Origin of the sequence: Dyella sp. SG562, assembly GCF_011759495.1 — a bacterium.
GTDB classification, from domain to species: domain Bacteria; phylum Pseudomonadota; class Gammaproteobacteria; order Xanthomonadales; family Rhodanobacteraceae; genus Dyella_D; species Dyella_D marensis.
This window is the reverse complement of sequence record NZ_JAAOYS010000019.1, coordinates 1-42,949: the sequence shown is the minus strand read 5'-3', so window position 1 is coordinate 42,949 and position 42,949 is coordinate 1. Positions and strand designations below refer to the sequence as shown.

The 42,949-nt window shown below is 63.7% G+C and carries 38 protein-coding genes; 8 read left to right on the top strand and 30 right to left on the bottom strand.

From position 1 onward, the window contains the following. Positions 1–113: 113 nt before the first annotated feature. From FHW84_RS22285 to FHW84_RS22245, 9 genes are all read right to left on the bottom strand, one after another. Positions 114–737 (bottom strand): hypothetical protein, encoded by a 624-nt coding sequence (locus tag FHW84_RS22285; RefSeq protein WP_167258567.1) that lies wholly within the window; start codon positions 735–737, stop codon positions 114–116. Continuing rightward, on the bottom strand, positions 734–2,164 hold the full coding sequence (locus FHW84_RS22280) for a serine hydrolase domain-containing protein (RefSeq protein ID WP_167258565.1): 1,431 nt from the start codon (positions 2,162–2,164) through the stop codon (positions 734–736). Before FHW84_RS22280 ends, FHW84_RS22285 begins: the two co-directional genes overlap by 4 nt. After that, positions 2,161–2,616, bottom strand: a complete 456-nt coding sequence (locus FHW84_RS22275; protein WP_167258563.1) for a VOC family protein — start codon at positions 2,614–2,616, stop codon at positions 2,161–2,163. Before FHW84_RS22275 ends, FHW84_RS22280 begins: the two co-directional genes overlap by 4 nt. A 22-nt stretch (positions 2,617–2,638) precedes the next feature. Next, positions 2,639–3,259 carry a cytochrome c oxidase assembly factor Coa1 family protein gene (locus tag FHW84_RS22270; protein WP_167258561.1) on the bottom strand — a complete coding sequence of 207 codons (621 nt, stop codon included), beginning with the start codon at positions 3,257–3,259 and terminating at the stop codon, positions 2,639–2,641. 39 nt (positions 3,260–3,298) lie between these two features. Continuing rightward, entirely contained in the window at positions 3,299–3,652 is a 354-nt protein-coding gene (locus FHW84_RS22265; RefSeq protein ID WP_167258559.1) for a hypothetical protein, read from the bottom strand. 33 nt (positions 3,653–3,685) lie between these two features. Next, positions 3,686–4,060, bottom strand: coding sequence for a hypothetical protein (locus tag FHW84_RS22260; RefSeq protein WP_167258557.1), 375 nt, complete (start codon positions 4,058–4,060; stop codon positions 3,686–3,688). Between the two features lie 30 nt (positions 4,061–4,090). Then, positions 4,091–5,599, bottom strand: coding sequence for an alpha/beta hydrolase (locus tag FHW84_RS22255; RefSeq protein WP_167258555.1), 1,509 nt, complete (start codon positions 5,597–5,599; stop codon positions 4,091–4,093). Positions 5,600–5,765: 166 nt separating this feature from the next. Then, entirely contained in the window at positions 5,766–6,065 is a 300-nt protein-coding gene (locus tag FHW84_RS22250) for a HigA family addiction module antitoxin (RefSeq protein ID WP_167258553.1), read from the bottom strand. A 59-nt stretch (positions 6,066–6,124) separates the two neighbouring features. Next, positions 6,125–7,069: a hypothetical protein gene (locus tag FHW84_RS22245; protein ID WP_167258551.1), complete on the bottom strand. Its 945-nt coding sequence runs from the start codon at positions 7,067–7,069 to the stop codon at positions 6,125–6,127. A gap of 810 nt (positions 7,070–7,879) precedes the next feature. Here FHW84_RS22245 and FHW84_RS22240 point away from each other — a divergent pair. Together FHW84_RS22240 and FHW84_RS22230 are read left to right on the top strand one after the other, a co-directional pair. Then, the gene (locus FHW84_RS22240; protein WP_167258549.1) at positions 7,880–8,185 is read left to right on the top strand and encodes a hypothetical protein; all 306 of its coding nucleotides are present in this window, start codon (positions 7,880–7,882) and stop codon (positions 8,183–8,185) included. A 678-nt stretch (positions 8,186–8,863) separates the two neighbouring features. Continuing rightward, a complete protein-coding gene (locus FHW84_RS22230; RefSeq protein WP_167258545.1) occupies positions 8,864–9,781 on the top strand; it encodes a hypothetical protein in 918 nt (305 codons plus the stop codon). 74 nt (positions 9,782–9,855) lie between these two features. On the opposite strand, the gene FHW84_RS22225 is transcribed toward FHW84_RS22230, so the two are convergent. The 7 genes from FHW84_RS22225 to FHW84_RS22195 all read right to left on the bottom strand — a co-directional run bounded on the left by FHW84_RS22225 (position 9,856) and on the right by FHW84_RS22195 (position 17,891). After that, entirely contained in the window at positions 9,856–10,347 is a 492-nt protein-coding gene (locus FHW84_RS22225; protein ID WP_167258543.1) for a hypothetical protein, read from the bottom strand. A gap of 492 nt (positions 10,348–10,839) precedes the next feature. Further along, entirely contained in the window at positions 10,840–12,189 is a 1,350-nt protein-coding gene (locus tag FHW84_RS22220) for a hypothetical protein (protein WP_167258541.1), read from the bottom strand. An 89-nt stretch (positions 12,190–12,278) separates the two neighbouring features. After that, positions 12,279–13,628 (bottom strand): ParA family protein, encoded by a 1,350-nt coding sequence (locus FHW84_RS22215; protein WP_167258539.1) that lies wholly within the window; start codon positions 13,626–13,628, stop codon positions 12,279–12,281. Then, entirely contained in the window at positions 13,625–14,053 is a 429-nt protein-coding gene (locus FHW84_RS22210) for a hypothetical protein (protein WP_167258537.1), read from the bottom strand. Before FHW84_RS22210 ends, FHW84_RS22215 begins: the two co-directional genes overlap by 4 nt. A 149-nt stretch (positions 14,054–14,202) precedes the next feature. Then, the gene (locus FHW84_RS22205; protein WP_167258535.1) at positions 14,203–14,958 is read right to left on the bottom strand and encodes an NrdJb; all 756 of its coding nucleotides are present in this window, start codon (positions 14,956–14,958) and stop codon (positions 14,203–14,205) included. A gap of 106 nt (positions 14,959–15,064) precedes the next feature. Next, on the bottom strand, positions 15,065–15,571 hold the full coding sequence (locus FHW84_RS22200; RefSeq protein ID WP_167258533.1) for a histidine biosynthesis protein HisIE: 507 nt from the start codon (positions 15,569–15,571) through the stop codon (positions 15,065–15,067). A gap of 157 nt (positions 15,572–15,728) precedes the next feature. Next, positions 15,729–17,891: an adenosylcobalamin-dependent ribonucleoside-diphosphate reductase gene (locus FHW84_RS22195; RefSeq protein WP_167258531.1), complete on the bottom strand. Its 2,163-nt coding sequence runs from the start codon at positions 17,889–17,891 to the stop codon at positions 15,729–15,731. A gap of 495 nt (positions 17,892–18,386) precedes the next feature. Here FHW84_RS22195 and FHW84_RS22190 point away from each other — a divergent pair, with 495 nt between their 5' ends. The 4 genes from FHW84_RS22190 (at position 18,387) to FHW84_RS22175 (ending at position 24,135) form a co-directional block, all read left to right on the top strand. Further along, complete coding sequence (locus FHW84_RS22190) at positions 18,387–19,760, top strand: Do family serine endopeptidase (RefSeq protein WP_167258529.1); 1,374 nt, start codon at positions 18,387–18,389, stop codon at positions 19,758–19,760. 458 nt (positions 19,761–20,218) lie between these two features. Further along, a complete protein-coding gene (locus tag FHW84_RS22185) occupies positions 20,219–21,466 on the top strand; it encodes a substrate-binding domain-containing protein (RefSeq protein WP_167258527.1) in 1,248 nt (415 codons plus the stop codon). Between the two features lie 8 nt (positions 21,467–21,474). Beyond that, entirely contained in the window at positions 21,475–22,176 is a 702-nt protein-coding gene (locus tag FHW84_RS22180) for an HAD family hydrolase (RefSeq protein WP_167258525.1), read from the top strand. Between the two features lie 579 nt (positions 22,177–22,755). Beyond that, entirely contained in the window at positions 22,756–24,135 is a 1,380-nt protein-coding gene (locus FHW84_RS22175; protein WP_167258523.1) for a leucyl aminopeptidase family protein, read from the top strand. 108 nt (positions 24,136–24,243) lie between these two features. Here FHW84_RS22175 and FHW84_RS22170 read toward each other — a convergent pair whose 3' ends face one another. Next, a complete protein-coding gene (locus FHW84_RS22170) occupies positions 24,244–24,609 on the bottom strand; it encodes a DUF559 domain-containing protein (RefSeq protein WP_167258521.1) in 366 nt (121 codons plus the stop codon). 222 nt (positions 24,610–24,831) lie between these two features. Between FHW84_RS22170 and FHW84_RS22165 the strand changes: the two genes are divergently transcribed. Then, positions 24,832–26,589 (top strand): M1 family metallopeptidase, encoded by a 1,758-nt coding sequence (locus tag FHW84_RS22165; RefSeq protein WP_167258519.1) that lies wholly within the window; start codon positions 24,832–24,834, stop codon positions 26,587–26,589. Positions 26,590–26,729: 140 nt separating this feature from the next. Here FHW84_RS22165 and FHW84_RS22160 read toward each other — a convergent pair whose 3' ends face one another. The 13 genes from FHW84_RS22160 to FHW84_RS22100 form a co-directional block, all read right to left on the bottom strand. Further along, complete coding sequence (locus FHW84_RS22160; protein WP_167258517.1) at positions 26,730–27,371, bottom strand: DUF4126 domain-containing protein; 642 nt, start codon at positions 27,369–27,371, stop codon at positions 26,730–26,732. A 192-nt stretch (positions 27,372–27,563) separates the two neighbouring features. Further along, positions 27,564–29,810: a carboxy terminal-processing peptidase gene (locus FHW84_RS22155; protein WP_167258515.1), complete on the bottom strand. Its 2,247-nt coding sequence runs from the start codon at positions 29,808–29,810 to the stop codon at positions 27,564–27,566. 10 nt (positions 29,811–29,820) lie between these two features. Then, positions 29,821–30,837 carry a lipoyl synthase gene (gene lipA, locus FHW84_RS22150; RefSeq protein WP_167258513.1) on the bottom strand — a complete coding sequence of 339 codons (1,017 nt, stop codon included), beginning with the start codon at positions 30,835–30,837 and terminating at the stop codon, positions 29,821–29,823. Positions 30,838–30,847: 10 nt separating this feature from the next. Continuing rightward, positions 30,848–31,516: a lipoyl(octanoyl) transferase LipB gene (gene lipB / locus FHW84_RS22145; RefSeq protein ID WP_167258511.1), complete on the bottom strand. Its 669-nt coding sequence runs from the start codon at positions 31,514–31,516 to the stop codon at positions 30,848–30,850. 141 nt (positions 31,517–31,657) lie between these two features. Next, positions 31,658–31,948 carry a DUF493 family protein gene (locus tag FHW84_RS22140; protein ID WP_167258509.1) on the bottom strand — a complete coding sequence of 97 codons (291 nt, stop codon included), beginning with the start codon at positions 31,946–31,948 and terminating at the stop codon, positions 31,658–31,660. Between the two features lie 15 nt (positions 31,949–31,963). Continuing rightward, positions 31,964–33,202, bottom strand: coding sequence for a D-alanyl-D-alanine carboxypeptidase family protein (locus tag FHW84_RS22135; protein WP_167258507.1), 1,239 nt, complete (start codon positions 33,200–33,202; stop codon positions 31,964–31,966). Positions 33,203–33,260: 58 nt separating this feature from the next. Next, positions 33,261–34,220: a septal ring lytic transglycosylase RlpA family protein gene (locus FHW84_RS22130; protein ID WP_167258505.1), complete on the bottom strand. Its 960-nt coding sequence runs from the start codon at positions 34,218–34,220 to the stop codon at positions 33,261–33,263. After that, positions 34,217–35,218, bottom strand: coding sequence for a lytic murein transglycosylase B (gene mltB, locus FHW84_RS22125; RefSeq protein WP_167258503.1), 1,002 nt, complete (start codon positions 35,216–35,218; stop codon positions 34,217–34,219). Before mltB ends, FHW84_RS22130 begins: the two co-directional genes overlap by 4 nt. Before the next feature lie 121 nt (positions 35,219–35,339). Further along, entirely contained in the window at positions 35,340–36,458 is a 1,119-nt protein-coding gene (rodA, locus tag FHW84_RS22120; RefSeq protein ID WP_167258501.1) for a rod shape-determining protein RodA, read from the bottom strand. Further along, positions 36,455–38,482 (bottom strand): penicillin-binding protein 2, encoded by a 2,028-nt coding sequence (gene mrdA / locus FHW84_RS22115; protein ID WP_167258499.1) that lies wholly within the window; start codon positions 38,480–38,482, stop codon positions 36,455–36,457. Before mrdA ends, rodA begins: the two co-directional genes overlap by 4 nt. A gap of 4 nt (positions 38,483–38,486) precedes the next feature. Next, positions 38,487–38,975 carry a rod shape-determining protein MreD gene (mreD, locus tag FHW84_RS22110; RefSeq protein ID WP_167258497.1) on the bottom strand — a complete coding sequence of 163 codons (489 nt, stop codon included), beginning with the start codon at positions 38,973–38,975 and terminating at the stop codon, positions 38,487–38,489. Beyond that, on the bottom strand, positions 38,972–39,967 hold the full coding sequence (mreC, locus tag FHW84_RS22105) for a rod shape-determining protein MreC (RefSeq protein ID WP_167258495.1): 996 nt from the start codon (positions 39,965–39,967) through the stop codon (positions 38,972–38,974). The genes mreD and mreC overlap by 4 nt, the downstream gene beginning before the upstream one ends. 18 nt (positions 39,968–39,985) lie before the next feature. Beyond that, positions 39,986–41,032 (bottom strand): rod shape-determining protein, encoded by a 1,047-nt coding sequence (locus FHW84_RS22100; protein WP_167258493.1) that lies wholly within the window; start codon positions 41,030–41,032, stop codon positions 39,986–39,988. 273 nt (positions 41,033–41,305) lie between these two features. On the opposite strand from FHW84_RS22100, the gene FHW84_RS22095 reads away from it, so the two are divergent. Further along, positions 41,306–42,241: a carbohydrate kinase family protein gene (locus FHW84_RS22095; RefSeq protein WP_167258491.1), complete on the top strand. Its 936-nt coding sequence runs from the start codon at positions 41,306–41,308 to the stop codon at positions 42,239–42,241. Positions 42,242–42,949 lie beyond the last annotated feature (708 nt).

Genomic DNA, 42,949 nt, shown 5'->3' with positions numbered 1-42,949 from the left:
TGGTCGCCTTGAAGACTGCGCCATGCGCGCACTTCGATCTATATCTGTCGCGCCAACTTACTGATCTGGCTGGTGGAAACGTGGGGATACCTCAGGACCCGTCCCCATTTTTATTACGTACTCCACGTAGCAAACAGCGAAATCCCCATACCCAGCGACACCAGGCCAGTGACCAGCTGCAGCAGCCGCAGGTATGGCGTTATTTCGTTGATGGAGCGGCCAGGCCGCAACACCGCGCGCTGCAGCCCGGCGGAATAAGGCAGCGCCGACGAAACAGCAAACACCGAAACAAGCGCCAGCACCGTAAGCGGCCCCGGCAGGCCCGGCCGGCTGGCGAGGTGGAACTGGTTGTCGCCGAGGAGCAATACATTCCAAACCACGATGACCAGAAGGGCAACGCTCCAGCGGAAGGCGACACCGGAAGGCCGATCGACCGCCTTGCCTTGCGGCCTGAAACCTACGGAGCGGATGTCATCCAGCACCGCCTCCCTGTTTCCCATGCACCAGAAGACGACTTTCTCCGGATAGTCCAACCGGTTGTGGTTAATGCGAATGCCGCTGGACAGAATGGGAATGGAGCCATAGAGCTCGAACGACACCACTTCCTGATCGGTGAACGTATAGGTCCCGAGCGTTGAAAGCTTGAGTTCTTGCGCGCGGGCGGTCAGTGTTGCCAATGGCCATGACGCATTTACCCAGCCAATGCGCGACCCACCGGTGAACGACACTTCTTTCATGGCTTTGCCTGTCCTTGCTGTTGATCGGCCTGAAGCTGCCGCGCCTTGTCGTACAACTGCTGGGCCTTCGCCTGCTCGCCCTTTGCCTTGTACCCATCGGCCAAGCTATCCCACGCATTGGCGGATGCGGGAAAGAACTCGGTATTCAGCGCCAGCACCCGGATGGCCGCGTCCGCGCTGAGGAATTCCAACGCGGCATAGCCGGTGTTGTTGATGGTGCGTTCAAGCGCTTCGCCCTGGAGTGACGTGCCGGCCCGGATCTTCTTGCCGTCTTCCGGCCCAGTCGACGACGCCAACGCATAAGCCATGAGCTTTTCGGACAACACTTCCGCCGGAAACTTGTCCGGTGCCACCGTAGCCATAGCGCTGCCGACCAAGGTGCGCGACCAGACATTCTTCGCGCTGCCGTTGCTCAGATAGATAAAGACATACATGTCGCCATCGAGACTGTCCTTGTAGACGACGCGTACCCGCACCCGCGCACCGCCGTCATGTCCGGCATGCCGATAAGCGCCGCTCTCGCCGTATTCCCAACCGGTGGAGAAGTCGCCGCGGCGACCGTCCGACAAGTTCTGCGGCTGCCAGAACTGCTGCAGCGAAGCCTTGCTTACGAGCTCGCCGGAACTCACGGCTTGCAGGAACCTCGCGAGGTCGTCCAGCGTGAGGTAAAGCTCCGCATGTCCATAGCTGTAGGCCGGCCACGCAATCTCGGTTTCCCGCTGCAGCTTGCCGTTCTTGCCGAGATAACCCAGGGCGACGCCGCTGGCCGGCAGCGAGGGCCGGCCCAGCCAGGTGTGCTTCAAGCCGAGTTTCCGGATGATGCGTTCGCCCGCAATCTGCGGATAAGGCTGGCCGTAATGCGCTTCGAGCAAAGCCGACAGCACCAGATAGTTGGTCTGCGTATAGCGCGTACGGGTGCCGGGCGCGAACAGCATCGGTTTAGGGCCAAGCGATGCGAAGACGTCCTGCATGCTGGCCGGGAAAGCCGTGGGCTGCTCGTTGTCGGAAAAATAATCCGGCACGCCGGAAGTGTGATTGAGGAACTGGCGCACCGTGATTCCGCGCCAGCCATCCGGCAATCCCTGCAGGTAAACGCTGGCCGGTTTATCCAGATCCACCGCACCCTGCTCGACCAGCTGCATCACCAGCGTGCTGACGAAAAGCTTGCTCAGCGAATAAACAGGAAAGATGGTGCGCGCGGTGATTTTTTCCTTGGCCTGGAGATTGGCGTAGCCATCCACGCCGCGAAAAACTTCCTTGCCGTTATGCGTCACCAGCAACGCCTGCCCCGCCATACCGTAACGCTGCCGGTTGACCTGCAACTGCCGGGTCATGGCGTCCGACAGCGAGGCCTTGCCCGCGCAGGCCATGGCCGGCAGCAGCAACACAAGCACGAGTGCGACGATGGATAGACGACGAGTGTTCAAGGCCTTCCTTTCCCTTCGCCTAGTTCCTGAGCCAGCCCGATGAGCAAGCCTTCAGGCCCGCGGATATAGCACAGCCGATACACGCTGCCGTAGTCGACCACCTCGCCCACCAGCTGCGCGCCATGCTTGCGCAGCCGTGCGAGCGTGTCGTTAAGGTCGTCCACGGCAAACATCACGCGCAGGTAGCCCAGGGCATTCACCGGAGCGTTGCGGTGATCCGCCACAACAGCCGGCGCGAGAAAGCGGGAGAGTTCGAGCCGGCTATGGCCGTCCGGCGTGCTAATCATGGCGATCTCGACGTGCTGGTCGCCCAGCCCCGTGACACGACCAGCCCATTCGCCTTCGATGGTGGCGCGGCCTTCCAGATTGAGTCCAAGTTCGCGAAAGAAGGCGATGGTCGCATCGAGGTCTTCGACGACGATGCCTACGTTGTCCATTCGTTTGATGGCCATGTACCTTGTCTCCGAGCGGCCGTTACTTCTCGCTATCGCTTTGCGCGTTCAGGTCGATCCGATTTTTTGTCGCATCGTCTTCGAACACCGCCTGATTCAGGTGCCACTTCCCCATGGCCTCCACCGCCAGGATGTAGACCCTGCCTTTGCCCTTGGGGCCTTCCACATTGAAAGCCAGATTGGCCCTTCCATCAGCGCCCGACACCTGGATGCTGCCGGTAGGGATACCTGGCGTGATGGGCGTACCCAAGAGCTGCGACACCTCGGTACTGGCCTGCACCTCGCTGACGGCGAGCTTGTAGGCGTCGGAGCTTTTCATGATGGAGACGACGCTCCAGAAGAGGCCGCCGACCGCCAGCACGAGCACAACGAGGACAACCGGCCCCCACATGGCCCATTTGCGCTGCGTGCGTTTGAAAGCTTCAACGCTTTCCCAGCGCTTGTTCTGCCATGCCCATGCGCTGCCCTTGATGCCAAGAATGACCCACATCGGGATATTGACGATGGGCACGAACATAAGGAACGCGATGGGCGTGTTGTTTGCCGCGCCCCAGATCCAGGTGAGGAAGAAAGCGCCCCAGTTCCAGTTGTCGATTTCCGGCGGTACGACTGCTTTGCGGCCGCCGCCTGATGTGTTTTCCATGTTCTTCCCCAAAAGATTCAGTTGATGCGTAATGCCGATTCACGGCGTGAAGTTGGCCGACAGCCTGAGCTTGGCGTCGTTGCGAAGGTATGGCTTGACTCTCTTATGCACCGGAACGTTACGAAAGTGCTCCAGGAAGCAAGTAAAGACCGCGTTCTCTGCCATTCCACCAGCCGCGACAGCCCCGTTGATCAGTTCCGCTAGCGCTTTGCACTGCTTATCCGACAGCTCGACCCTGCCGAGCAATGGCATCAAAGCCATATATACGACATGGGGGTTTGAGCTAAGAGGAGACTCGCCGTCATGCCACTCAGCCCACTCGGATGCAAACTCGGGAATGATCGAGGACAGCTGGCGGACGAGGTCCGCTTGTGATGCAAAGTCAATAGCCATAGCTGGCTTCCATATCGAAGTACGCCCACGTCCTTAGTTATCCGCCTTACCTTCTTCAACCTTCTCCGAGCATCGCCACCACTCCCAAAGGAGCGCCGCCATCACAACAGCCACGAACAGAACGAAGCCACCTGTCTCCTCTCTTATCACCGGCGGCTCATTGCCCCTCTGCGTTATCACCACAAACTTGAAAGAAAGCAGCAGCACATAGTTTCGACGGTGGTAGCTTTCTCCGCCCTCGAATCGATCGCGCCCGCCCAGCACTAAAGGTGTCTGCCCTTTATATGCAGCAAGGGCTTCATTGAATGCCGGAAGCGGCGTCGAGCGGGACCAGAGCGACGCCAAGAAGATCCCGACGGCGCAGAACATCACAAGCCCGATCAGCCGCTTGATGCCGCTTGTTTTCAAGTAGACCCCCAAATCGGCCGGAAGACCCGACTAGCGCAACGGCGCCGCCACATCCGGCTTCTCAAACGCCACCGCATCCAACGCCGCCTCACTCGGCAGATCCCCGAATTCCCCCGTCCGCAGAAAGTCATACACCTTCGCCGCCAACTCCGGACGCGTGCGCAGCCACTGGAACGTCCCGCCATGCTGTGCGCGATGCAGGATCATCATGCGGGCGTTGGGGAACCAGGGGAGCATGGCGAGGGTGTTTTCCATCGGGGTCGAAGGATCCCAATCGCCCTGCACGAACAATACGGGGGTCGTGTCCCGGACCGGCCGCCGGAAACTGTCGCCGGCATCCGGCGTGGCCCACTCGCCCTTGGTCGCCAGATAACCGGCGAAATTCCAGCTGCCGATGATCGGCAGCGCGGGATCGTTGCGCAGCAGTGCCTTGCGCTCGGCGCTCATGTCCAGGCCGATATTGATCAGCGGATTGATCAGCGAGCGCGGCTCGCCCGCGCGGGCGGCCACGGCGTCCTTGGCCCAGGCGTCGTAATGCCGGTGATAGAGATTGAGTACGAAGCGCGGGAAGGTGGCGGCGTGCTGCGCGGCATCGAGCAATGCGGATTGGTAATCCTCCACGCCGAGCACCACGCGCTGCGTTTTGCCGCTGGCGTCTTTCACCGTGACGGTGACCGGCGCCTTGGCCAGGCGTTCGCGCACCTCCCACATGGCGGCAACCAGGCCGCCCGCCGGCAGCCAGGGTTTCAGCGCGGGATCCTGGTCCGCCTCCCACGCGATGCGCTGATAGACGGCGTAGACCTGCGAAGGCATGTCGTAGCCGTAATCGAGCGGCTCGGCCGAGGTAATCACCGCGCGCGCCACCAGCCCCGGATGGGCTTTCATCACGGCGAATGCCCATTGCGAACCGAAGCTCGCACCGAGCGCGCTGATTTTGTCGTAGCCGAGCGCGTGGCTGAGATCGGCCACGTCATCGGCAATCTCGTTAATGGAATAACCGGAGAGATCGGCCTGCGGATACGCGCCCTGCGCGCGCCGGGCCAGGTCGCGGGTGACGTCGATATCGTCGGCCGCCACGGTGGGCCGGTCCAGTGGCAAGGCCTTGCTGGGGATTTCCATGCGGTCGCCGCGCAGCGTATAGCCGCGCTGCTCGATCACGATCAGGTCGGCCACCTGCGCATAGGCCTGCCAGGCTTTGACACGCCGCCGCGCGGTGTCGTCGCGGTCGAGCACGATGTCCAGCATGGTGACGCCCGGGCCGCCCACCAGCAGCACGATCGGCGGCGCCTTGGTGGGGTGCGCCGCCTTGACCCGCGCAAAGCCGACGCCGATCAACCGGCTGCCGGGTTTGGCGCGGTTCTCCGGCACGTAGAGCGTGCCGATTTCGTAGGGCATGGTGGTGCCGTCGTTGGCCGTGGCGACGCCGGTCTCGATGACCGTCTCGCCGGCGTGGCGGGGCGATTCGGTGGCGGCGGGGGACGACAGGCTGAAGAGCGTTGAGGCGGCGGCGAATGCGTAAGGCGCGATGCGGAACGTCATGGACCGGATCCTTTCCTTGGCGGTGCGGCGACGGAGGCTTGGCGGACTACCGCCGGCTTCTTTACCACAGGAGGTGTGGGATGCGCCTGGGCCGGATTGCCCATAAAAAATGGCGGCAATCACTTCGGGTGATTACCGCCATCCCTTTGTCAAAAAGCGCGAAGACTCAAGCAGCCGCCAAAGGGCGAACCTCATCCCTGGCTTTCCCGCCGATTTCCGCTTCCGCCTTCCTCAGATCGTAAGCAGCCTGCAGATTCATCCAGAACTCGGGGGTGGTGGAAAACAGGCGGGCCAGGCGCATGGCCGTATCTGCGGTAATGGCGCGGCGCTCGTTGACGATCTCGTGGATACGGGTTGCCGGCACATGCAGCGCCTGCGCCAGCGCATGAGCCGACATGTTCAGTTCGGCAAGGTAATCCTCCCTGATCACCTCGCCTGGGTGAATGGCACGCATGCCATTTTTCATGACTACACCTCTAGTTGCTTAGCTGGTGATCTGCTGCGCCTGCCTACCGCTTGGCTCATCTACCGCAATTGATAGTCCTGAAGGATCTGAAGAGAAGCCTGTTCGAGTTGCTCGCGAATCCCATATATCTCCACCTGCGATCGTTCCAACTCGGCAATCTCCACGTCCAGACGGTCCAAAGACTCGCATGTCAGGTGGCGCCGAATCTCCTCCCGAAAAAGCTGCCGGCGGGCATCGCTAAGAAATGGAACCGCAACCTGCGATGGGTCAACCTCTGACGACGGATTGCCACCCATGAGACACCAGGAGCCTTGCCACCCGGAACCAAAGCTCGATTCAAACTCAAGGACACCAGGCTGCTGATCAGGTTGCAAGAGCAAGTCCTTGGACTTCGATATCCAAAGCACGATCTTGAACCGCCAGACCGGATCATCGATAGCTAGCACCGAAGCGAGCCATTCGGGAAAGCTCGCTTCGTCCAAGTACTTCAGGTGCAGGAAGAGCGCTACGGATATCGTGCCGCCACAGGAAAGAAAGGGTCCAAGCGCCGAGTCCTCCATTACGGAAATCAAACCGCGCGCAACAAGCCGGCCATCTTTCCAGTTGGATGCCGACATCGGCACCCGCCCGAGCGTCTTCAGTACATCCTCAAGGAACGGAGCGTACGGATACTCACCTCGCTCGTCCGGGTAACGCGCCATGAAAGCAGTGACGAGGCTTTCATAGACCTCCATCCACTCCCTCCCTTCGATACGCCCCAACAGCCTTGGCAGCAAATGATGCAGCCAATCCGTCCACTCCTTCAGGACCCCAAAACAGCCCGGGCCAGACGCGAGCGCGGTCAGGGCGCTCTCCATCAATCCGAGCTCCCATTGGCTGGAATCCTGGGTCATCAGCTCGGTGAAGAATCGACGCTCACCCATAAACCAGGCTTCGCCCATAGGCTGAGCCGGCATAGGAAAGTTATCTTTCAGCCGCTGAAGAGCGGCGGGATCCGGCTCCATGCCGGGTATCCACAAGTTAGGCATTTGACTCTCTGTTCTCATGGCCTCTCCTTAGCCATTACACAACTCTTAGCGTGCCAGCGTCATCGTCGGTTGCGAATGATCCGCTAGGAACTCTCCCCGCTGCGTAGATTGAACGGCGCTGATGGAGCGATATCCATCGATATGAGCCGATACACCAAGGCCAAAGGTCAATGGTATTTCCCCTTTTCTTTCTGCTCCCGACACTCGGATTAGACCGAAATGCAGTTGGCAAAGTACGCATCCATGCAGCTTTTGGGGCATCGCGGTTGCGATACGGGCACCGGACTACAGACAACCCCAGGTTGCTTTGCTAGTTTTCTTCGCGTTGCCCGCGTTGTTGCTGAAGACGCGTCGCGGGCAACCATGGCAGCAATGTCGTGAGAGCGCGGGCCAAGGGTGCGTCAACACCCCTGACCCGCTAACCATCACCAACTGTACGAGAGTCGATCATGGCTAACCCAGATCATACGGCACACGGCCGCCCGCCGATCCCCTCGGCGGCATCCTCACCACCCACTCGGGCTGTCCGACGACCACGCGGACACGGTTGAAGCACCGCGGTTTAAGAGTTTTCGCAGGAAAGATTCCGAGCCGTCCTACCCAGCGCGTCGCCTTGCGCGACGGCGAAACCTCCTGACACCGCCACACATTTCATCCATCAAGCCGCCCGGCGCCCATCCTGTGGGCTTCCGGTGACCCCTCGAGTCCGTATGGTCGCGGCACGCCGAGCTTTCAGCGGCGTGCCGTTCTCGGACTAGGGCCGCGGCATCCAGCAAGGAGTTGCTTATGGACACTGTTTTCGGCGAACCCTGGATCGTGCGCCACGCCATCTACTACACCGACCCGGAGGCGGGGCCGGATGCGCTGTTGAATGACGCCACGGAGTGGTTGCAGTACGCGTGCAGCTCGGTTCGATTGTTGGCGGAGCTTGTGCGGGAAGGCGGCGAGGTCGATGCGGACCGGCTGCCGGTGATGTTGGAGGGGATTGGGGTGTTTATCGATATGGGGATGCGGTGCGCGGTGCAGGCGCATTTGAGGATGCAGTGGGAGCAGGTGCGGGGAGAGGTGGAGTCCGAAGCCGCGGAGCCATGATTGTCTCCAATTAACTACTCCTGCCCTCCTGGCAATTTTTGCTCCCCAATGTGTGCACACGCGGTGCGCGGCGCAGGCGCATCTGCGGATGCAGTGGCAGCAGGTGCAAGCGAAGGTCTAGCTGCCGGTGAGCCCTGACTGATGTTCTTGCTCGTCATTCCGGCGCAGGCCGGAATCCAGTGGCGGTATGGTTTGATCGAAGCGATCCGTGTGCACTATTGCGGCTGAGACGTTGCGTCTTTGCGACAGCGCGATCATCGGGGCATTTCCGTCACTGGATTCCGGCCTGCGCCGGAATGACGATGGGGCGTAATGGGTGAATCCATCACTTGCAAGGAGTAAGTGGCTCCGAAGCGAGAGCTCGGCTGCAATGTGCGATGATTTCTGTCGCGATATTTTACGACCAGCATTCACCGAATGCTTCATGCGCTACCGCCTTAATCTTCATTGCAGGGGGAAAGCCGAAGGGAGAGCATGACGACTGATACTCTGCAAAGGAACGGTGTGCGTACGAATGCCACTGGCATCACGCCGCTGCTCGAGCCCCTGAAGGGCTACCGCTGCACGGGTGGTCATACCTGCATGACGGATGACACGGCCGCGTGCACCAGCAATTGTTGAACGATGAAAGGGGGCGTATACCGCCCCCTTTCTTAGATGGGTCAGAGAGGAATCTGCATGTTGGTTCGGCTGCTGTTTTTCTTTGTAGTGACCGCAAGCGTTCTCTTTTCAGTTTCGGTGCAAGCAGGCGACGACGAGCTCACCAGCTGGGAGAAGGCTTATCTGGAGCTCGAAAAGGTATCGCGCGATAACGCCGGGTCCGAGGACAGAGCCCATCTGATCTCCGCTAGCTACGCCAAGCTGTTCAAGAGCGTGGCGTCGACGGACTTGGCCAAGGTGACATCTCGGGACCTCCACGCCATGTTCATGGCAGCGGCATCCGTGGATTTCTACGAGACCACGGATGCGCATCTTTCGGATCTTCGCCGGGTCATCGCGGCGCTGGAAGACCGTCACGATGCATCCGCCGGCGAAGTCGAGAAATTCTACGCCGCCCTGTTCCAAGGCCGGAAATTCGATGAAATGGGAGCGTTCTATGCCAGGCATCAGGACGCGGGCTTGGCAAAGCCCATCGCCTATCGTGGCGCGCCGGTCGGTGACGTGCGCCACGCAGTACTAAAGGTGGACCCCATCGGCAATGAAGTATCCGGAAGCCAAGTCGACCTCGACAAAGGATCCCGCATCCTCGTGGTGGCTCATCCACTTTGCCATTTCACGCGGAACGCCACTGCCGCCATCGAATCCGATGCCACCTTGGCGAAGGCTTTTGGATCAGCGTCTATATGGGTAGCACCGGCTGACCGTGGCGTCGACCTCGCCCCTTTCCAGGACTGGAACAAAAAGCACGTCGGCACGCCGATGACTATCGCCTACGCTGCCGACGATTGGCCTGAGGTTCGCATCTGGCAGACACCCACCTTTATCTTTCTCAAGGATGGGAAGGTGACAGGAGAAGTCATTGGCTGGCCGAAGGAAGGGAATTTTGAAGCACTGCGACGTGAGATGTTGAAGCTTGGCTTGCTTCAAGCGCATTGAAGATGCATGACCCACGCCGGCGCTTCAGCGCCAGGAAGCGTATCGGCAAAGCCTAGGTGGCCGAGTCCATCCAACTACTCTCGTCCCCTTTGGCCAGTAATCATGCTGGCAAGGCTGTCAAAGTCCGCCACCAAACCCGAGATGGTTACATTGCGGCCATTGCGAAGCGAAATCTCAAGCTGAGCGCTTCGACTCCCATCGATTCGCTTTGCTTCAACGATGTCGGATATGGAGAACTCGCGTTTGAAGTAACTGCCCACGGACACGCGACCACCTTCGATCGTCACGCGATACTTCAGAAAGTAGGCACCAACGCTTGCTGCAAACAGCGCGAACAGCCAGAGGAAGCTCGCGAACTTCAGGAAGCCCATGTTTCCAGCGGCGCCGGGCAAGAAAGGCGCGCCGACGAAAAGAAGTCCGATACCGAACATCAGGTAAGCGAGCGCCGGGGGAAATTTGTAGACGAGGCGACCGTCAACCACTTGGTGACGAGTTCGAGATCCCAGCGCGGCGATTGCAGCGAGGGCAACGCCTACTACCACAGGTGTCAATGGGGCGAGGTTCATCGCTGTTGAATGTCCAAAGTGAGGGTTCGTCTCTTCAATTTAGATAAGTTGGCAACTCAGCGAGGTCAGGTGGCAGAGAACCGAACCGAGATCAGGGCGAGCCTACTTTCGGTTCAAATCGATTCGGAAAACCCCAAACGCACAACCGCACACTAAGCCATATGCCAACTCCAGCCGAGAGCGGCAGTTCCTAAAGCCACCGGACTCTGGCGTCGAATACTCCCAGTACGAAATAACCAACGCCAGCCGCCATCATGCACAGCGCGCCGATGTAGAACGTTTGAAGCGGCTCATTGAACCTCAGGGAGCTCGCATGCAACGTTGGGCGCATCCATCGCGCTTCGCTCCAAGGATTCATGGCTCGCGTAGCCAAGAGAAATACGACGGCAAACAGACAGAACCCCGATTTACCCATGGAAACGACCATGAGCCTTTATCGAAGCCTTGAGCTGAGGAGGGCGTGCAATCAGAACGACGCACGCCTTTCCAGGCCTAAACCCTTTTACGAGGAACAGCGACTCCACCTTTTCGCTTAATTCCAGCATCCACGCGAAATATGTCTGGAACGTTAATCCTTCCATTCGCCCGCTCCTCCATTATCGAGATACTAATCATCGACTGAAGAAGGGCGTTCAATGACGCATCCCCGCCATCCTCTTCTAGTCCTATAGGCATAAGCCAAGCGCCCTGTAGAATCTCACCAATGACACGAGCCTTCTTCCAGTAATTGAAAAGTTCTTTTCGCTCCATTGGAACAAATTGTCCGCTCAAGGCTTTAAGCGCGATATCAATCCATCGATAATCCTCGCGAAGCTCCTCCAGTCGAGCGGTCGATGCTGTACGCACTCCTTCAATCAACCCCAAATGATCGACTGCGCGCCCCGTAGGACTCGGAGCATGATCTGCCGCACGTTGCCACGCCGTAAGAAACGTACGCGGAGAGCATGCGCTTCGGGCATCACTCAAATGCAGCGGCACCCATGTATAGACCCTGCCACGCCGAGCGTCCGACCCCATAAAGCGGCCCGCCAAGGCGTTCACCAGAGTGATCTGTTCATCAATTGCTGCGTAACCTCGCTGATTGAGTCGGAGGGCAGCGCCGGCGTTCAATTTCTCTGCCAGCTTGGTCAATGCCCCTCCCTCTTTAGAGCGCAGCATTTCAAAAAACAAGAGTCCAAAGAGCTCATGCGACTGCCACGTCAAATCGACGTGATCATTTTTTAACTTTGAAGCATCGGAAAATCTAAATATTTCCCCATCATCATATTGATCCGGACGTATAAAGATTTTTGCGCGAAAGGACTTAAACGACTTAAGACCAAGCGCCCTCTTGAGCAAACTAGAAACAAGCCGACGCAATATCCGCCAATCTTCCGAAAGAAGATCCAATGCGTCAAAAAGTATGAGAACAATTTTGTTCTTTTCTGCAAGTATGTCGTCCACCTCGGCCAAGACGACATCGTACCTCGTAGGATCACTTGCCATTTTCATCAGCGTCTCGGTGAAATCTCGCGACTCCGGCTGACCTACAGCCTTTTTTGCAGCGCGAAATATAACCGCCCGCCAAATATCATCCTCGGTGTACCGCTGAGCAAGCAGGCTAGAGATAACCGAGATTGTTGGGGCCACATCCAAGGGCTTTGATGAGCCGTTGAACCCTATAATGACATCTGTATTTAGGAGAAGCGGCTGAGAATATATTCTTGCAGCATGATCTCTTACCTTTTTCTCTGACAGCGCATGAGTCCAAAGACTCTTCCCCATGCCGCGATTACCGACCACCAATTGGCGACTTAAATCCAAAACCGCCCTATGACTATCGGGCGTGAAAACTTGATTCACCTCAATAGTTGCATTCGGCTCCACTCGGGGAGCCGGGGACAAATTGGCCAAAGATTGGCGCAGCTGAGACCAATTAGTAGAATTCGAGGTCACAAATTAATCTCCTCATCTTGTACCGAAAGGTCGCCAAGCAGTGCATCAATACCTTGCAAAAATGGCCGAAATGTCTGTTCATAGAATGCCCTTCCAATATGATTTACATCATAGTGAGGGTCAAAATCCGCAAATCTTGACTCAAAAGGTATCACCAAAGGAACATGCGGCGCATCAGGTTCTGAGGTGCTGAAGTTTATAAGCTGCCCCATTCCAGCACCATCATCTTCATCGTAGATATTGTCTGCAAACATGTCATAGAGCTCAGCCTGATATCGCCTCGCCACCTCAGGTTCCAGGCTCGCCTTAGCGTAGACCGGCTTTAACATCAATCGCCATTCTGCAGACTTTCCTAGTGCCAACGACTTTGTGGCCAGAAGCTTTAGCCCAGCAAAGAGCGAACGATATCCTGCAATGGTCTGGTGCTGTGCTGTACCAAACAGCAATACCACGCCTCCAAGCCCCAAGACCGCAGGAGCGGATATCTCCGCAAGACCCGCACGACTGTCTATCAAAATCAGGTCATAGCTCTTGAGCAATGCGAAGCGATCAATCATTCCGCCAAATTTAGCGCCAAGAGAAACCGTATCGCCATTACTATCAACATTTTCTAATACCGCCCTAGCTAGCTTCGGCAGCACATTTTGAGGATTATTCCCAGAGGCCATACCCAGCACAGGCAAAACATCAACAACACCGCCCCCGCCTACCGTCAGAGGGCTAGTTCCAATGTAGTCAGATAATTTTTCATCGCCAATGACCCCCAGATTACTTTCAACCAAGTAATCCAAGACTCCGAATTCTGGAGTTCGATCGGCTGGCAGCAACAATTCGCCAAGCCCGGGAGCCTCTAGATCAAGATCTATTACCAATACGTTTTTGCCCCTCATTGCCATGTCGAACGCCGTCACCGCCAGAGCGGTAGAGCGCCCCACACCGCCCTTCAAACTCGCAAAAATGAGCCTTGGAGGATTAGCAATTGCGGAGTTCGGCTCAGCCAACCATCCAGCACCGACAACACGCCGATCGATGAGCCAGCAGCTATTCCCTCCCGTCTCCACAAAGAGCTTATCGGTGGAGCTCAACACGTGCCCAGCAAACGGCGAGTCCGCAAATCGTAGGAGCGCATCTTCACGCGCGTAAGCACCGAGCCGAGCGCGTATTAGAGACTCAGCCTCATCAGAATGAAAATTCTTGGGAGCATCCTCAGCGCAAACAAACGAAAGTCGCCCAGTGCCATCTCGGACAGCGACTCCATCTTTCAATGAACTCTCGCCAAGCAACTCTTTTATGGAGTCCAGCAGAACATCCAGCGATTTATCAAATTGTGGCTGTCCGTTATTCATAGCAACTCCATATCTTCAATCAGCGACTTAGCACTAACCTTCCATCTGTCGACCCAATCCATCTTCACTTCATTCGCGGCGGCATACCTCATGCGAATGTTCCAATGCTGCATCAAAGATTCGTCTCTCGCGAAAACTAGTAGTCTCCCACTCAGTCTTCCCTGCGCTTGATCACGCAGCAGGGTTTTCAAATCCGGAAAATGCACAAAGAAAGCATCTCGACTCTCTCCATCACCGGAAGTGATTGGCCGCATACCACTCTTAATCATCAATTGTTTGACCGCCACTTCTGCACTTATTCCATATAAGTAGCCAGCCACTGCAATATTGCCCGGCGCATCGCCAGGCTTTGGCGCAACATAGAGCTTTTCAGCCGCCGCGTAATGTCGTCGTGCCGAGCCAGGGAGATCCTGTCCATACGCCATAGCTGTTCCTCGTTAGCGACTTAGCTCATCTTGCACTGACGGCATGCTCACGGCGAATCGAATTACCTCATTTTCGGAGCATTGTCGCCCTAAAGGAAAAGGCGGCATTTCTGCCGCCCCGGAATGAAACTTAAGCAGCAGAAAAAAAGTCACCCACACTTGCTATACCCACAATTCAAACAAGTCTGACACCCATCCATCAACACCAACGCCTTCGTATTGCACTTGGCGCACAACGTAGCCCCCGGCGGGAACCCGTTGCTCGATTCACCCGCAGCCGCCTCAGCTTCAACGCTCGGCGCCGCCTGGCTCACCTCAGTGTTTTTTTTTGCGCCAGCCTCATAGGCCGCACGCTTCTCGGCAATCAGACGCTTGGTCGACTCGTCCATCTCCGGGTCGTGGATCAGGCCGATGGTCTTCATATGCTGCTCGATCACCGCGCCGATCTCGGCCACGATGCTGGGCATATAGATGCCGCCGGGCTTGAAGTAGCCGCCGCGGGGGTCGAATACCGCCTTCATCTCTTCCACCAGGAAGGTGACGTCGCCGCCCTTGCGGAACACGGCGGAGATGATGCGGGTGAGCGCGACGATCCACTGGAAGTGGTCCATGTTCTTCGAGTTGATGAAGATCTCGAAGGGGCGGCGCTGCTCGTGGGGCGTGCCGGCGTTGAGCACGATGTCGTTTACGGTGACGTAAAGCGCGTGCTCGAACAGCGGCGACTTGATCTTGTAGGTGGAGCCGACCAGCGTCTCGGGACGCTCCAGGCTCTCGTGCATCTGGATGACTTCCGCCTTGGGCGCCTCCTTGGGCGCGGCGGGTGCGGCTACTGCGGCGGGAGCGGCCTTGTCCTCGGGCTTGACGACGTTATAGCCCTTGATCTTCTTTTCGATCTTGATCGCCATAGGGATGCTTCTTTTTTCTGACGTTGGCGGGAGGAGCGGCGCTGCACGGCCACAGGCCGGAAACGCACCGGCCCGGCACAAAGGCCGGGCCGGCACGTATGACGGCTTACTTCTTCTTGCGGGCGACCTTCTTGGCCGGCTTGCGCGCGGTCTTGACGGCGGCCTTCTTGCTGGCAGTGGACCTCTTGACCGCCTTCTTGGCGGTCTTTTTCACGGCGGCCTTCTTGGCCGTCTTCTTCACGGCCTTCTTGGCCGTCTTCTTGCTGCTGACCTTCTTTGCAGCCTTGCGGGCCGTCTTCTTCACGGCCTTCTTGGCGGTCTTCTTGGCGCCGGCCTTCTTGGTCGCCTTCTTCGCGACCTTCTTGGCGGCGGCCTTCTTCACCGCCTTCTTGGCGGTCTTCTTGGCGCCCGCTTTCTTCACCGCCTTCTTGGCGGCTTTCTTGGCGGTCTTCTTGGCAGCGGCCTTCTTCACTGCCTTCTTGGCGGCCTTCTTGGCGGCCTTCTTGGCGGCCTTCTTGGCCGGAGCGGCCTTCTTGGCAACCTTTTTAGCAGCCTTCTTGCGCGCCTTCTTGGGGGCGGCAGGGGCTTCGGCAGCAGCCGGGGCTTCCGGCATGGCCGGCGTGGCGATCGAATCGAAATCGGTATCAATGGACATCTGGGTTTCCCCTCCGACGTGAGTTCAGTACTTGGCGTGGGCCTGCGTGTATCAAGGCTTCAAAACAGCTTTCCGGACACAGGCCGACGGTTGCATGGCAACCGCCGGCCTGTGCTCAAAACTTGCCGTAATAGCCTTCCTTCAAGGCATCAAATAGGTTTGCGGCGGTGTGCAGCTCCCCGTCGTATTCCACTTCTTCGTTGCCTTTCAGTTCGATAACGCTACCGTCTTCCAATTCGAAGCGGTAGAGGGTGCTCTCAAGATCGGCTTCCTTCACCAGCACGCCCTGGAACGCGGCGGGGTTGAAACGGAAGGTCGTGCAGCCCTTGAGGCCCTGTTTATAGGCGTAGAAGTAGATGTCCTTGAAATCTTCGTACGGATAGTCCGTGGGCACGTTCGCGGTCTTGGAGATCGAGGAATCGATCCATTTCTGCGAGGCGGCCTGGATATCCACGTGCTCTTTGGGCGTGATGTCGTCGGCGGAGACGAAGTAATCCGGCAGCTTGGACTGCGGATCGTCGCTGAACGGCATGGCGGCGGCATTGATGAGGCCGCGGTAGGCGAGCAGCTCGTAGCTGTACACCTCGACCTTTTCCTTGGTCTTGCGGCCTTCGCGGATCACGTTGCGCGAATAGTGGTGGGCGAAGCTCGGTTCGATGCCGTTGCTGGCGTTGTTGGCCAGCGACAGCGAGATGGTGCCGGTGGGCGCGATCGAGCTGTGGTGGGTGAAGCGGGCGCCGACTTCGGCGAGCTCAGCCACCAGGTTCGGCGCCACCGAGGCCACGCGCTGCATGTAGCGGCTGTACTTGGCGTGCAGCACGCGGCCGGGGATGGCGTCGCCCACCTTCCAGCCGTCGGCGGCCATTTCCGGGCGCTTGCGCAGCATGTCGCCGGTGACGGTGAACTCCTGCGCCAGGATCGGGGCCGGGCCCTTTTCCTTGGCCAGGTCCAGCGCCACTTCCCAGCCGGCCACGGCCATCTCGCGGGAGACGTCTTCAGTGAAGGCCACCGCGTCGGCATTGCCGTAGCGCATCTTCAGCATGGTGATCGTGGACCCCAAGCCCAGGAAGCCCATGCCGTGGCGGCGCTTGGACAGGATCTCGTTGCGCTGCTGCTGCAGCGGCAGGCCGTTGATCTCCACCACGTTGTCGAGCATGCGGGTGAACACCTTCACCACTTCGCGGTACTCGTCCCAGTCGAAGCGGGCCTTGGGGCCGAAGGGGTCGCGCACGAAGGTGGTGAGGTTGATCGAGCCCAGCAGGCAGGAGCCGTACGGCGGCAGGGGCTGCTCGCCGCAGGGGTTGGTGGCGCGGATGTGCTCGCACCACCAGTTGTTGTTCATCTCGTTGACCTTGTCGATCAGGATGAACCCCGGCTCGGCGTAGTCGTACGTCGAGACCATGATCATGTCCCACAGATGGCGGGCGCGGATGTGGCCGTAGATCTTGCAGGCGACCAGGCCGTCCTCGCGGGACACGTAGTTCTGGTGGGTGGGCCACTCGCGCCACACCACCTTGGCCGGGTCGGTCAGGTCGATCTCGTCCTGTTCCTTCACGTGCACCGGGAAGACCATCGGCCAGTCCTGGTCGTGCTCCACCGCCTGCATGAAGCCGTCGGTGATCAGCAGGCTCAGGTTGAACTGGCGCAGGCGGCCGTCCTCGCGCTTGGCGCGGATGAATTCCTTGACGTCCGGATGGCTCACGTCGAACGTGCCCATCTGCGCGCCGCGGCGGCCGCCGGCGGACGAGACGGTGAAGCACATCTTGTCGTAGATATCCATGAAGGACAGCGGGCCGCTGGTGTAGGCGCCGGCGCCCGACACGTAGGCGCCGCGCGGGCGCAGCGTGCTGAACTCGTAGCCGATGCCGCAGCCGGCCTTCAGGGTGAGGCCCGCTTCGTGCACCTTCTCCAGGATGTCGTCCATGGAGTCGGTGATGGTGCCCGACACGGTGCAGTTGATGGTGGAGGTGGCGGGCTTGTGCTCCAGCGCGCCGGCGTTGGAGGTGATGCGGCCGGCGGGAATCGCACCGCGGCGCAGCGCCCACAGGAAGCGCTCGAACCAGTGCTGGCGCAGCTCCGGCGTGGCTTCCACTTCGGACAGCGCGCGCGCGACGCGCTGGTAGGTTTCGTCGACGCTGCCGTCGACCGGATCGCCCGACTTGGCTTTCAGGCGGTATTTCTTGTCCCAGATATCGTAGGACGCTGGCTGCAGCGGAATCATGGCGACGCCGTCTCGATTGATTTCCGCACCCACAGCTGGTGCACGCACAGTGCTCATCGGCTTCCTGACCTCCCGGTTTGGCCTCACGGCCCCGTTGTTTTTTCTTAGTCTGGTTTGGACCGTCCGCGCGTACGTCGCTGTGTGCGAGGCCGTGCCTGGCGTCCCCCTGCCGACTCTGCGACAACTCCCCCTAGAGCTGTCACTTTGGCACCAGCATTAGTTGGAGCGCCGGCGCCTATACACAAGATGTTGTGGTGCGAACGGAGGTGCAAGTTACCCCTGGGATCGTCCGATGTCAAAGATTTTTGCGCGCGATCACGTTCGGAACTGTCAGCGTTGAGTTACGTCGAAGTGAGCGGCTTTCCGACGCGCGTGTCGGCGCTTAGCTGATGTGCGCGACAGGTATTTCGGAGGACTCGGTAGGGCTTGTCTGAAGCCGCTGTCGTCCCGACAAAGTGGCCGTGCCGCGCGTCTTAAGATGCCGGCCGGCCGATCGACCAGAACCGCCGCGTCCGTCGCCGGATGCGCTCACTCGAAAGGGAGTCGTTTTCCATGTCGCACCGCCGTATCCGTCCGCTCGCCGCCCTGTTCGCCGCCGTGCTCGGCCTGGCCGCGCCGCTGGCCAGCCAGGCTTCCCTGCCCGCTACCGTCGACGGCCAGCCGCTGCCCTCGCTGGCGCCGATGCTGGAGAAGGTGACGCCGGCGGTGGTGAACATCTCCACCAAGACGCGCGTGCAGGTGCGCGATCCCTTCTTCGACGACCCGGTGTTCCGCCAGTTCTTCGGCGTGCCCGGCACGCAGCGCGAGCGGGTGGCGCAGAGCCTGGGTTCGGGGGTGATCGTGGATGCGGCCAAGGGCTACATCCTCACCAACAATCACGTGGTGGGCGGCGCGGACGACATCACGGTAAGCCTGCAGGACGGCCGCGACTTCAAGGGCAAGCTGATCGGCACCGACCCGGACACCGACGTGGCGGTGGTGCAGATCCAGGCCACCGGATTGCAGGCGCTGCCCATTGCCGATTCCTCGAAGCTGCGCGTAGGCGATTTCGTGGTGGCGGTAGGCGATCCCTTCGGGCTCAGCCAGTCGGTAACGTCGGGCATCGTGTCGGCGCTGGGGCGTTCGGGCTTAGGGGGAACCGGCTACCAGAACTTCATCCAGACCGATGCCTCGATCAACCCCGGCAACTCCGGCGGCGCGCTGGTGAACCTGCGCGGCGAGCTGGTGGGCATCAACACCATGATTTTCTCGCCCTCCGGCGGCAACGTGGGCATCGGCTTCGCCATTCCCACCAATCTCGGCCGCGACGTGATGGAGCAGCTGATCGCGCACGGCAAGGTGAGCCGCGGCAACCTCGGCATCGAGACCCAGGACATCACCCCGCGCATCGCCCAGGTGCTGGGCCTGAAGAACGCCAGCGGCGCGGTGGTGACGCGGGTGAGCGCGGGCTCCGCCGCGGACGGCGCCGACATCGAGACCGGCGACGTGATCACCGCCATCGACGGCAAGCCGCTGCGCAACTCGCAGGAACTGCGCAACGCCGAGGGCCTGTTGCCAGTGGGCAGCACGGTGAAGCTGACGGTGCAGCGCAATGGCGCCAACCGCGAAGTGACCGCGAAGCTGACGCCGGAGAAGCTGGCGACGGTGGATGGGGCGGCGCTGGATCCGCGCCTGGCCGGGGTGACGTTCAGCGATCTGCCGCAGAGCCTGCGCAGCCAGGGCGTGGCTGGCGTGGCGGTGCAGAGCGTGAAGCCTGGGAGCCGGGCGGCGCTGGCCGGGCTGGGTGTGAGCGACGTGGTGATCGGCGTGGGGAATGCGCGGATTCCGAATCTGGCGACGTTGAAGCGGCTGGCGGGAGTGAAGCCGCGTCAATTGGTGCTGGTGGTGTCGGGGGATGAGGGTGTGCGGTACGTAGATGTGCGTTGATGCGACGCGCTCCAGAACATCGCGGCTTTAGCCCCTCTCCCACCGGGAGAGGGGTTGGGGTGAGGGTACGGGCGGAGTAGCAAGAGTGATGTACACCGCTCCGGCCGGACCCTCATCCGGCTGCCGCCACCTTCTCCCGGTGGGAGAAGGATTCAGGTGTGAGAACTGAGGGGTTCTCGCGAACGCTTTCACACTTCCGATGTTCTCCCGGGTGAACACGTGACGCCCGTCGCATCACCCCCTGATATCCACCCCTCCCGTCAGCCCCCATTTCATTTTCTTGCCCCACGATGGCAGGCGAGGGAGTTTCCGGGCGTTTTTTCTGACCCCGAGCGCATTGATTCGCTTGATTGTTCTCAAGCAGCCGGATGAAATACCGCAGCTTTGTCCGACGCATGCGCGCCATGACGGCAGTACGCGGTCCCATCTCCAGTCGAACCCCGGGGTTTCCCATACCTATGTCTTTCCGTCTCGCACGCATCCTTTCCGTCGCGCTGCTCAGCGTTGCCGCCGCTTCCGCGGCGCAGGCCGCGCCCAAAGCCAAGACTTCCAAGAAACCGGCCCAGCCGGCCGCTCCCACGCTGGTCTGGCGCGGCGACCAGGCGACGGCGCGCGGCCTGGTTACCGACGTGGCCAAGGCCTACGAAAAGGCCGGCAAGGGCAAGATCGAGGTGCAGCCGTTCAACACGGTCTCGGGCCTGGACGCGGTAGCCAAGGGCACCGCCGATTTCGCCGGTTCCGCGCGCGGTCCGGACGGTACGGCCGAGAGCAGCCTGGTGTTCACGCCGGTGGCGTGGGATGCGCTGGTGATGATCACCTACCCGTCCAATCCGGTGAACAGCCTGACCCTGAGCCAGGTGCACGACATCTACTACGGCAAGATCACCAACTGGAAGGACGTCGGCGGCAACGATCAGGAGATCGACCTGTACGCCGTGGCCAGCCCCGGCGACGGCGTGGAATACAGCCTGCGCAAGCTGCTGTTCGGCCGCGGCAACCAGCCGGTGGCGGCGCCGCGCCTGTACGTGAACACCATGAAGCTGGAAGAGGCGGTGACGCTGGATCCGAAGGCGCTGGGCGTGACCACGCTGGCCGGCGTCAGCGGCAACCGCAAGGTGAAGACGATCAACATCAACGGCACCCCGCCGAGCCCGGCCACGGTGAAGGACGGCAGCTATCCGCTGTTCATCCCGGTCTACCTGATCACCAGCGACAACAGCCCGAAGGTGGCGCAGCTGAAGGTGTTCATGGACTTCCTGGGCACCGACGCCGCACGCGACGTGGCCCGCAAGCACGACCTGGTGCCGTACGACGAGGCGCCGGCGCTGGCCGAGCTGGACGTGTCGCGCCGCGCCAAGATCCTGGCCGAAGTGGGCGCCCGCCCGGTGTCGAACGAGCCGGCCGCGACGCCGACGCCGGTGGCCGCGCCCGGCGCGATGTACGCCTCGCGCGTGGCGACCTCGCCGACCTCCGAGCTGACCCAGCAGTCCAAGCAGGACCTGCAGGCGCGCAACGACGCCAGCGCCGAGAAGAAGGCCGAAGCCGTGGCCGCCGCCACCGGCGACAAGACCTACATCGTGGCCAAGGGCGACACGCTGTCGTTGATCGCCAAGAAGAATTCGGTGACCGTCGCCGACCTGCGCAGCTGGAACGATCTGAAGAACGACAACGTGAAGATCGGCCAGGTGCTGAAGCTGGGCCTCTGACGCGCACCGTGCGCATCCGGGCTCTCACGCTCGACCTCGACGACACGCTCTGGCCGGTACTCCCCGCGCTGGAGCGTGCCGACCAGGAGCTGGACGCCTACCTGCGCCAGCATTACCCCGACGTAGCGCGCGCCTGGCCCATTCCGGCCATGCGCGCCCTGCGCGCCCAGGTGGCGCAGGAACACCTGGAACTCGCCCACGACTTCACCGCCCAGCGCCACATCACCATGCAGCGCGCCTTTACCGCGTGCGGCATCGCGGAAGCGCCGCTGGACGTGCTGTGGGACATCTACTTCACCGCCCGCAACAGCGTGGAGCTCTACGCCGACAGCCTGCCGGCCCTGCAACGCATCACCGCCACCTTCCCCGTCGCCAGCCTCACCAATGGCAACGCGGACCTCGACATGATCGGGATCCGCGCGCATTTCGCGCATCACATCTGTGCGCGGGATACCGGGATCGCCAAGCCCGATGCGCGGATTTTTTCCGCCGCCGCGGAACGTTTAGGGGTGGCGCCTGAGGAAATCCTGCATGTCGGGGACGATCCGGTGCTGGATGTGGCCGGGGCGCGCGAGGCCGGGTTGCGCACGGCCTGGATCAATCGTGAGCGCGTGGCGTGGCCGGAGGCGCTTGGGGCGCCGCCGGAGTTGGATCTGGCCGATATGACGGCGCTGGCGGATTGGTTGGAGATGCAGAGCGCTGCGAAGTGAGCCGGCGTAGGTTGGGGTGAGCCGCAGGCGAACCCCAACATCCCACGTTCAAACGCATCGCATTGTTGGGGTTCGCCTACGGCTCACCCCAACCTACCCCGATGAGCACGCGGCGCAGCCGCGGCGTTCCGCTTGCGCGCTTTGGCTCTTGATCTACCGGGTCCCCTTGGCGCCGGCGGTGAGGGCTGGACGAAAAGGCCCCGCAGGGGGCGGGGACACGATGTCCCCGCCTTTTTGATCAGGGCAAGGATGCCCTGTCAAAAAGCCCGGCCAGCCCTCACGGACCCGTAGGTGGCGTAGCCACCGGAGGGCGCCAAGCAGGGTGCCCTCTCTTTTTGGTTACTTTTTCTCTGGGCACGCAGAGAAAAAGTAACTCGCCCCGCGGCAGCGGGGCGAAACCCTCGCCAAAGGCGAGACCCACAAACCTCACCACGACAACCAAGCCATACAGTGACTGGATTCCGGCCTACGCCGGAATGACGGCTAGGAAGTGGCGACGCAGTCGCCCAATCACCCAAAAGCGCGCATCATTGCGCGCCACGCCAAGCAAGCCGCGCCCCCGCGCGGCGATGGAGTCCCATGTCCCTGATCGAACGCAAACCCGGCGACCGCCAAACCATCGCCCTCGAAACCACCGACACGACCCACCTCGCCGCCAGCAAAAAACGCCTCAGCGCCGCCCAGCGCAAATGGCTGGAACAGACCGGCTTCGAAGCCGCCCCCGGCAGCATCGCCCTGCTCCCTGACGCCAACGGCAAACTGCAGCGCGTGCTCGCCGGCGTCGACGCAGGCGATGCGCTCAACGCCATCGCCCACCTGCCGAAAACGCTGCCCGAAGGCAGCTACCACCTTGCCGACGAAGGCGTACTCGCCGACCCCGCACAGGCCGCCCTCGGCTGGGCCCTCGGCGCCTACGAATTCACCCGCTACCGCAAGGCCAGGCGCGCACCGGCCACCCTGGCCGTCAAGGCCGCCGAGCTGAAGACGCTGGCCCCGCTGGTCGACGCCACCGCGCAGGTGCGCGACCTGGTCAACACGCCCACCGAGGACATGGGCCCGAAGCAGCTCGCCGAAGCGGTGAACCAGCTCGGCAAGGCCTACAAGGCCAAGGTGCGCGAGTGGGTCGGCGACGAGCTGCTCAAGGCCAACTTTCCCACCATCCACGCCGTGGGCCGCGCCAGCCATCGCGCGCCGCGCCTGATCGAACTGACTTGGGGCAAGAGCGGCGATCCGCTGCTGTCCGTGGTCGGCAAGGGCGTGTGCTTCGACACCGGCGGCCTGGATCTGAAAGCCGCCGACGGCATGCGCTGGATGAAGAAGGACATGGGCGGCGCCGCGCACGCGATCGCGCTGGCGCGCCTGATCATGGACGCGAAGCTGCCGCTGCGCCTGCAGCTGCTGATCCCGGCGGTGGAGAACGCGGTGAGCGGCAATGCGCTGCGTCCGGGCGAGGTGGTGATCACCCGCGCCGGCCTCAGCGTGGAGATCGACAACACCGACGCCGAGGGCCGCCTGGTGCTGTGCGACGCGCTGACCTATGCGGGCGAGCAGCAGCCGGACCTGATCGTGGATTTCGCCACGCTCACCGGCGCCGCGCGCGTGGCGCTGGGGCCGGACCTGCCGGCGCTGTTCGCCAACCGCGACGAGCTGGCCGAGCAGGCGCTGGCCGCCGGCCAGGCCGTGCAGGACCCGCTGTGGCGCCTGCCGCTGTGGCGTCCGTACCGCAAGATGCTCGACTCCTACCTCGCCGACTTCGCCAACAGCGGTGCCTCGCGCCACGCGGGCGCGATCACCGCGGCGCTGTACCTGGAGCGCTTTGTCGCCGACACCACGCCGTGGCTGCACCTGGACACGTATGCGTGGAACGATGGCGACCGCCCGGGCCGTCCGCGCGGCGGCGAGGCGATGGGCCTGCGTGCGCTGTTCGTGCTGCTGCAGAAGCGCTACGTGCGGGCGTAGCCCGCAGGTTGGAGTGAGCCGCAGGCGAACTCCAATGTCGCGCTCCGGCAGGCGGCGGTATGCGTTGGGGTTCGCTGCGCTCACCCCAACCTACGCCGGACGCCGTGGTCATAACGGCACTGCGTGCGGCCGCCGGACATCGCGACCCAATTCGTGCGCAATGTCAGCCAATACGCGCTGCAGGCGCAGCAGCACGTCGTCGCTGCGGAAGCGGCGCAGGCGGTAGCCCTTGCCTTCGAGGGTGCGGGTACGCGCGCAGTGGTAGCACGGCGCGGCCTGCACGCGGCCGTCGTCGATCTCGACGATCAGCCGCGCCGGCACGCAGACCATGTCGACCAGATAGCCGGCGATCAGATGGTGGCGGCGGAAGCGGTAGCGGACGGTGTCCTCGCCCTGCAGCGCCAGCCACAGGCGGCGCTCGGCCTGGACGCATTGCTGGCGTTGCTGGTCGGCCTGGCGGCGGAGGTGGTGCATGGGGCGCTCCTGGCGATCGGGGGAAGCACAGTGGGCGCCTGCGCCCCCTGCCCCGGCCATCGGGCGCCGCCGCGCCGCACGGTCGGTTCGCGCCACGGCCGCAAGGCAGGTTCCAGCGACATCGTGTAGGCCGGCGCCAGTGCCGGCCGGCATGACCTTCGGCGATGTTGCCTAGGACACTTCACTGCCATGCTTAGTACTTCACTCACCGGGAGCCTCCCCATGCCGACCCTTCGCCCCCGCCTGCTCGCCCTGGGCCTGGCCGCCCTGCTGGGCACCCCTGCCGCCTTCGCCGCCGACACGCCGGAAAAGCTGCCCGAGCAGCCGCCGCTCAGCGCGCAGACGCAGCGTTCCGGCGGCGAAATGCCGGCCGAGCAGCAGCGGCTGAACTTCGATCACGCCGAGCTGCACTTCGCGGTGGACATCCCCAAGGAGACGCTGGACGCCACGGCGCGGCTCACCTTCAGCGCGCGCGCAGCGACCGACGTGCTGCTGCTGGACCTGGATCCGGAGCTGAAGATCAGCGGCATCGCACTGGACGGCAAGGCCTTGCCGACCAGCGCCTGGAGCAACCCTGACGGCCGCCTGCGGATTTCCCTGACCAAGCCGCTGGCCAAGGGCGGCAAGACCACGGTGGAGATCCGCTACGGCGGCAAGCCGCACGTGGCCAAGCGCGCGCCCTGGGACGGCGGCTTCGTGTGGGCCAAGACCGAGGACGGCCAGCCGTGGATCGCCACCGCGGTGGAAGGCGAAGGCTGCGACATGTTCTGGCCGTGCATCGACCATCCGATGGGCAAGCCCGACCTGGTCGACACCTATGTCACCGTGCCCAAGTCGCTGGCCGCGCCGGGCAACGGCGTGCTGGTGGACATCAAGGATGCGGGCGCGAACCACACCTACCATTGGCGCGCCAAGCATCCGACCACCTATGCGATCTCGCTCAATATCGGCCCGTTCGACGTGCTGAAGGGCGACTACAAGAGCCATTACGGCAACACCATCCCGATGCAGATGTGGTACCTGCGCGGCCACGAGGCGCAGGCGAAGCAGCTGTTCGGCGAGTTTCCGCGCATGCTCGACTTCTTCGAGGAGCAGATCGGCCCCTACCCGTTCGGCGACGAGAAGATGGGCGTGGTGGAAACGCCGCATCTGGGCATGGAGCACCAGACCATCAATGCCTACGGCAACGGCTACCCGCGCAGCGAGTTCGGCTTCGACTGGCTGCTGCAGCACGAGTTCTCGCATGAGTGGTTCGGCAACCAGGTGACCAATGTCGACTGGGACGACATGTGGATCCACGAGGGTTTCGGCACCTATATGCAGCCGCTGTACGGCCAGTATCTGTACGGCGACATGCCCTACTTCTCGATGCTGCAGACCGAGCGCACGGCGGTGAAGAACGTGCACCCGATCGTGGCCGGCCGCCATCAGTTCGAGCACGAGGTGTACGACGCCGACACCGGTCCGGCCAACGACATCTACTACAAGGGCTCACTGATGCTGCACACGCTGCGGCAGACGATCGGCGACAAGGCCTTCTTCGAGACGGTGCGCCGGCTGGTATACGGCCGTCCGGATCCCAAGCCCGGCAATTTCGCACCGCACTATGCGACGACGCGCGATTACATCGATATCGTCAAGCAGGTGACCGGGAAGGATATGGGCTGGTTCTTCGATGTGTACCTGTACGAATCCGCATTGCCGGCGCTGGAAGTGAAGCGCGAGGGCGACACGGTGTCGCTGCACTGGAAGGTGCCGCACGACAAGCCGTTCCCGATGCCGGTAGAGGTGCAGGTGGGCGACACCATGCAGACGCTGCCGATGGCGGATGGCAACGGTTCGCTGAAGGCGCCGGCCGGCGCGCTGGTGGTGGTGGACCCGCGCAGCAAGGTGCTGCGCGACCTGCCGCACGTCGACGCATACCGGCAGTGGAAGAAGGAAGAGATGGAGAAGCAGGCTAAGGCGAAGAAGAAGGGGTAATCGCCCGCCCTGCTTTTGCCCCCTCTCCCCTCCGGGGAGAGGGTTGGGGTGAGGGGCCGGTCGGAGCGAAGCACTGAGGGCTACCGCTGCCTGAAAGCTCTACCTCGCTTCGCCCGAACCCGGCCGCAAGCCCCGCCCCCTCACCCCGGCCCTCTTCCCGGCGGGGAGAGGGAGGTGGAAGGCTCCGCCGAAGAACCAAACAACCGCCGCAACGTACGAAACACCACCCGCACCCCCCGCACGATCTTCGGCAACAACCACACCATCAACACCACGAACAAGCCCAGCACCACCAGCAGCGCCAGCGGGTGCTGCCACATCAGGTAGAACATGCCGGCCCAGGTGAGGTCTTCGCTCACGCTGGCGCCCCAGTTGCTGAAAGGCTCCGGCGAGGTGTTGATCAGCGCGCGCGTGCCGGACTTGGCCAGATGCGTGCTCGACACCAGCGCACCGCCGAGCAGCGCCGCGGCAGCCTGCATCGCCGGCGACGCATCCTTGAACACTCCCCACGCCAGCAGCGTCCCGGCGGGGATGCGGATAAAGGTGTGGATCGCATCCCACGCGCTGTCGAACGCGGGAATCTTGTCGGCGAGGAATTCGCCGAGCATCAGCACGCCGGAGACGATCAGCACCCAATTGTCGCTGAGCATCTCCAGCCCCGGCGGCAGGTGCACCACGCCGAAACGGCCGAGCAGGCCGGCCAGGAAGACGGTGGCGTAGAGGCGCACGCCGCTGGCCCAGGCCAGGCCGCCGGCGAGCGCGACGTTCGATAGCGTGTCCATGGCGGGCCTCCGCGGGTGCGTCGGCGCTTATGTAGCACAGGCGTAGGTTGGAGTGAGCCGCAAACCCCAACGATGCGAAGCGCACGCCATGTTGGGGTTCGCCTGCGGCTCACCCCAACCTACGCCGGGTGATGCATGGGGCATAAAAAAAGCGGCGCTTTCGCGCCGCCTTTTGTGCTTTTCTGCCGAGGCTCAGTGCGAACCGGGCGCCGCATTCGTCTCCGGCGTGGCCGCCGCGGTGGCGCTCGGCGAGAACTTGCCGCCGTACGGCAGCACCTCGGCCGCCAGCTTGGCGTCGCCCTTGATCAGGCCCACGGCGTCGAACAGGATGTGCGCCGTTTCGTCCAGCTGCGGGTCGGCGGCCTTCTTGGCGTCGTCTTCCTGCTTGAGCTGGGACTTCAGGCTGCGCTCGTTCGGGTTGAGGCCGTCGTCCAGGCCGTCGCGGTCGTCGTTGAAGCTGTTGCCGTCGATGGCCTTGTGGCGGGCGCGGAAGTCGGCCTGGATGCCTTCCTGTTCCTTGCGCTCGGCCTGGCGCTGGGCGAGGTTGAGCGAGATGGTGGTCTTGTCGCGCATCTTCCGGTACTGCGCCAGCTCGTCGAGCATCAGCTTCCAGCCCGGCGCCTTGGCCGCGCGCGCATCGTGCTTGGCCTGCAGCTGGCCCAGGTAGGCCTTCAGGTCGGCCACCGGCTTGTAGTCCGGCGCGGGCGCGATCTGCGTCCACTGCAGGGCGTTGTCGTAGGTGGATTCGCCGAAGTCCTTCTCGTCGCCGCTCTTGGGGAAGCCGATGTCCGGCGTCACGCCCTTGAGCTGGGTGGAGCCGCCGTTGATGCGGAAGAACTCGGCGATGGTCATCTTCAGCTCGCCCAGCTGCGGCTTTTCCTTGGTGCGGCTGGCGAAGCGGTCGAGGTCGACCAGGTTCTGCACGGTGCCCTTGCCGAAGGTGGGCTGGCCGATGATCAGGCCGCGGCCGTAGTCCTGGATGGCGGCGGCGAAGATTTCCGAAGCCGAGGCCGAGCCGCGGTTGACCAGCACCGCCATCGGGCCGCTCCAGGCCATGCCCGGATCGTCGTCGCCCTGCACGTCCACCTGGCCGCGCGCATCGCGCACCTGCACCACCGGGCCCTTGTCGATGAACAGGCCGGTGAGCTCGTTCGCCTCGGTAAGCGAACCGCCGCCGTTGTTGCGCAGGTCCATGATCACGCCTTCCACGCCGGCCTGCTTCAGCTCGCCGAGCAGCTTGGACACGTCGCGGGTGGCGCTCTTGAAGTTCTTGTCGCCTTCGCGGCGCGCGCCGAAGTCGGAATAGAAGGTGGGCAGGTCGATCACGCCGATCTTGCGGCTGACGTTGCCGTCCTTGATCTCGATGATCTTCTTCTTGGCGGCCTGCTCCTCGATGCTGACCTTCTGGCGCACCAGCGAGATCACCTCGTGCTTGCCGTCCACGCCCACGTCGGCGGGCAGGATCTCCAGCCGCACGGTGGTGTCCTTCTTGCCACGGATCAGCTTGACCACGTCGTCGTTGCGCCAGCCGATCACGTCGACGATGGCGCCGTCGGCGCCCTGGCCCACGCCGACGATGCGGTCGCCCGCATGCACCTTGCCGGACTTGGCGGCCGGGCCGGCCGGCACCACTTCGCTGACCACCACGTATTCGTCGCGCACGCCCAGCACCGCGCCGATGCCTTCCAGCGACAGCTTCATGGAGATGTCGAAGTTTTCCGCCGCGCGCGGGCCGAGGTAGTCGGTGTGCGGGTCGGTGGATTCGGCATAGGCGTTCATGAAGGACTGGAACGCGTCCTCGCCGTCCAGCTGGCGCACGCGCTCGATGTAGTTGGCGTAGCGCTTGTCCAGGGTCTTGCGGATCTCGTCGTCGCTCTTGCCGGCCAGCTTCAGGCGCAGCCAGTCGTTGGTGGTGCGCTCGCGCCACAGGGTGTCGAGCTCGGCCTGGTCCTTGGGCCAGTCGGCCTTCTTGCGGTCGTAGGCGTAGGTCTCGTTGGTGTCGAGCTTGAAGCCCTTCTTGAGCAGCTCGCGTGCGTAGCTCATGCGGTCGACGGCGCGCTGCACGTAGAGGTTGAACACCGAGAACGGGCCGGAGAGGTCCTGGTTCCAGATGGCGTCGTCGAACTGCGTCTTCAGCGGCGCGAACTTGGCCATGTCGGCCTGGGTGAAGAACACCTTCTCACCGTCCAACGCGTCGAAGTAGGCCTTGAAGATCTTGGCCGACATGGCGTCGTCGAGCGGCTGCGCGTCGTAGTGGAAACGCGTGAGGAAGCGCGCGGAAAGCTGCGCCGCCTGGGCCTGGGTGAGCGTGGCCTTCAGCGGCAGCGACGAGGCCTTGCGGCCGGTGGTGCCGCCGGTGAGGTCCGCGGCCGACTGCGCTTGCGCGCCGCCGACGGTGAAGGCGAGCAGCAATGCGAGCGAGACGGTACGCAGTTTCATGAAGTTCTCTTTAGGCATGCTCGGTGACACCAGCGGCGTGGGCTTGCAGGTCGGCGTGATAGGACGAGCGCACCAGCGGGCCGGAAGCGACGTGGCCGAAGCCCATCGCCTCGCCGGCTTCGCGCAGCGCCTCGAATTCGTCGGGAGTCCAGTAGCGCACGACCGGGTGGTGATGCGGCGTGGGCTGCAGGTACTGGCCGATGGTGATCATGTCCACGTCATGGGCGCGTAGATCGCGCATGGTCTCCAGCACCTGCTCCATGGTCTCGCCCAGGCCCAGCATGATGCCGGACTTGGTGGGGACTTCCGGATGCTGCGCCTTGAAGCGCTTGAGCAGGTCCAGCGACCACTGGTAGTCCGCGCCCGGGCGCACTTCGCGGTAGAGGTGCGGCACGGTTTCCAGGTTGTGGTTGAACACGTCCGGCGGGAAATCCTTCAGCACCTCCAGCGCGCGCTCCATGCGGCCCTTGCCGCGGAAGTCGGGCGTGAGGATCTCGATCTTGATGTCGGGGCTGGCATGGCGCGTGGCGCGGATGCAGGCGGCGAAATGCTCGGCGCCGCCGTCGCGCAGGTCGTCGCGGTCGACCGAGGTGATCACCACGTAGCGCAGGCGCATGTCGCGGATGGTCTCGGCCAGGCGGGCGGGCTCGAGCGGATCGGGCGCGGCCGGGCGGCCGTGGGCCACGTCGCAGAACGAACAGCGGCGGGTGCACACCTCGCCGAGGATCATGAAGGTGGCGGTGCCCTTGCTGAAACACTCGTGGATGTTCGGGCAGGAGGCTTCCTCGCACACCGTCACCAGCGAGTTCTCGCGCAGGCGCGCCTTCAGCTGCTGCACGGCGTTGCCCTGCGGCAGGCGCACGCGGATCCAGCTGGGCTTGCGCAGCACGGGGGTGTCGGTTTCGAAGCCGGCGCGGTTGCGCGCGATCTTGTCGTTGCCGAGCTGCTTTTCGACCGCTTGTTTGTCGGCGGGCGTGCCGCTGACGACGCTGATCGGGATGACCTTGGAGGGGGACATATCGCTCATGTAGGCAAGCTCAGACCGCTACGCGAGCGGGTAGTTCGGGGATGACGGGAGCGGCGGACTCGGCGGTGAAATCGAACTGGCGGCAGAACTCCTCGACCAGTGCGTCTTCCACCTCCGCCAGCCGCGACGGACCGCCCAAGTCTAGCACCTGGGTGACCTGCAAACCCTTGTAGCCGCAAGGGTTGATGCGGTGGAACGGCTCCAGGTCCATGTTCACGTTGAAGGCCAGGCCGTGGAAGCTGCAGCCCCGCCGCACGCGCAGGCCCAGGGCGGCCACCTTGGCGCCGGCCACGTAGACGCCGGGGGCGCCGTCCAGGCGGGCCGCGCCGATGTTCCAGCGCTCCAGGGTATCGATGATGGCCTGCTCGATCTTGCACACCATCTCGCGCACGCCGACGCCGGCGCGGCGCAGGTCGATCAGCGGATAGGCCACGATCTGGCCGGGGCCGTGATAGGTGACCTGGCCGCCGCGGTCCACCGGCACCACCGGGATCTCGCCGGGCGCCAGCACGTGTTCCATCTTGCCGGCCTGGCCCAGGGTGAACACCGGATCGTGTTCCAGCACCCACAGCTCGTCGGGGGTGTCGGGGCCGCGCTGGTCGGTGAACGCGCTCATGGCCTTCCAGGTCGCCTCGTAGGGCTGGCGGCCGAGGCGGCGGATTTTCAGCGGCTGGGACATGGGGACAACCGGGAAACGTAGAGGGTCGGGATGAGGTGCGGCCGGGTTCCGGGCTTGCAAGGGCGCGGAGCGCGTCTCCGCGGCACCGATACGGCCGGCCCGAAACGGCGCGGGCCGGGAAAACCCGGCCCGCGCGTGGGGTTACAGCGTGAAGCGGATATCCGGGTCGGCGCGCAGGCTGGCGTGCGCCTGGTCGTACTGCTCGCGGTTCTCGCAGCGGAAGCTGACCGTGACCGAGAGGAAATTGCCTTCGCGCGAGCTGCGGTGCTTCACCGTCTCGTGCAGCACGTGCAGGCCGATGCCCTCCAGGATCGCCGGCACGCGCTTGGGCAGGTCCGCATTGGCGTTGCCCATGGCGGTGATTTCGAATTCGCCGGGGAACTGGAAACCCTGGCCTTCGTTCTGCGCCTTGATCGAATCGATGTCCTGCATGGCGGTACCTCGTGCTTACTTCTTGGCTTCGTCAGGCTTCTTGTCGCTGTGGAACCACAGCATGATGCTGTCCCACAGGCGGCCGAAGAAGCCGGCCTGCGGCGCGTCCTCCAGCGCCACCAGCGGCAGGTTCTGCACCGGCTGGCCGTCCAGGGTGACGCGCAGCGTGCCGATCTGCTGGCCCTTGGTGAACGGGGCGATGAGGGTGGCGGGCACGTCCACGGTGGCCTTGAGCTTGTCGTAGTCGCCGCGCTTGACGGTGACCAGCACGTTCTCGCCCACGCCCAGCGGCACCTGGTCGGCCTTGCCCTTCCACAGGCGCGGCGTGGCCAGCGGCTTGTTGGCGTCGTAGAGCTTGTGGGTTTCGTAGAAGCGGAAGCCGTAGTTCATCAGCGCCAGCGCGGCATCGGCGCGCGCCTTCTCGCTGCTGGCGCCCATCACGATGGCGATCATGCGTGCCTCGCCCTGCTTGGCCGAGGCGGCCAGGCAGAAGCCGGCGGCGGCGGTGTGGCCGGTCTTGATGCCGTCGACGCTGGGGTCGCGCCACAGCAGCAGGTTGCGGTTGTGCTGCTTGATGCCGTTCCACTCGAAGTCCTTCACCGCCGAGATGGCGTAGTCCTCGGGGAAGTCGTGGATCAGCGCGCGCGACAGCAGGGCGATGTCGCGGGCGGTGGTGTAGTGGTTGGCGATCGGGTAGCCGGAAGCGTTCTGGAAGTTGGAATTGACCATGCCCAGCTGCTTGGCGTACGCGTTCATCAGGTTGGCGAACGCGCCTTCGCTGCCGGCGGTGTGCTCGGCCAGCGCGATGGCGGCGTCGTTGCCGGACTGGATGATCATGCCGTACAGCAGGTCCTTCAGCGGCACCTGGCTGTTGAGCTTGAGGAAGCTGGTGGAACCGTCGGTGCCGGCGCCGCCGCTGCGCCAGGCGTTCTCGCTGATGGTCACCTGGTCGTTCATGTGGACCTTGCCGTTGGCGACCTCGGCCGAGACCACGTAGTCGGTCATCACCTTGGTGATCGAGGCCGGCTCCACGCGCACGTCGGGGTCTTTGGCGGCGAGCACCTGGCCGGTGGCGTAGTCCATCAGCACCCAGCTCTTGCCGTCCACGTCCGGCGGCGGCGGCACCGGCGCTTCGGCCACCACCGGCCGCGGCACGGGCGCGGGCTTCGGGGGCGTCTGCTGGGCGACGGCGGCGGTGCCGATCACCAGGGCGGCGATGGCAAACGGAGCGAGGGTACGGCGGAGGAGATTCATCGTTCTGAGAGGTCCGGTTTCGATAGGGCTGGCGCCGGAGCGCCGGAAGGGCAATGCGTCAGTCTACCGCGACCTGCGGACGCGGCAGTCCCATGTCTTCGATCCTGGCGGTGACTTCGTCGGCGCTGTCGACGTCGGCGATGGGTCCCACCCGCACGCGCCGCACGCTGCGGCCGTTGATTTGGGCATCCACCACCTGTACCGGCGCGAAATTCGCGCTGCGCAGCTTCTGCGCCACGCGCTCGGCATTGGCGTTGTCGGCGAAGGCGCCGACCTGCAGGTAGATGCCGGGCTTCGGCGGCGCACCGGCGCTGCCGCTGGCAACGGGTGCGGGCGTCGGCGGCGGCAGGTCCTGCAGCGGCTCGCCCGGCGTGATCGCGCGCACTTCCACCAGGCCGGTGCCCTTCGGGTACACGCCGATCTTCACCGCGGCGGCGTAGGAGAGATCGATCAGGCGGTTGTCGTGGAACGGCCCGCGGTCGTTGATGCGCACGACCACGCTCTTGCCGTTCTCCAGGTTGGTGACGCGCGCGTAGCTCGGCAGCGGCAGCGTCTTGTGCGCCGCGCTGAACTGGTACATGTCGTATTCCTCGAGGCTCGAGGTCTTGTAGCCGTGGAACTTGTTGCCATAGAACGAGGCGATGCCGCGCTCCACGTAGCCGCTCGCGTTCGGCAGCACGGTGTAGGTCTGGCCGAGCACGCTGTAGGGCGACTTGTTGCCGTACAGCGCGCGCGGTTCCACTTTCGGCACGGGCTCGACCAGCTTGCTGATGTCCGGCGGCGGGCCATCCGGCACGCTGTCGGCGTTGTCGCGGTAGCGGCTGCTCTGCGGGCGGCTGACGTCGTCGTCGACGCCGCGGCGCGAACCACCCTCCGGCGACGGCCGGTACGCCCCGCCGCTGCTGCTGCGCCCCGGCGTATAGCCGCCGGATTTCGACGGCCGCGGCTTGCTGCCGCCGCAACCGGCCAGGGCGAGCATGGCGACCGCCAGCAGCGGCAGCGCGAGGCTGGGTTTCATCGACGCTCCCGCACGCCGTCGGCAATGGCCTGGGCCAGCTGGTGCACCGCCAGCGCATACAGCGGGCTGCGGTTGTACTTGGTGATCACGTAGAAGTTCTGGAAGGTGAACCAGTACTCCGGCCCGTACGGCCCCTGCAGCGACTGCAGGCTGCTGCCCAGGCCCGGATCCATCGGCTGCAGTGGCGCATAGCCCCAGGCCATCAGCTGCTCCAGCGGCCACTGCGGCTTGGAATCCTTCACTTCGATCGGCCGCGCGGCGGCGTCGGGCTGCGCGCGCGCCACCACCGGCGCGCCGGTGACCCAGCCGTGCCCGGCGAAATAGTTGGCGACGCTGCCGAGGATGTCCGGCAGCGAATCGTGCAGGTCGATATGGCCGTCGCCGTCCTCGTCCACGCCGAAGTCGCGGATGCTCGACGGCATGAACTGGCCCCAGCCCTGCGCGCCCGCATAGGAACCGGTGAGCGTATCCGGCGGGCCGGCGAGCATGCTGTCCGGCAGGCTCAGCAGCACCTTCAGCTGCTCGCGGAAGAACGCGGCGCGCGGCGGGTAATACAGGCCCAGCGTGACCAGCGCATCGAGCACCTTGTACTTGCCGGTGTTGCGCCCGTAGAAGGTTTCCACGCCGACGATGGCCACGATGTATTCCGGCGCCACGCCGTATTTCCTGCCGATGCGCTCGACCAGCTCGCGGTGCTGCAGATAGAACGCGATGCCGTCGTCGATGCGCTTGTCGGTGATGAAGATCGGCCGGTAGTCCTTCCACGGCTTGGCTTCGGCCGGGCGGCTGATGGCGTCGAGGATGCTCTGCTGTTTCTTCGCGCCGTCGAGCAAGGCGTTCAACCGGGCCGGATCCTTGCCGGTTTCCTTGGCGACTTCGGCGACCAGCTGCGCCTGTCCCGGGTGGGTCTGGGCCTGGGCTGTCGTCAGTGCGGCAGCGGCGGCGAGGCCCAGGGCGGCAATCCATTGCAGGGGACGGGGCATGGCAATCTCGGTCATCAGGCTACTTCGCTGTAAAACGCTGTGCGCGCAAGAGCCTAGCACGCATGGCGGCGCAAACCCTGGCGGAAAGCGGGCATGCGCGGAGCCGGTTCAGTGACGCGAACCGCCGCGGCGCGGGTCAGTCGTGCATCTTGCGGTTGGCGTGGATCGACATCAGCACGCCGAAGCCGGTGAGCAGCGACACGGCCGAGGTGCCGCCGTAACTGATCAGCGGCATCGGCACGCCGACCACCGGCAACATGCCGGCGACCATGCCGCCGTTGACGAACACGTAGACGAAGAAACTCATGCCGATCGCACCGGCGAGCAGGCGCGAATAGGTTTCGCGCGCTTCCATGGCGATCCACAGGCAGCGGCCGATGATGAAGGCGTACAGCGCCATCACCGCGGCCACGCCGACCAGGCCGAACTCCTCGGCGAACACCGCGAAGATGAAGTCGGTGGTGTGCTCGGGCAGGAAGTCCAGGCGCGACTGCGTGCCGTGCTGCCAGCCCTTGCCGAACAGGCCGCCGGAACCCACCGCGATCTGCGACTGGATGATGTGCCAGCCGTTGCCCAGCGGGTCCGATTCCGGATCGAGCAAGGTGCGCACGCGGTTGCGCTGGTATTCGTGCAGGAAATGCCAGGCCACCGGCACCATGCCGCCCACCGCGGCGAGCAGGCTGCCGATCTTCCACCAGGCCATGCCGGACAGGAACAGCGCGAACGCGCCGGCGCCGGAGACCAGCACGGCGGTGCCCAGGTCCGGCTGCTCGGCGATCAGGGCGGCGGGAATGCCGATGAGAATGCCGACCGTGACGATGTCCTTCCACGACGGCGGCAGCTGCCGCGGGTGCAGGTACCACGCCACCATCATCGGCACGGTGAGCTTGAGCAGCTCCGACGGCTGGAACGACATCACGCCGAGATTGAGCCAGCGCTTGGAGCCGCTGCGGATCTCGCCCACGCCGGCCACCACGATCAGCAGGAACACGCTGCCGGCGTAGAGCCAGGGCGTCCAGCCGCGCAGCACCGAGGGCGGAATGCGCGAGATCAGCAGCAGCAGCATGCCGCCGATGACGAAGCGCGCGGCCTGGCCGGTGATCATCGCCATGCTGCCGCCGCTGGCGCTGTACAGCGTGACCAGGCCGGTGATGGCCAGCAGCAGCAGGCCGAAGGCCAGCGGCAGGTCGATGCGCGGACGCGTCAGCAGGCGGCGCAGGAAGCGGGTCAGGCGGACCTGGAGTTCGTCGATCATTGATGGCCTCCGTCGTCCTGCTGGCCGCTGTCGTCGTGCCCGCTCTGATCACGATCGGACGGCAACTGCGCCGGCACATCGGCGGGCGTGGCCATCGGCGTGTCTTCCGGCACCTCCGGCACGCTGCTGGCGTTGGCCGGCAGGCCGCCCTGCTCCGGCGCATTGCGCGCGGGCACGGCGCCGCCCTGGCTGGCCAGCCAGGCTTCCATGATCTTGCGCACGATGGGGCCGGCGTCCGACGCGCCCCACGCGCCCTGTTCGAGCATCGCGGCCACGGCGATGCGCGGCGCGTCGGTGGGCGTGTAGCCGATGAACCAGGCGCGGTGGCGGGTGGCCAGGTAGGCGGTGTTCTTGTTGTTGTCGTAGTCGTTGCTGCGGCGGGAGAAACGCTCCGCCGTGCCGCTCTTGCCGGCCACCACATAGGGGAAGCCGGTGAACTGGCCCTTGCCGGTGCCTTCGGTGATCACCGCTTCCATGCCCTGGTTCACCACGTTCCAGTAGTTGTCCTTGTGGATCAGGGTGGGACCGCTGGGCGGATTGGGCAGCGGCACGCGCGACTCCTTCACCGCCGAGGTGGCCATCACCAGGCGCGGCGCATACGGCGTGCCGTGGCCGGCAAAGGTGGCCGTGGCGTGGGCGAGCTGCAGGGTGGTGACGTTCCAGTAGCCCTGGCCGATGCCGGCCAGGATGGTCTCGCCCGGGAACCAGCCGTACTTGCTGCGCGTGGCCTTCCATTCGCGCGAAGGCAGGATGCCTTCGACTTCGCCGAGCAGGTCGATGCCGGTCTTGTGGCCGAAGCCGAGGCTGCCCATCCAGGCGCTGAGGCGGTCGATGCCCAGGTCCAGCGCGAGCTTGTAGAAGTAGGTGTTGGTGGAGTGCTGGATGGCGCGCACCATGTTCACCACGCCGTCGCCGCCGCGCTTGTCGTCGCGGTAGCAGCGCTGCTGGCCGGGGATGCAGAACTCGCCGGTGGAAAGCACGGTGTCTTCCGGCCGCCGCACGCCGTATTCCAGGCCGCCCAGCGCGAGGAACGGCTTGACCGTGGAGCCTGGCGGGTAGGCGCTCTTCAATGCGCGGTTGAGCAGCGGCTTGTCTTCGGCGGTGGTGTAGGCGACGTAGTCGGTCTTGCTGATGCCGTTGACGAACAGGTTGGGGTCGAAGCTGGGCACGCTGACCATGGCCATGACCTGGCCGTTGCGCGGGTCGATCGCCACCGCCGAGCCCGGGCGGCCGGCGAAGGCGTCGGTGGCGGCCTTCTGCACGCGCGCGTCGATGCTCAGGTACAGATTCTTGCCGGGCTTGGGCGCGTGGGTTTCCAGCACGCGCTGCACGCGGCCGTCGGCGTTCACTTCGACCAGCTCGTAGCCGGGCTCGCCGTGCAGCATGTCCTCGTAGGAACGCTCCAGGCCGCTGCGGCCGACGTGGCTGGTGCCCTTGTAGCGGTCCGGGTCGAGGCGGTTGAGGTCGTCGGCGTCGATGCGGCCGACATAGCCGATGACGTGCGCGAACAGCTGCCCGTACGGGTAGCGGCGGGTGAGGTACGGCACCACGTCCAGGCCCGGGAATCGCCAGCGGTTGATGGCGAAGCGGGCGATCTCGTCTTCGGTGAGGTGCAGCTTCAGCGGCACGCTGTCGAAGCGGCGGTTCTGCTTGAGCTGCTTGCGGAAGGCTTCGACGTCGTCGTCGCCGAGCGGGATCACGTCGCGGATGCCGGCCAGCATGGCCGGCATGTCGGGCACCTGCTCGGGCACCACTTCGAGGCGGAAGGCCGGCACGTTGTCGGCCAGCAGCACGCCGTTGCGGTCGAAGATCAGCCCGCGCGCGGGCGGGATGGCGCGCGGCTTGACGCGGTTGTTCTCCGAACGCAGCGCGAACTCGTCATGGCGCTGCACCTGCAGGTAGCTGTAGCGCACCACCAGCACGGAAAGGCCGAGCAGGATCAGCGCGAAGCCGACGAAGGCGCGCCAACGGAACAGGGTGCTTTCGCCCCGGGAGTCCTTGATCGAGCGGCGACGCAGGGCCATGGCGCTATTGCAGGCGCAGCCGCAGGCGCAGGTCGTCCATCAGCAGGAACAGGAACGGCCAGAGCGCGGCGCCGACGAACGGCGAGATCCACCAGGTGGCGGGCGGGAACGATTCGCCGGCAAAGGCGCGCACGATCAGCAGCACCACACGGTCGTTCAGCAGCAGGGCCAGCACGGCCAGGGTCTGCTGCCACATCGGGAAGAAGCGCAGCCGCGAGCGGAAACGCAGCGCGATGAACACCAGCGCGCACAGGCGCATGGCCTGCTCGCCGAGCAGCACGCCGTCGAGCAGGTCCGCGCACAGGCCGATGCAGAAGGCCAGGCCCAGGCTGACGCGCTGGTCGCCGGCTTCCAGCGCCCAGTACAGCAGGAACAGCGCCGGCCAGTACGGCTTGAACGGCTGCAGCGCGCCGGGCAGCGGCACGAGCATGGACAGCAGGGCGAATGCCAGGGAACCGGAGAACCAGAGCAGGCCGACGCGTTGCTTGTTCATGGCGCGGTGCTCGCGGAAGCGGGGGTTGCCGAGGCTGGAGTGGCCGAGATGGGTGCGACGCGCGGCAGCGTGGCCGCGGTGGCGGCCGGCGCGGGTGCGAGGTCGGCCGGCGGGCCGGCCTGGGTGGCGGGTTCCGGCGGGCCGGCGGGTTCGGCCTGGTCGTGCAGGATCAGCACGTCCTCGCTGCGGTCCAGATCGGCGGTGGGACGCGCGCGGCCTTCCAGGAACATGCCCGAGGCACCCGGCTCCACGCCGCGGATTTCGCCCACCGGGAAGCCCGGCGGGAAACGGCCGCCGAGGCCGGAGGTAAGCAGCTTGTCGCCCGGGCGCACGTCGGCGGCCATCGAGATATTGGGCAGGCTGAGCAGGTCGCCGTCGCGCGACCCGTAGGCCACGGTGCGCAGGCCGGTGCGCTCCACCACCACGGGGATGGCGTGGTCCGGATCGGTCACCAGCATGACCAGCGAGGTGCGCGGCATCACTTCCACCACCTGGCCGATCACGCCGTGCGCGTCGATCACCACCTGGCCCTTCTTCACCCCGTCGCGCTCGCCGACGTTGACCAGCATGCGGTGGCGGTAGCTGCCCAGGTCCACGTCGATGACGCGGGCCAGCTGGACGTTGAGTTCCAGGCTGTGCTGGGTGGCCAGCAGTTCCTTCAGGCGCTCGTTCTGCTCGGCCACCGAGGCCATGCGATTGAGCTTGGCGTTGGCCAGCAGCAGGTCTTCGCGCAGGCGCTGGTTCTGCTCGGTGAGCAGCTGGCGGTCGGCGAAGGCCACGCTGAGGTTGCGCATGCCGGCGGCGGGCATGCCGGCGAGGCGGTAGACCGGTTCGACCACGGCCGAGGTGGTGTAGCGGATACGCCACATCCAGCCGTTGCGATGGTCCAGGACCATCAGCACCATGGCGAACGCGAGATAGAGGATGAGGCGCAGGGTGCCGGCAACCGTGCCGGCAAACAGGGGCGAGGAGTCCTCGCGAGCGAGTGCCATCCCCTGCCCCTTTAGCGCTTATTCGGCGGCGAAGAAGTCGCTGCCGTGCTGGTCGATCAGCTCCAGCGCCTTGCCGCCGCCACGGGCCACGCAGGTGAGCGGCTCGTCGGCCACCATCACGTGCAGGCCGGTCTCTTCGGAGATCAGGCGGTCCAGGTCGCGCAGCAGGGCGCCGCCGCCGGTGAGCACGATGCCGCGCTCGGCCACGTCGGAGCAGAGCTCCGGCGGGGTCTGCTCCAGCGCCGACTTCACCGCGGCGACGATGCCGGACAGCGGCTCGTGCAGGGCTTCCAGCACTTCGTTGGAGTTGATGGTGAACATGCGCGGCACGCCCTCGGCCAGGTTGCGGCCGGAGATTTCGATCTCGCGCACGTCGGTCTGCGGGAACGCGCAGCCGATCTCCATCTTGATGCGCTCGGCGGTGGATTCGCCGATGAGCGTGCCGTGGTTGCGGCGCACGTAGTTGATGATGGCCTCGTCGAAGCGGTCGCCGCCGACGCGGACCGACTGCGAGTAGACGATGCCGTTGAGCGAAATGACCGCCACTTCGGAGGTGCCGCCGCCGATATCCAGCACCATCGAGCCGCGCGCCTCGTGCACCGGGATGCCGGCGCCGATCGCGGCGGCCATGGGCTCTTCGATCAGGAACACGTCGCGGGCACCGGCGCCTTCGGCCGATTCCTTGATGGCGCGGCGCTCCACCTGGGTGGACCCGCAGGGCACGCAGACCAGCACGCGCGGGCTGGGACGCAGCAGGCGCGAACGGTGGACCTGCTTGATGAAGTGCTGCAGCATCGCCTCGGTCATGGAGAAGTTGGCGATCACGCCATCCTTCATCGGACGCACGGTGGCGATGTTGCCGGGGGTGCGGCCCAGCATCTTCTTGGCGTCGCTGCCGACGGCGGCGACGGCGCGGGGGCCGCCCGGGCCACGATCCTGGCGGATAGCGACTACGGAAGGTTCGTTCAGAACGATGCCCTGCCCACGCACATAAATCAGCGTATTGGCTGTGCCCAGATCGATGGAGATGTCGTTGGAGAAGATCCCGCGAAACTTCTTGAACATGGGGCCGCCGTGCGTCGATCTGGCTAAAAAGTAAGCGCGCCAGTCTAAAGACGCGGACACTTGCGCGCAAGGACAATATCGTTAAGAAAGCCTTGTACGACGGGGTGATATGCCAACTTTCGCGCAGGCCGCATGAGTTGGATTTTTCAAAGAGTGATCGCCCTGGCGACCGGATATCGGTAAAATTCGCAACTTTGGCCGGGACGGTATCCCGGCCATTGGTCCGACCGCGCTTGCGCGGCCCGTTCACTAGCCCGGGGACACCCACGAATCATGTCTGCCGTTATCTGCGGTTCGTTGGCATACGACACCATCATGGTCTTCCAGGACCAGTTCAAGAACCACATCCTGCCCGACCAGGTGCACATCCTGAACGTGTCGTTCCTGGTGCCGCGGATGCGTCGCGAGTTCGGCGGTTGCGCCGGCAATATCGCCTATAACCTGAAGCTGCTCGGCGCCGATCCGCTGCCGGTGGCCACGGTAGGCCAGGATTTCGGCCCGTATCGGGCGCATATGCAGGAATGCGGGATCCGCCTGGATTATGTGCGCGAGTTCGGCGACCAGTTCACGCCGCAGTGCTTTATCACCACGGATCTGGATAACAACCAGATTACGGCGTTCCATCCCGGTGCGATGTTGAGCGCGCACGAAAATCATGTGCGGGATATTCCGGAGATCAGTTTCGCGATTGTCGCGCCGGATAGCCGCGATGCGATGCTGCAGCACGTGGATGAGTTTTCGGCGCGGAATGTGCCGTTTATTTTCGATCCGGGCCAGGCGATGCCGTTGTTCAACGGCGATGAGTTCCGCTCGATGATCGAGAAGTCGACGTATGTGATCGTCAACGATTACGAGTCGCAGCTGCTGCAGTCGCGTACGGGCTGGAGTGCGGAAGACATCGCGAGCCGGGTGAAGGCGTACATCGTGACGCTGGGTCCGCGTGGGTCGCTGATTCATACCGATGGCATCACGCACGAGATCCCGCCGGCGCGCGAACGCAAGGTGGTGGATCCCACCGGCTGTGGCGATGCTTATCGTGCGGGCCTGATCTTCGGGATCATGCGCGGGAAGGATTGGCCGACGATCGGACGGATGGCGTCGCTGATGGGTGCGCTCAAGGTCGAATATCCGGGGACGCAGAATCAGCGCTTCGATTACGCGCTGTTTGCGACGGAGTTTGAGGAACAGTTTGGGTATGGGTTGGATTGACCTCAGTTAATTCAAATTGACTTGGGTTGGTTAATTCAAGTTGATGTGGAAAAGGCCTCCTGGATGGGAGGCCTTTTTTGTTTTGGGACTTGCTTGGTAGCACTTCTTTTGAAGCCGTCTGGCTTTGGTGGTGCGTTGCCCGTTGGCACGCAGCCAGTCGTTACCGGTGCTGATCTGGTGCTAGACCGATCGCCAGGCCGCGATGGCCCGGCTCTTTACCCTGGATCGCTATCGCATCGATCACGCCGCGGCGGATACAAAATCCGTGGCGACGATGCTGGCCGTCGGCGCTGACTTTGAGTTGCAAGGCGGGCAAGTGGATCGATTTCGCTAGCTTTGCCTGGCGCGAAAACGCTGAACCGCTACGCACCTGTGTTTGCCGGCAGATACGACGGGCGCTTCGAGTCGAGCTCAATGAGTGGAACGTCTGCCATGCGTTGCAGGCCTGCATTGCTGACGCGAGAGCGCCGCATTTTCGACTTGGAGGCTGCTGCAGATTATCTATTCGGATTAACTCGTGCCGCATCGAGTGCTAATGACGGCGTGGATATCGAGCACAAGGCGGAGCTAATGCAGTGATTATGTTTGGTGCAAGAAAAAACCCTCACCGAGACGGTGAGGGTTTTAGGATAAAGCCCCTGGCGATGACCTACTCTTGCATAGCAAGCTACACTACCATCGGCGCAGCTGCGTTTCACTTCCGAGTTC

Coding starts and splice junctions, on each gene's coding strand:
- FHW84_RS22285 (WP_167258567.1), bottom strand. CDS start 737: ATGAAAGAAGTGTCGTTCACCGGTGGGTCGCGCATTGGCTGGGTAAAT.
- FHW84_RS22275 (WP_167258563.1), bottom strand. CDS start 2,616: ATGGCCATCAAACGAATGGACAACGTAGGCATCGTCGTCGAAGACCTC.
- FHW84_RS22270 (WP_167258561.1), bottom strand. CDS start 3,259: ATGGAAAACACATCAGGCGGCGGCCGCAAAGCAGTCGTACCGCCGGAA.
- FHW84_RS22265 (WP_167258559.1), bottom strand. CDS start 3,652: ATGGCTATTGACTTTGCATCACAAGCGGACCTCGTCCGCCAGCTGTCC.
- FHW84_RS22255 (WP_167258555.1), bottom strand. CDS start 5,599: ATGACGTTCCGCATCGCGCCTTACGCATTCGCCGCCGCCTCAACGCTC.
- FHW84_RS22250 (WP_167258553.1), bottom strand. CDS start 6,065: ATGAAAAATGGCATGCGTGCCATTCACCCAGGCGAGGTGATCAGGGAG.
- FHW84_RS22245 (WP_167258551.1), bottom strand. CDS start 7,069: ATGGAGCCGGATCCCGCCGCTCTTCAGCGGCTGAAAGATAACTTTCCT.
- FHW84_RS22240 (WP_167258549.1), top strand. CDS start 7,880: ATGGACACTGTTTTCGGCGAACCCTGGATCGTGCGCCACGCCATCTAC.
- FHW84_RS22230 (WP_167258545.1), top strand. CDS start 8,864: ATGTTGGTTCGGCTGCTGTTTTTCTTTGTAGTGACCGCAAGCGTTCTC.
- FHW84_RS22225 (WP_167258543.1), bottom strand. CDS start 10,347: ATGAACCTCGCCCCATTGACACCTGTGGTAGTAGGCGTTGCCCTCGCT.
- FHW84_RS22215 (WP_167258539.1), bottom strand. CDS start 13,628: ATGAATAACGGACAGCCACAATTTGATAAATCGCTGGATGTTCTGCTG.
- FHW84_RS22210 (WP_167258537.1), bottom strand. CDS start 14,053: ATGGCGTATGGACAGGATCTCCCTGGCTCGGCACGACGACATTACGCG.
- FHW84_RS22205 (WP_167258535.1), bottom strand. CDS start 14,958: ATGGCGATCAAGATCGAAAAGAAGATCAAGGGCTATAACGTCGTCAAG.
- FHW84_RS22200 (WP_167258533.1), bottom strand. CDS start 15,571: ATGCCGGAAGCCCCGGCTGCTGCCGAAGCCCCTGCCGCCCCCAAGAAG.
- FHW84_RS22195 (WP_167258531.1), bottom strand. CDS start 17,891: ATGAGCACTGTGCGTGCACCAGCTGTGGGTGCGGAAATCAATCGAGAC.
- FHW84_RS22190 (WP_167258529.1), top strand. CDS start 18,387: ATGTCGCACCGCCGTATCCGTCCGCTCGCCGCCCTGTTCGCCGCCGTG.
- FHW84_RS22185 (WP_167258527.1), top strand. CDS start 20,219: ATGTCTTTCCGTCTCGCACGCATCCTTTCCGTCGCGCTGCTCAGCGTT.
- FHW84_RS22175 (WP_167258523.1), top strand. CDS start 22,756: ATGTCCCTGATCGAACGCAAACCCGGCGACCGCCAAACCATCGCCCTC.
- FHW84_RS22170 (WP_167258521.1), bottom strand. CDS start 24,609: ATGCACCACCTCCGCCGCCAGGCCGACCAGCAACGCCAGCAATGCGTC.
- FHW84_RS22165 (WP_167258519.1), top strand. CDS start 24,832: ATGCCGACCCTTCGCCCCCGCCTGCTCGCCCTGGGCCTGGCCGCCCTG.
- FHW84_RS22160 (WP_167258517.1), bottom strand. CDS start 27,371: ATGGACACGCTATCGAACGTCGCGCTCGCCGGCGGCCTGGCCTGGGCC.
- FHW84_RS22155 (WP_167258515.1), bottom strand. CDS start 29,810: ATGAAACTGCGTACCGTCTCGCTCGCATTGCTGCTCGCCTTCACCGTC.
- lipA (WP_167258513.1), bottom strand. CDS start 30,837: ATGAGCGATATGTCCCCCTCCAAGGTCATCCCGATCAGCGTCGTCAGC.
- lipB (WP_167258511.1), bottom strand. CDS start 31,516: ATGTCCCAGCCGCTGAAAATCCGCCGCCTCGGCCGCCAGCCCTACGAG.
- FHW84_RS22140 (WP_167258509.1), bottom strand. CDS start 31,948: ATGCAGGACATCGATTCGATCAAGGCGCAGAACGAAGGCCAGGGTTTC.
- FHW84_RS22135 (WP_167258507.1), bottom strand. CDS start 33,202: ATGAATCTCCTCCGCCGTACCCTCGCTCCGTTTGCCATCGCCGCCCTG.
- FHW84_RS22130 (WP_167258505.1), bottom strand. CDS start 34,220: ATGAAACCCAGCCTCGCGCTGCCGCTGCTGGCGGTCGCCATGCTCGCC.
- mltB (WP_167258503.1), bottom strand. CDS start 35,218: ATGACCGAGATTGCCATGCCCCGTCCCCTGCAATGGATTGCCGCCCTG.
- rodA (WP_167258501.1), bottom strand. CDS start 36,458: ATGATCGACGAACTCCAGGTCCGCCTGACCCGCTTCCTGCGCCGCCTG.
- mrdA (WP_167258499.1), bottom strand. CDS start 38,482: ATGGCCCTGCGTCGCCGCTCGATCAAGGACTCCCGGGGCGAAAGCACC.
- mreD (WP_167258497.1), bottom strand. CDS start 38,975: ATGAACAAGCAACGCGTCGGCCTGCTCTGGTTCTCCGGTTCCCTGGCA.
- mreC (WP_167258495.1), bottom strand. CDS start 39,967: ATGGCACTCGCTCGCGAGGACTCCTCGCCCCTGTTTGCCGGCACGGTT.
- FHW84_RS22100 (WP_167258493.1), bottom strand. CDS start 41,032: ATGTTCAAGAAGTTTCGCGGGATCTTCTCCAACGACATCTCCATCGAT.
- FHW84_RS22095 (WP_167258491.1), top strand. CDS start 41,306: ATGTCTGCCGTTATCTGCGGTTCGTTGGCATACGACACCATCATGGTC.